The organism is Ruegeria sp. YKSD163 (genome assembly GCF_059612905.1).
The window spans coordinates 1-41,512 of the sequence record NZ_JBXWRM010000028.1; the positions used below are offsets into that span (position 1 = coordinate 1).

The 41,512-nt window shown below is 60.5% G+C and carries 36 protein-coding genes and 3 pseudogenes; 24 read left to right on the forward strand and 15 right to left on the reverse strand.

Going from position 1 to position 41,512, the window contains the following annotated elements; translation table 11 throughout:
- The 4 genes from AC2FNA_RS22140 to AC2FNA_RS22155 form a co-directional block, all read right to left on the reverse strand.
- The coding region (locus tag AC2FNA_RS22140; protein ID WP_496830309.1) for a selenium-binding protein SBP56-related protein at positions 1–219 on the reverse strand (219 nt) is incomplete at its 3' end.
- Between the two features lie 3 nt (positions 220–222).
- Positions 223–1,035 carry an enoyl-CoA hydratase gene (locus AC2FNA_RS22145; protein WP_496830311.1) on the reverse strand — a complete coding sequence of 271 codons (813 nt, stop codon included), beginning with the start codon at positions 1,033–1,035 and terminating at the stop codon, positions 223–225.
- Positions 1,032–2,198: an acyl-CoA dehydrogenase family protein gene (locus tag AC2FNA_RS22150; RefSeq protein WP_496830313.1), complete on the reverse strand. Its 1,167-nt coding sequence runs from the start codon at positions 2,196–2,198 to the stop codon at positions 1,032–1,034. The genes AC2FNA_RS22145 and AC2FNA_RS22150 overlap by 4 nt, the downstream gene beginning before the upstream one ends.
- 118 nt (positions 2,199–2,316) lie before the next feature.
- Positions 2,317–3,252: a LysR family transcriptional regulator gene (locus AC2FNA_RS22155; RefSeq protein WP_496830315.1), complete on the reverse strand. Its 936-nt coding sequence runs from the start codon at positions 3,250–3,252 to the stop codon at positions 2,317–2,319.
- A gap of 248 nt (positions 3,253–3,500) precedes the next feature.
- Between AC2FNA_RS22155 and AC2FNA_RS22160 the strand changes: the two genes are divergently transcribed.
- The 8 genes from AC2FNA_RS22160 to AC2FNA_RS22195 are packed head-to-tail and all read left to right on the forward strand — an operon-like array spanning position 3,501 to position 12,974.
- Positions 3,501–4,454, forward strand: a complete 954-nt coding sequence (locus tag AC2FNA_RS22160) for a tripartite tricarboxylate transporter substrate binding protein (protein ID WP_496830317.1) — start codon at positions 3,501–3,503, stop codon at positions 4,452–4,454.
- Positions 4,455–4,483: 29 nt separating this feature from the next.
- Positions 4,484–4,972: a tripartite tricarboxylate transporter TctB family protein gene (locus tag AC2FNA_RS22165; RefSeq protein ID WP_496830319.1), complete on the forward strand. Its 489-nt coding sequence runs from the start codon at positions 4,484–4,486 to the stop codon at positions 4,970–4,972.
- A gap of 2 nt (positions 4,973–4,974) precedes the next feature.
- A complete protein-coding gene (locus AC2FNA_RS22170; protein WP_496830321.1) occupies positions 4,975–6,534 on the forward strand; it encodes a tripartite tricarboxylate transporter permease in 1,560 nt (519 codons plus the stop codon).
- 15 nt (positions 6,535–6,549) lie between these two features.
- Entirely contained in the window at positions 6,550–8,280 is a 1,731-nt protein-coding gene (locus AC2FNA_RS22175; RefSeq protein WP_496830323.1) for a thiamine pyrophosphate-binding protein, read from the forward strand.
- Positions 8,280–8,609: a hydroxyisourate hydrolase gene (locus AC2FNA_RS22180; protein ID WP_496830325.1), complete on the forward strand. Its 330-nt coding sequence runs from the start codon at positions 8,280–8,282 to the stop codon at positions 8,607–8,609. The genes AC2FNA_RS22175 and AC2FNA_RS22180 overlap by 1 nt, the downstream gene beginning before the upstream one ends.
- An 8-nt stretch (positions 8,610–8,617) precedes the next feature.
- Positions 8,618–10,024, forward strand: coding sequence for an FAD-binding oxidoreductase (locus AC2FNA_RS22185; protein WP_496830326.1), 1,407 nt, complete (start codon positions 8,618–8,620; stop codon positions 10,022–10,024).
- A gap of 25 nt (positions 10,025–10,049) precedes the next feature.
- Entirely contained in the window at positions 10,050–10,691 is a 642-nt protein-coding gene (locus AC2FNA_RS22190) for a LysE family translocator (protein ID WP_496830328.1), read from the forward strand.
- Positions 10,692–10,721: 30 nt separating this feature from the next.
- Complete coding sequence (locus tag AC2FNA_RS22195; RefSeq protein ID WP_496830330.1) at positions 10,722–12,974, forward strand: molybdopterin guanine dinucleotide-containing S/N-oxide reductase; 2,253 nt, start codon at positions 10,722–10,724, stop codon at positions 12,972–12,974.
- Here the strand turns inward: AC2FNA_RS22195 and AC2FNA_RS22200 are convergent.
- Positions 12,971–13,243, reverse strand: a pseudogene (locus AC2FNA_RS22200) (IS21 family transposase); the annotation flags it as partial. The gene AC2FNA_RS22195 and the pseudogene AC2FNA_RS22200 overlap by 4 nt on opposite strands.
- Before the next feature lie 51 nt (positions 13,244–13,294).
- Between AC2FNA_RS22200 and AC2FNA_RS22205 the strand changes: the two are divergent.
- Positions 13,295–13,840, forward strand: coding sequence for a transglycosylase SLT domain-containing protein (locus AC2FNA_RS22205; RefSeq protein WP_496830332.1), 546 nt, complete (start codon positions 13,295–13,297; stop codon positions 13,838–13,840).
- Positions 13,841–14,514: 674 nt separating this feature from the next.
- Here the strand turns inward: AC2FNA_RS22205 and AC2FNA_RS22210 are convergent.
- The 3 genes from AC2FNA_RS22210 to AC2FNA_RS22220 all read right to left on the reverse strand — a co-directional run bounded on the left by AC2FNA_RS22210 (position 14,515) and on the right by AC2FNA_RS22220 (position 17,492).
- Positions 14,515–14,952 carry a DUF1801 domain-containing protein gene (locus AC2FNA_RS22210; RefSeq protein ID WP_496830334.1) on the reverse strand — a complete coding sequence of 146 codons (438 nt, stop codon included), beginning with the start codon at positions 14,950–14,952 and terminating at the stop codon, positions 14,515–14,517.
- A 474-nt stretch (positions 14,953–15,426) separates the two neighbouring features.
- Positions 15,427–16,128, reverse strand: coding sequence for a histidine utilization transcriptional repressor HutC (hutC, locus tag AC2FNA_RS22215; RefSeq protein WP_496830336.1), 702 nt, complete (start codon positions 16,126–16,128; stop codon positions 15,427–15,429).
- Positions 16,125–17,492 (reverse strand): formimidoylglutamate deiminase, encoded by a 1,368-nt coding sequence (locus AC2FNA_RS22220; RefSeq protein ID WP_496830338.1) that lies wholly within the window; start codon positions 17,490–17,492, stop codon positions 16,125–16,127. Before AC2FNA_RS22220 ends, hutC begins: the two co-directional genes overlap by 4 nt.
- A gap of 72 nt (positions 17,493–17,564) precedes the next feature.
- Between AC2FNA_RS22220 and hutI the strand changes: the two genes are divergently transcribed.
- The 8 genes from hutI to AC2FNA_RS22260 all read left to right on the forward strand — a co-directional run bounded on the left by hutI (position 17,565) and on the right by AC2FNA_RS22260 (position 28,542).
- Positions 17,565–18,767 carry an imidazolonepropionase gene (gene hutI, locus AC2FNA_RS22225; RefSeq protein WP_496830340.1) on the forward strand — a complete coding sequence of 401 codons (1,203 nt, stop codon included), beginning with the start codon at positions 17,565–17,567 and terminating at the stop codon, positions 18,765–18,767.
- Entirely contained in the window at positions 18,764–20,290 is a 1,527-nt protein-coding gene (gene hutH / locus AC2FNA_RS22230; protein WP_496830343.1) for a histidine ammonia-lyase, read from the forward strand. The genes hutI and hutH overlap by 4 nt, the downstream gene beginning before the upstream one ends.
- Entirely contained in the window at positions 20,287–21,078 is a 792-nt protein-coding gene (gene hutG / locus AC2FNA_RS22235; protein ID WP_496830345.1) for an N-formylglutamate deformylase, read from the forward strand. Before hutH ends, hutG begins: the two co-directional genes overlap by 4 nt.
- Positions 21,075–22,745, forward strand: coding sequence for a urocanate hydratase (gene hutU / locus AC2FNA_RS22240; RefSeq protein WP_496830347.1), 1,671 nt, complete (start codon positions 21,075–21,077; stop codon positions 22,743–22,745). Before hutG ends, hutU begins: the two co-directional genes overlap by 4 nt.
- 85 nt (positions 22,746–22,830) lie before the next feature.
- Positions 22,831–23,916 carry a TRAP transporter substrate-binding protein gene (locus AC2FNA_RS22245; RefSeq protein WP_496830349.1) on the forward strand — a complete coding sequence of 362 codons (1,086 nt, stop codon included), beginning with the start codon at positions 22,831–22,833 and terminating at the stop codon, positions 23,914–23,916.
- A 55-nt stretch (positions 23,917–23,971) separates the two neighbouring features.
- On the forward strand, positions 23,972–24,469 hold the full coding sequence (locus tag AC2FNA_RS22250) for a TRAP transporter small permease subunit (protein ID WP_496830351.1): 498 nt from the start codon (positions 23,972–23,974) through the stop codon (positions 24,467–24,469).
- Entirely contained in the window at positions 24,466–26,016 is a 1,551-nt protein-coding gene (locus AC2FNA_RS22255; RefSeq protein ID WP_496830353.1) for a TRAP transporter large permease, read from the forward strand. The genes AC2FNA_RS22250 and AC2FNA_RS22255 overlap by 4 nt, the downstream gene beginning before the upstream one ends.
- Positions 26,017–26,250: 234 nt before the next feature.
- Positions 26,251–28,542, forward strand: a complete 2,292-nt coding sequence (locus tag AC2FNA_RS22260; protein ID WP_496830355.1) for a cytochrome P450/oxidoreductase — start codon at positions 26,251–26,253, stop codon at positions 28,540–28,542.
- 95 nt (positions 28,543–28,637) lie between these two features.
- Here AC2FNA_RS22260 and AC2FNA_RS22265 read toward each other — a convergent pair whose 3' ends face one another.
- A complete protein-coding gene (locus tag AC2FNA_RS22265) occupies positions 28,638–29,390 on the reverse strand; it encodes an IclR family transcriptional regulator domain-containing protein (RefSeq protein ID WP_496830357.1) in 753 nt (250 codons plus the stop codon).
- Positions 29,391–29,433: 43 nt separating this feature from the next.
- Positions 29,434–29,619 carry a hypothetical protein gene (locus AC2FNA_RS22270; protein ID WP_496830359.1) on the reverse strand — a complete coding sequence of 62 codons (186 nt, stop codon included), beginning with the start codon at positions 29,617–29,619 and terminating at the stop codon, positions 29,434–29,436.
- A gap of 9 nt (positions 29,620–29,628) precedes the next feature.
- Here AC2FNA_RS22270 and AC2FNA_RS22275 point away from each other — a divergent pair, with 9 nt between their 5' ends.
- The 6 genes from AC2FNA_RS22275 to AC2FNA_RS22300 all read left to right on the forward strand — a co-directional run bounded on the left by AC2FNA_RS22275 (position 29,629) and on the right by AC2FNA_RS22300 (position 35,559).
- Positions 29,629–31,164 carry a sulfatase family protein gene (locus AC2FNA_RS22275; protein WP_496830361.1) on the forward strand — a complete coding sequence of 512 codons (1,536 nt, stop codon included), beginning with the start codon at positions 29,629–29,631 and terminating at the stop codon, positions 31,162–31,164.
- Positions 31,165–31,212: 48 nt separating this feature from the next.
- Positions 31,213–32,262, forward strand: coding sequence for a TRAP transporter substrate-binding protein DctP (gene dctP, locus AC2FNA_RS22280; protein WP_496830363.1), 1,050 nt, complete (start codon positions 31,213–31,215; stop codon positions 32,260–32,262).
- A 54-nt stretch (positions 32,263–32,316) separates the two neighbouring features.
- Positions 32,317–33,438 carry a class II histone deacetylase gene (locus tag AC2FNA_RS22285; protein WP_496830365.1) on the forward strand — a complete coding sequence of 374 codons (1,122 nt, stop codon included), beginning with the start codon at positions 32,317–32,319 and terminating at the stop codon, positions 33,436–33,438.
- Positions 33,435–33,962, forward strand: a complete 528-nt coding sequence (locus AC2FNA_RS22290) for a TRAP transporter small permease (RefSeq protein WP_496830367.1) — start codon at positions 33,435–33,437, stop codon at positions 33,960–33,962. Before AC2FNA_RS22285 ends, AC2FNA_RS22290 begins: the two co-directional genes overlap by 4 nt.
- A complete protein-coding gene (locus tag AC2FNA_RS22295; protein WP_496830369.1) occupies positions 33,959–35,248 on the forward strand; it encodes a TRAP transporter large permease in 1,290 nt (429 codons plus the stop codon). Before AC2FNA_RS22290 ends, AC2FNA_RS22295 begins: the two co-directional genes overlap by 4 nt.
- 86 nt (positions 35,249–35,334) lie before the next feature.
- The gene (locus AC2FNA_RS22300) at positions 35,335–35,559 is read left to right on the forward strand and encodes a hypothetical protein (protein ID WP_496830371.1); all 225 of its coding nucleotides are present in this window, start codon (positions 35,335–35,337) and stop codon (positions 35,557–35,559) included.
- A gap of 797 nt (positions 35,560–36,356) precedes the next feature.
- Here the strand turns inward: AC2FNA_RS22300 and AC2FNA_RS22305 are convergent.
- On the reverse strand, positions 36,357–36,875 hold the full coding sequence (locus AC2FNA_RS22305) for a MarR family winged helix-turn-helix transcriptional regulator (protein WP_496830373.1): 519 nt from the start codon (positions 36,873–36,875) through the stop codon (positions 36,357–36,359).
- A 57-nt stretch (positions 36,876–36,932) separates the two neighbouring features.
- Between AC2FNA_RS22305 and AC2FNA_RS22310 the strand changes: the two genes are divergently transcribed.
- Positions 36,933–38,864, forward strand: a complete 1,932-nt coding sequence (locus tag AC2FNA_RS22310) for an FAD-binding monooxygenase (RefSeq protein WP_496830375.1) — start codon at positions 36,933–36,935, stop codon at positions 38,862–38,864.
- Positions 38,865–38,922: 58 nt separating this feature from the next.
- On the opposite strand, the gene AC2FNA_RS22315 is transcribed toward AC2FNA_RS22310, so the two are convergent.
- The 4 genes and pseudogenes from AC2FNA_RS22315 to AC2FNA_RS22330 all read right to left on the reverse strand — a co-directional run.
- Complete coding sequence (locus tag AC2FNA_RS22315) at positions 38,923–39,807, reverse strand: phosphate acyltransferase (protein WP_496830377.1); 885 nt, start codon at positions 39,805–39,807, stop codon at positions 38,923–38,925.
- Between the two features lie 142 nt (positions 39,808–39,949).
- Complete coding sequence (locus AC2FNA_RS22320) at positions 39,950–41,044, reverse strand: benzoate/H(+) symporter BenE family transporter (protein ID WP_496830379.1); 1,095 nt, start codon at positions 41,042–41,044, stop codon at positions 39,950–39,952.
- Between the two features lie 106 nt (positions 41,045–41,150).
- A pseudogene (locus tag AC2FNA_RS22325) lies at positions 41,151–41,402 on the reverse strand (CoA-transferase); the annotation flags it as partial.
- A pseudogene (locus tag AC2FNA_RS22330) lies at positions 41,401–41,512 on the reverse strand (ornithine cyclodeaminase family protein); the annotation flags it as partial. The pseudogenes AC2FNA_RS22325 and AC2FNA_RS22330, both read right to left, overlap by 2 nt.

A 41,512-nucleotide genomic window follows, 5' to 3' on the forward strand; every position in this document is an offset into this window, starting at 1 on the left:
CCAGCCCATGTGATGCAGCTCGTCGCCAATCCCCGGCATTTCCAACCGGTGGATCACCTGGGAATAGGTCGGGCTGTCGGGGTCTACATCCACCGTCGCAAGGTAATCCGGCTTTTGAATGCCCGTGCCAGTGTAAATCGCAATCGTATAAAGCAACTTCTCACGCGGCGCTTCAATCGCCGCCTGAGGGGACGCATAGCCCGGCCCGCAACACTCCATTGATTATCCTCCCAGTGCCTGCCAATTCGGCAGGCGTTTTTCGATGAAAGCCCCGATGCCTTCCTCGGCATCCGGTTTCATCATATTGGCGACCATGACCTGCGATGCGTAATCATAGGCGTGTTGCAGCGTCATCTCGGCCTGTTTGTAAAAGGCCTCTTTCCCGATCCTCAGGGTGGCCGGCGCTTTCGAAGCGATCTTGTTTGCCAACGCCTCTGTTTCGGTTGTCAAATTCTGAGGCGTGGTGATTTTGTTCAACAAACCAAACCCGGCGGCCTCGTCAGCTGACAACATAACACCGATCAAAAGCATTTCCATCTTACGCTTGCGCGACACATTGCGGCTGAGAGCGACCATCGGGGTGGAACAGAAAAGGCCAATATTGACGCCGGGGGTACCGAAACGCGCATCACTTGCCGCTACGGCCAGATCGCAGCTTGCCACAAGCTGACACCCGGCGGCGGTGGCTATGCCATGAACCTGCGCAATCACAGGCTTGGGGCAGGTCACAATCGATTGCATCAGACGCGAACAGGCCGACATTGTTTGCTGGAAAAATTCTTTTCCCTTGTCCGGTCTGCTGCGGGCCGCCGTCATTTCCTTCAAGTCATGGCCGGCACAAAAGGCAGGCCCATTGCCCGCGATAATGATGACGTGGATGCTGTTATCAGAGCCAAGCGCGTGTATTGCATTATGCAGTTGCTCCAGCATGGCAAGGGACAGGCTATTGCGCGCAGCCGGACGGTTGAGCGTCAAGCGCGCAACCTTGTTTGATGTTTCACAAAGCACAATATCGCTGCGAATTTTCATGCTCATTCCCTCAGCAATCCGCGCGCGATCACCAGTTTCATGATCTCGTTGGTGCCGGCGTAAATCCGTTCAATCCGGTTGTCGCGGTACATCCGCTCCATCGGGTATTCAGACATCACCCCATAGCCGCCGAAAAGCTGCAGACAGCGGTCGATGATCTTTGCCTGCAGATCGGTCAGCCAGTATTTCGCCATCGAGGCCTTTTCGGTGGTCAGATTGCCTTCAAGATGTTCCGCAATACAGGCATCAAGGAACGTCTTGGCAATTGTCGCCTCGGTTGCGCACTCGGCCAGCACGAACTGGGTGTTCTGAAAGTCAGCGAGTTTTTTCCCAAAAGCTGACCGCTCGGCGACGTAGTCCAGGGTGACGCGCAGGGCGCGCTCGATCCGCGCCACAGCATAGACGCCGATCAGCAGCCGCTCCTGCGGCAATTGCTGCATCATTTGTACAAAACCCTGCCCTTCTTCTGCTCCCAACAGGGCCGAAGCAGGAACGCGCATATCGTCAAAGAAGAGCTCTGACGTGTCGTTCGATTTCATCCCCAGCTTGTCGAGATTGCGTCCCCGCCGGAAACCCTCAAGCCCATCGGTTTCCACCAGAAACAGGGAAATGCCACGCCCGCCCGCCTTTGGCTCGGTCTTGGCCGCGACAATGATCATGTTCGCCAGCGCGCCATTGGTGATGAAGGTCTTCGAGCCGGAAATCCTGTAATGATTGCCATCCTTGACAGCGGTCGTCTTGATGTTCTGCAAATCTGATCCGGCGCCGGGTTCGGTCATCGCGATGGCGCCGATCAGATCGCCCGAGATCATGCGCGGGAGAAGACGCTTTTTCTGATCTTCGGAACCGTAGTGAATGAGATACGGGATCACGATCGAGTTGTGCAGACCGCCGCCCCAGCCATCAATCCCGGCCAGATTGCCTTGATAAGCAATGACCGCATCATGCGCGAAGCTGCCGCCCAAGCCGCCATAGTCTTCGGGCACCTCCGCACCCAGCAAGCCCATTTCACCCGCCTTCAGCCACAAGTCACGCGGAAAAGATCCCTGCGCTTCCCACTCCTCGTAATGCGGCAAACATTCCCGTTCGTAAAACTGTGCACAGGCGTCCGAAAGCATCAAAAGCTCTTCGTCCATCCAGGGTGTAGTGGGGAGAGTAAGGTCTGGCATGCTTTACCTGCATCGTGATCCGATACCCAGTTCCCTACCCGCAGACTGTCAGTACCAACAAATCCCTATTGGCTATTCCCATAATGTGGATTTGCGATTGCCTTTCGCGCCGCGCGGCTCAGTTGATGTCCTTCAGCATCACACCGCCGCGCCAGTTGCCTTCTTTCACTTCGGCGATCAATGTCTGACGCACGATGTCATATGCTGCGGTCGCTGCGGAGGACAGCGGGCGGTTGATCGGTACCGCCAGACAGACGGTACGCGACAAGCCCGGATTGACGATCCGCCGTGCATCCAGATCGCCCGAGAACCACAGATCCGCCATGGATGGCCAATTCAACACGGTGGACCCGATGCCCGCCTTCACCATGCTGCGGATGGTCAGAAGCGACTGCTGTTCATAGGCCACGGTCAGTTGCCCGCCGATCTTCATCATGCTGTTTTCGAGCGCCCGGCGCACGTTGACCTTACGGTTTGGCATGATCAGCGGCAGATTTTGCAACTCTATCAGATCGATGTCCGATGTGTCCGGCTCTCCCGACCGCTTGCTGAACAGAAAGAGATATTCCTCGAACACCGGTTCGATGGAAACGTTCTGAAGGTTGCCGACATTGGCCAGCAGCCCGAAATCGACCTTGCCCGCGTCGATGGTCTGACCGGTTTCATAGCCCAGACCGTCCTCGATCCTGACAGAGATGCCGGGATAGGCATCACTGACATTCTTCACGATGGGCGCGGCGAGATGCGACGCCATGCCCACGGGCAGTGCCATGGTGATCTGACCGGTCAGCATGTCCGTGCTGGATTTGGCGTCTGCCCTGGCAAGGTTTACCTGTTCGAGAACGTTCTTGGCGCGGGAATAGAACCGCTGGCCCGATGCTGTCACCTTCGTCCCTGCAGGACCACGCTCAAGCAGTTGGCACTCCAGTTCCTTCTCAAGATCCGAGATTTGGCGGCTCAGCGCGGGCTGGGCAACACTAAGTTCCCTGGCCGCCGAAATGAAGCCTCCGTGCTCAACGACGCCGCAGAAATACTGAAGTTGGGTCAGCTTCATCTTCGCCTCCCTCTGGCAATGCTGCATTGTGATTGGTTGTATGTTTCCTATGCCTTCTGGATAAACTTAGCCCCGAAAATCACGACTTTTCAAGAAATTCCACCCGGTTTCGCGCAATGCCGCGCTTGAGTCATAGTCAATTGCTATCGGGTATATGCCGTGAAACAATTAGTTTCGCCCTGTGAAAACGGTAGGATTTTGTTCAGAACGCAGGCCGCAGACCTGCGCGTATCAAATGGGAGGACCCAATGAGACCAATCAAGAAGCTGCTAGGCGCTGCGCTGGTCGCTGGCCTGTTCGTAACGGCCGGAGTCCAAGTCGCTGCCGCCGATGAATATCCAACAAAACCGATCGAGATGATCATCGGCTTCAATCCCGGTGGGTTTTCGGATGCCATGGCGCGCAAACTGTCCGAACCCCTTACGGAAGAGTTGGGACAGACGATCGTGCACACCTACATGGGCGGTGCCGGCAGCAGCATTGCGGCAACCGCCGTCAAGGAGAAGCCTGCCGACGGTTATACGTTGGTGGTGGGCACCAGCCTGACCTTCGGCTTCAACCCCCTTCAGGGCGAGGTCGCCTATACAAAGGACGATTTCGACTATCTCCTGACCATGGCGCGGTTCGAAACCTCATTCGTATCGCTTGCCGACAAGCCCTGGACCGACCTGACCTCGATGCTTGAACATGCCAAGGAAACCGGCATCCCGCTGAAGTTCGGCTCGCTCGGCCCTGCCGACCGGTTGCAGATTGACGCGATTGCCAAGGCGACGGGTGTTACGATCATTCCGCTGCCGATCAAGGGCGGCGCCAACATGATGCAGTCGATCCTGGGCGGTCACGTTGATTTCGGGCTGAGTGGTGGCCCTCATGTGCAATATGTGAAATCGGGTGAGATGATCGTGCTTGCGGCCTCCGGCTCCGAGCCGCTGAACGCGACACCGGATGCGCCGACCATGTCCAGCCTTGGCTATCCGGCGGTCAGCTATAACTCGGTAATCGCCGCACCCAAGGGACTGCCCGAAGATGTGCGCGCTAAACTGGAACAGGCTCTGCTTGACGCGGCGAACTCGGGCGAGTTCCAGGAACTTGTGCAGGGCCGTTTTGTGGGTATCACGCCGCTGAACGGGGCCGAGACGGCTGCCTCAATCGATGCGATCAGTGCTGCGATGGAAGCTGTGATGAGCGACTCCGGCAGCTGATCGGGATCGCCAGGGCAGGAGTTGAGCCGGTGCCGTTGACCAACCGAAACATTGCGTCGATCGTGATTGCCGTCTTGTCTGGATTTGCATTGTGGTCGCTTCCTGACCATGTGCGCGGAGACAATCGACTCTTTGGGTCAAATGGAACTCTGCTTCCTGCCCTGGCTCTTGCCATTATCCTTGGGCTTTCGGCGCTGGAAGTAGTGCAGAGCCTGCTGGCCGCAAGGCGTAGCCGGATACCCCATGCCAAAGATGTTGCCATCGGGCGCGCGGCGCTCTTCGGCATGCTGCTGGTAACGCTGCTGGCCGGGGTGTTCGCCGTCCTGCTGCGCCCGGTCGGATATGTGCCTGTCGCGCTTCTTCTGGTGTCGGCCCTGATGGTGGGAACAGGCGGGCGTCGCCCGCTGGTTGTTCTGGCAGTGTCGGCTGTTGCGGTGGCAATCCTCGTCGTGGGCTTGCGGTTCGGTCTGGGCGTTCACCTGCAACTCTGGCCGTCCGCCGACCTCTGGAGTGATTGACTATGGACGCGCTGCTTGCAGGTATCCAGAACGCATTCGCGCTTGGGCCGCTTCTGGCGATCGCCGCCGGAGTCTCGATCGGCATCTTCATGGGCGCCGTGCCGGGGCTGACCGCCGCCATGGCGATTGCGCTTCTGGCACCGATCACCTTCGGAATGGACCCGTTGACGGCCGTGGCCTTCCTGATCGGCATCTACAAGGGAGGCACTTTTGGCGGGTCAATATCGGCGATCCTGCTGAACGTGCCCGGATCTCCCGAGGCCACGGCCACCGCCTTTGACGGTTACCCTCTGTCAAAATCCGGACGGGCGAAACAAGCGCTTCAAATGGCGCTCTTTGCTTCTGTCTGCGGGGCGATGCTTGCCGACCTGTTGCTTTACGCGGTGGCCAGCCCGTTTTCGAAAATCGCGTTGAAATTCGGACCGGCCGAACTGACCTTCGTGGTGCTCTTTGCCTTTACCTTCGTGGCGGGCCTGACCGGCAAATCCCTGGCGCGAGGGCTGATCGCCTGCGCTTTTGGCGTGCTTTGCGCGATGGTGGGCCTTGACCCGATGTCGGCCTCACCGCGCATGACTTTCGGGATCGTTGAATTGCTGGACGGACTGCCGCTGATCCCCATCGCCATCGGTATGCTGGGGCTGGCCGAGGTCATGGTTGCAGCCGAACGCGCATTTCTGCGCCGCAAAGAGGTTTCCTCGGACACTGAAAGCAACCCGATCAGCGCCACCAGCGGCCCGCATTTGTCGCTGCCCGAGTTTGCCCGCCACTGGAAGACCGTGCTGCGTTCCAGCCTGATCGGTTCGGCCATTGGCGCGCTTCCGGGCATCGGCGCGTCACTGGCGGCCTTTATCGGCTATGGCACTGCACAGAAATACTCGAAAACCCCAGAGAAATTCGGCAAGGGAACACTGGATGGCGTCGCCGCGCCCGAGGCGGCGAATTCCGCCGTGGTCGGCGGCAGTTTCGTGCCGCTTCTGACGCTGGGCATCCCCGGCAACGTGACCACCGCGTTGCTGATCGGCACATTTCTGGTTCACGGGATCGAGCCGGGCCCGCATGTGTTCAAGACCGAACCGGCGCTGATATACGGCATTTTCACGATCCTTTTCGTCGCGAATTTCTTCAATCTTGCGATTGGGCTCATGGGCAGCGGGCTTTATGCGCATATCGTGAAAGCGCCCGAATATGTCAGCTATTCGATCATCGGCCTGACCTGCATGACGGGCGTTTTCGCCTCCACCAACAGTATTGTCAGCCTCTACATCATGATCATCTTTGCGGTCATCGGTTACCTGATGAAGAAATTCGACTATTCCTTTGTCGCGTTCCTGATCGGCTTTGTGCTTGCCCCCGAATTCGAAGTGTCCTTCCGTTCATTCCTGCTGGTTGCGCAAGGTGATCCGTTGGGGCTGTTGATGACACGCCCGATTGCGCTGGCGTTCTGCCTGCTGACCATCGTCGCCGTGCTTCGGATCGTCTGGAGCGAACACCAAAGAAGAACACGCATCGCGACCTCTCTTAAAAACACGCCGGACCCGTCTTCCGGCCCCAGAAACCCATAGAAACGGAGTTTTGCCATGAACGCACACACCAGGATTCGCGGCGGAGCGCTTCTTGCCCGTGCATTGAAGGAAAAGGGCGTGGAACATGCCTTTACGCTTGCGGGCGGGTTCTGCAATCCCGCGCTTGAGGGGTTCATGGAATGCCAGATGCCGATCATCAACTGCCCGCACGAACAGGTGGCGGGGCATCTGGCGGACGGGCATAGCCGGATCACACGCAAGCCGAGCGTTTGTCTGGTGGGGCCGGAAGGCTTTGCCAATGCGGTGCCCGCCATGCTTGAAGCCTGGGGCGAGCGCACGCCGGTGATTTTCATCACCGGATCCTCGACGCTCAAGCGACAGGGCGCGGGCGGGTTCAAGGAAATCGACGATGTGGCTATCGCAGCGCCTCTGACCAAGTATTCGGTCCAGATCACCGATGGCTCGCGGATCAGCGAATTCGTCGATCGCGCCTGGCAGGCAGCGACCACGGGTTATCCCGGTCCGGTCCATCTTTCGTTGCCGGTCGATATCATGTTCTCCTCGTTTGAGGAGGACGCAGGCCGAAACGAGCGCCCCTTTGATCGCAGCGACAAGCCCGTGCCCCGCGCCTGGCCGGATCCGGCGCAACTTGATGTGGTTCTGGGCCTAATCCGCAATGCCGAACGGCCGGTGATCATCGGCGGTCACGGCACCTGGTGGTCGGGGGGTGAGGAGGCTCTGGCGCGGGCGGGTGAGACGCTGCGCATACCAATTTTCAACGTGCCCTATCACACAAAGATGTTGGGCGAGAAGTGCGATGCCTATATGGGGCTGGCGGATTTCCACCAATACCACCCGTCCAAACCCGCGATCCACGAGGCGGATGTGGTGGTGATGGTCGGCTGTCGGCTCGACAACCAGATGAACTTTGGGAATCCGCCGTTCATCCAACCCGAGACCAAGTTGATCTGTGTGAACGGCAGCCACGAAGAGCTGGATTACAACATCGGCGCGGATGTGCCCTTGCTTTCTGATCCCGGTGCCTTCCTGACCGCGCTTGCGGGGCTGAATAAGACCTGGCAGCCATGGCTTGATCTGCAAAAACAGCGGCGCAAGGACTGGGTGCGGGAATGGTCCGATCACATCGCCGCCGAGACGGCGACGGACGAGGCCGATGGCCGCAAGATGCACCCCTTGCAACTGGCGCTGGATGTACAAGAGGCGATGAAGGACGGCGACTGGCTGGTCTTCGACGGCGGTAACACCCATTTCTGGAACGAGATCGCCACCAATATCGCCGCCGCGCGAGGCCGGGTACTGGGCGGCATCCTGCATCCGGGCAATTATTCGCTTCTGGGTGTCGGCGTGTCCTTTGCGTTGGCCGCAAAGAACCTCAACCGTGACAAGACAACCGTTCTGGTGACCGGCGACGGCGCGTTTCTATCAGGCGGGCTGTCGATCGAAACCTGCTTTCAGGAGAACATTCCCATCGTCGTGGTGGTCGATAACAATGGCGGGCTGGACTGTATCAGCCAGCAGCAGGAACGACTGTTTTCAAATCGGCAGCACTATGCGACCGATTTCCGCGACATCCCGTTTCACAGCATGTTCGAGGGTCTCGGCGGCCACGGCGAACTGGTCACGCGTCGCGCGGACCTGCCCGGTGCCCTGGAACGCGCCATCGCGTCCGGCAAGACGGCCTGCATCAACGTCAAGTGTCGCGGTGTGATCAGCCCAATCGTCGCCGCGACCTCGGACAAACGCGACAAGGCCTCGATCGAGTGATGGCGACCGTTTCCTCGCATATCTTGAATGCTGTTGACGGAACCCATGCGGCCGGTGTCGCGGTGCGTTTGATCAATCTGGGGACCTGTGAGACGCTGATTGACACCATGACCGACGCAGGGGGGCGGTTGAAAGAAGTGGTCTCGCGCATTGACCGCGACGCCGAGTACGAATTGACCTTTGATGTTGGAGCATACTGGGTCGCGCGCGGCGTCGCCCCGCGTATGCGAGAGATCGTGCTGCGGTTCGGCATGCCCGACGACGACGGCACCTATCATTCCCCTATCATCGCCAGTCCGAACGGGTATTCCGTCTGGGCTTCGGAGTAACCCGCCCCATGCTGGCCCCCGACATTGCGGAAAAGTTGAAGACGATCAGTGGGCCCAAGGGCTGGTTGGAGGGACCCGACACCGCCCGATACAACGAAGACCCGCGCGGGCGTGTCACCGGTGCGGCGGAGCTGATCCTGCGACCGGATTCGGCAGATAAGGTGTCGCACATCCTGAAGATCTGCAACGACACCGGAACCGGCATCATCCCCTTCGGTGGCGGGACAGGTGGAGCGATCGGGCATCTCGATCCTTGTAGCAGACATGTGGTCCTGTCACTGGAACGGATGTCCCGGATCCGGTCTGTCAGCGCCGCTGACAGTGCGATCACGGTCGAGGCCGGGGTAAAGCTGTGCGATGTCCACGCCGCCGCAGACGGGATCGGGCGCGTGTTCGGTCTGTCGCTCGCTTCCGAGGGAAGCTGCACCATCGGCGGCAATCTGGCCAGCAACGCGGGCGGGGTGCGGACCCTGCGCTATGGCAATGCTCGCGACCTTTGCTTGGGGATCGAAGCGGTGATGGCCGATGGCTCGGTGCTTAGCAGCCTTGCCCCGTTGCGCAAGGACAACACAGGCTATGACCTGCGCCACCTGTTGATCGGGTCCGAGGGCACGCTTGGCATCATCACCGCCGCCACGCTGAAGCTGTCGCCCGCAACGCAGAGCCGGGACACGCTGTTGTGTGCCGTCCAGTCGCCCGGGGCCGCTCTCGACTTGCTCAATACCCTGCGCGACCAGTTGGGCGAGGTTGTCACGGCTTTCGAACTGATGTCGGCGCTTGGCCTGTCGCTGGCGCTGAAGCACTTTCCCGCCCTGCGCGACCCGTTCAGGAACCGGCACGACTGGTATGTGGTCGCTGATATCGCGGGGCCCCGCGCCCTGAGTGACTGGCTGGAAGCCGCGCTTGCGCAGGCATTCGAGGCCGGTCTGGTCACGGATGCCGTGGTCGCTACATCCGGCGCGCAGGCGGCAAGTCTTTGGGCACTTCGCGAGAATGCGTTCGAGTACAACAAGCTGGAGGGGGTGCTATACAGTTCAGATACCTCGGTGCCGCTTGGTCGGATCGGGGATTTTATTGACCGGACCGCGCAGGATCTCGCCGAATGGGCTTCCAGCCTGCGCGCCAATTTCTACGGCCATATTGGCGATGGCAACATCCATGTGAATGTTTTTGCACCCGAGAACGCGCGGCAGGTGTTTCTCGAACACCGTCCCGACGCCGCCGCCCGGATCGCCGATATCATCGACACCGCAACCCTTGACTGCGACGGCTCGATCAGTGCCGAACACGGTATCGGACGGGCCAAGGTCGATGCCCTGAAACGCCATGGCGACCCGGTCAAGCTGACGATGATACGGCACATCAAACAGGCGCTCGACCCCAATGGCATCCTGAACCCGGGTGCCGTCTTGTGACGCCCTATCGGCCTCACCGCACCCGATGACATGGGAGGCATGGATATCCCTCGTTCTGGTCGCAGGCGTCGCCATCGTCACGCCGGGGCCGGGGAACCTAAACACGCTTCGCCGGGCGGTGGAGCTGGGACACCGAAGCGCCATCTTCAGTGTCATGGGCAATGCTGCGGGCCTGATGGTTCTGGGGGCCGCGACTGGCATTGGCTTGCTCACGATGCTGATCGCCTCGCCGGGTGCCTGGGCGCTGTTTCAATGGGTGGGCGTCGGTTTCCTGCTGTTTCTTGGCGCGCAAATGATCCTGACTTCTTCACATGTCTGCGCGGCGTCTACCCTGGCATCACGTCGCACCAGGTTTCACCTCTTTGCCGAAGCGGCTGGCGTCTCGGCCCTGAACCCGAAGGCAGCGCTGTTCTTCGTCGCCATCTTCCCGCTCTATACCGACCCGGATCGGCCAATGCCGCTTCAGGTTTTCCTGATCGTTGCCACATGCCTGAGCATCTCGGTTATGTCGCATGCGCTTTACATCCTTCTGGCGCATCAGATGCGCCCGCATCTGAGCCGCCCGGCATCGTATCGCGCGTTCCGGCTGTGTGCGGGATTGGTCATGCTTGGCCTTGCCCTGTGGTTGTTGATGCAGAATGTTGCAGGGACCGAGGTTGCCGGATGACTGGCGCAATCAACGCGGAAAGGATCGATCATGTCCGAACAAACCCGTGAGCTTCTTACCAGCACCCACTGGGGCACACACCGGGTCGAGGTGAAGGACGGCAAGGTCACAGCACTGCGCGGGTTCGAGGAAGACCCCGATCCTTCGGCGATTGGTCCGGGCATCGTCGATGTGCTGGACGGGCCAACCCGGATCACCGCACCAATGGTGCGCAAGGGCTGGCTGGAGGGTGGCCCGGGTGCGGCGGGCGACCGGCGCGGGGCCGACGATTTCGTCGAGATTACCTGGGACGAGGCCAACCGGATTGTCGCGGGCGAACTGGACCGTGTCCGAAAGACCCATGGGAACCGGGCGATCTATGCCGGGTCCTATGGCTGGGCCAGCGCCGGACGGTTTCACCATGCGCAAAGCCAGCTTAAGCGGTTCCTGAACTGCATCGGCGGATTTACCGGATCGAAGAACACTTACTCCTTCGCCGCCGCCGAGGTCGTTGTGCCCCATATCCTCGGCGACTTCCGGGCCTATATCGACACGACCACAAGCTGGGAAAGCATCGCGTCGGATTGCGAGCTCTTCGTGGCCTTTGGCGGCGTGCCCCTGAAGAACGGCCAGATCAGCCAGGGCGGCACCGGCGCGCATGTGCAGCGGGGCGGGCTTCTGGCCGCCCATGAGGCTGGCGTCAGGTTCGTGAACATCTCGCCCCTGCGCTCGGATATTCTCGATCGCGTCGGGGCGGACTGGCTGGCCATCCAGCCCAGCACCGATGTGGCGCTGATGCTGGCGCTGGCCCATGTCTTGCTGAGCGAGGCTTTGCACGATCCCGACTTCCTCGACCGTTATTGCGTGGGATTTGATCGCTTCGCGGCGTATCTGAGGGGCGAAACGGACGGGCAGGCCAAAACGCCAGAATGGGCGGCAGAGATCTGCGGGATACCGGCCAGAACCATTGCAAAGCTGGCCCGTAACATGGCCGCCAGCCGCACGATGATCTCGACGGCCTGGGCGCTGACACGGCAGGATCACGGCGAACAACCCTTTTGGGCGACGATTGCGCTGGCCGCGATGCTGGGGCAAATCGGCCTGCCAGGTACCGGTATCGGCTTCGGCTATTCGGCGATGAACAATACCGGGCTGAACCGGCGCCAGATCAACTATGCGTCCTTTCCACAGGGCCGGAACCCGGTCCCGGATTTCATTCCCGTGGCACGTGTCACCGAGATGCTGGAAAATCCAGGTGGGCGGTTCGAGTATGACGGCAAGACCTACGAATACCCCGACATCCGACTGGTCTGGTGGGCGGGTGGCAACCCGTTTCACCACCATCAGGACCTGAACAGGATGCGCCGTGCCTGGGCCCGACCCGAGACGATCATCGCCAACGAATGGTGCTGGAATGCCCTGGCACAACACGCCGATATCGTGCTGCCCTGTACGACACCGCTTGAGCGTAGCGATATCGCGTTGACACCCAAGGACCCCTATCAGGTGGTGATGGATCAAGCCATCTTACCCGTCGGACAAGCACGGGACGACCACGGCATCTTTCGCGGGGTCGCTGCCGAGATGGGGGTGGAAGACATGTTTACCGAAGGCAAAAGCGCCGGGGAATGGCAGCGCTGGCTCTGGGATGTCTCGCGCCAGCAGGCGGCGGAACAGGGTGTGGAACTGCCCCACTGGGACAGGTTGCAGCGGGACGGCTGGATCCGGGTTCCCGCCCCCGCTGCACCGACGATCATGCTGGAGGCCTTCCGCACCGACCCGACAGCCAATCCTTTGGCGACGCCTTCGGGCAAGATCGAGATCTATTCCGAAACTATCGCGGGCTTCGGCTATGAGGATTGCCCCGGCCACCCGGCCTGGATGGAGCCTGCCGAATGGCTGGGCCGCGCTGACCCGGGCCAGCTGCACATGATCTCGAACCAGCCGCGCAATAAGCTGCACAGCCAGCTGGACCACGGCCCGGTCAGTCGTGCCGATCGTCCCAAAGGCGTCGAACCGGTCATGATGCATCCGGCTGATGCCGCCGAACGCAAACTGACGGGCGGCCAGATCGTACGCCTGCACAACACACGCGGAGCCTGTCTGGCTGAATTGAGGCTGAGCGACGCCATCCGCCCCGGCGTGATCCAGATCGCCACTGGCGCCTGGCTCGACCCCGAGGGTGACCTCTGCCGCCGGGGCAACCCCAACATGCTCACCCTCGACAAGGGCACATCGAAATTGGCTCAGGGACCAATCGCCCATTCCTGTCTGGTAATGGTCGAAGCCTGTGCAGAAGCGTAACCAAGCTTCACCAAGTCATCGTGCAACTGCTTCGAGGTGCGCCGCTGCTTGCGTGACTTCCCGGCCTCGGTCTTCAGCCAACCCGACAGTTTTGCCGCGAAGGGATCAAGCTTGCTCGGTCGCTCGGCAACCTTGAACTCAGGCTCAACCGCCCCAGACCGCAAATACTTCCTGATGGTGTTGCGCGACAACTTCGTCCGCCGCGCGATCTCCCGAATAGACAGATGCTCACGCAATGCCCAACGCCGAATAATACTCAAAAATGCCATGCCGATCACTCCAATGTCCCCTGCTGCCAGCAGCCAAGGGGAAGGTGTCACATGGGTCAGTTCTCAATGAAAATTACGCCCCTAGCCGGGTCACTTCCCGGGTGCAAATCAACATACAACGCTCTGATTGTGAAAAATGGCCAGATGCGCGGGAACTCCCGCATCTGGGGTGACGCAACCAACGCCACCCAGCGCGCAAGCATCGAGGCAATTCGAGCAGAGGCAAAACTGGCGGGCATGACCACCGAACAGGAAGCGATGGTGCTCGCAATCGCCTATGTGGAATCCGGTTTTAACCCGGACGCAGCTGCAGGTACGACCAGCGCACATGACCTGGGTCAGTTTATCCGCAAGACCGGTGAGGTCTACGGCTTGACTGATGCCAACCGCTGGGATGTAAACGAGCAGGCACGTGCACTCGTAGAGCACACGATGGATAACTATGCCGCCGCAAAGCATGCCGATCTCGGTGACGAATATGTCTACGCACGCCACCACGATGGCAGCTTCACCAACGAATATGGCGGTGTTGATCTGGCTGTCGAAAAGGTAGTTCCGAAAGCCGTGAAGTTTCAAAGCGTCGTCGCAGGAATCTAATCAATCAGAGAACCTCCCGAGCACTGAACAGATGTTCGGGAGGACCGGGCTCAGATCAGCTCCCGGTCGAATTCCCGAGGCTATCCAGTTCAAGCTAAGACGCCAGCCTTGCTCTCGCCCATCGAGTAGGCCAACTTGCGCCGTCGGATGCAAAACTGTTTGAAAACGCGTCGCCTAATTTCACCGACTTTTTTCTATCGGCTCTGCTGAAAGCCTTCTAGAGGCAACCCCATATGAACGCGATCAACGCCCTTTGCCACCACATTCGCCTAGGACACGACGCAGCACGAAATCATGCGATCTAAACATGAACATGTGCTGCACAAGCTATCGCCCAAGCCATTGAAATACCGCCGAAATCGCCACCATCCATCATAGGTGCGCAAGACATACGCCAAGATACGATATTGTGCGACTTACTTTTCATTGCAGACGTTTATCGCAGCTTGGGCAGTCCCGCCAGAGCATGTTTCAGGCCCGTTTATTGCTCGTCCGAGCCCGTTTTCGATCAAGTTACAACAAATGTTGCGCCTTAATCGCGATGTGGTAGCTCGGCTCTACCCCTCTCCGTTCGTCGTTAGGGGATTGGTTCCAATCCGTTCGCGCACGTTTGCCGCCATTCGCTACGCCGCGCGTGAACTCACAGAATGTGGACAAACAGGTCCTTAGACTTATCAGTGCCAGTGGCCGTTTACAAACCTGACACGACCCTGCCTGCGACGATAGTTAAGTGCACTTCTGATAAAGAGATCGAGCTTATCTGCTGGCAGATTGTCCGCTGATGCAAAATTGTATGGCTCGGTTGCCTTCATGCGCAAAGGCTTTTGGAGAATTGTCTGAAAGTCAGCGACAATTCTGGTCTTACAATGCACACCTACTGCGAAGCCGCCCTCATTGGGACAGCCGAACCGTATCGTCGTGCCTGATTTCGTCTCTGACGTCAGATAGGTGAGCTGACCCCATTTGAGCATTTGTTCAAGATGCCCGACGCCCTCGCTGCGCGCGGCCACTTCAAGGATGAGTCTGCGCAGATGCAGCAGGCCCTCCCGAGCCGCGCTTGGGAAAGCGGAAAACGCGCGCAATACGTTAGGATCGTCGAATGGCAGACCCATCCTGTTGCCCCTTCGTGTTCAGCGGACTGACGGGGCGCTGGCCAGTCTGTCAAACACCAGCTTTATCCGGCGACTTGTTTGCAGTTCGCGGTGCGCGACAAGCCAGACGGGGAGTGAGAAAGGCTGCGTTCAGGGGCATTTGGCGATCTCCTCGAAGCGGCTCATATTCCGAACGGACCCGCAGTGCACACCATGCGCACAAGAGGGACCTGTCGCTACCCCGAACCGTACAGCGACAGGCGTTCGGCGGTGTTTGGGGAGATTGAGCGTCAATCTTCCAACTGATGGAGACGCGAAACAGTTTGTTCGAGCGCAGTCAAGGACAGTCCATCACCGACGTATTGGAGCGTCAACCCGGTGTGGCCGTTCTTGCATCGCCTAAAACCTGCAAGACGACCTTTGCCCAAGAGAGCGCAAACAGAAATTCAAGCCCCTTTCCGGGGCAACGGGCTGACCGCCGCACACTCGACCCGCTCAGTTCCGGGCCGAAAGCTGATACCCCGGAAGAGCCACGGCCTGCACGGTCGTGATCGGTGCCGGGCCGATCCATGTGGTCCGCTCGATGACGAACAGGGCGCTGCCAACAGGGGCAGAGAGGTGTTTCGCAGTCTCGCCTTCCGCGTTCACCGCCGAAAAACTGACTTCGATACGACTGTATGGCTTATGGCGGACAAGCCATTCGTTCGCGCTTTCCCGTGTGAGGTCTACGTTCAGGATCTCCGGCGTCGACGTCGTGTCGATCCAGCGATCCTCAAGGATGTAGGGCCGGTTGTCGGCAAGGTGCAACGCCTTCACATGCAGCATCTGGGAAGGCTGCTGGATGCCAAAACGCGCCATGATTTCAATGGGCGTCTCCTCCAGTTCGCGGCTGATGAGCTGGTAATTGTACTTGGCACCGCGTTGCTCGACCTCGCGCCGGGTGATCGGAATGTCGAATGTGGCGCGGGTGACGGGGTCGGTCCGGACATGGGTGCCGCCCTTGCGCTTGCGCTCCACAAGCCCGGCAAGGGACAAATCCTGCATTGCGCGCTGAACGGTCGTGCGGGCACAGCCCAATTCCGCTGCAATGTCCTCATCGCGAGGCAGCTTGTCGCCCGGCGCGTAAGTCCTGTTCAGGATCCGCGCGCGGATCTCGTCACGAACCTCAGTCCATGAAATGCGCGTTTCCACGTTCAAATATCTGTCTCCAACCGTGTCATCGTCAGCTTGTATCGTTCAACTATCGCATCGCGCCTGACATGGCGACCGTTCGTCACGACGTGCCGACCAGCGCTCCAGACCTCGCGGATGCAGGACTGGCCGCGGCCCCCAAAGATCAGGCTGTCGAGCGTCGCATCGCCGTGTCGATTGCAGAGCCATTCATTGTCATCGTCCAGCCCGACAAGGTCCGCAAGCGCGCCCACCGCGATCCGGCCAGTGTCGCGCCCGCCCGCCTGTGCACCGCCTCGCGTGGCGGCCTCGTAGAGCACGCGCCCGGTCGACCGGTCCGGCATCGCCAGCGCGGCCCGTGACCTGTCCCGCAGGCGTTGGGAATATTCCAGCGTCTTCAACTCGTCGAAGAGCGAGATGTGGATGTTGGAATCCGATCCGAAACCGATCGTGCCCCCCGCGCCAAAATAGGTCGTGCCATTGAATATCCCGTCACCGAGGCTCGACTCCGTTATCGGGCACAGCCCCGCAACGGCCCCGGTCCGCGCCAAGGCGGTTGTCTCGGCCTCTGTCATCTGTGTGCAATGGATCAGGCACCATCGCGGGTCGACCGGATGATTGCCCAGCAACCACTCCGTCGGGGGCGCGCCAAGATGGGCCAGGACCTCTTCGACCTCGGCCACCTGCTCGGCAAGGTGCATATGGATCGGGCCAGACCGGGCCTGGGTCAGGATGGCATTCAACCCTGCCGGATCGACCGCGCGCAGGGAATGGGGGGCCATCCCAATGGCATTGTCCGCAAAGCTGCGGTCAATGATACCCGCCGCGTCAGCATGCAGGCGCAGGAAGCGGTCGGGATCGTTGCCAAAACGTTGTTGGCCGCCATTCAAAGGCCGCAGATCACAGCCGCCATATTGGTAGTGCACCGGCAGCAGGGTCAGGCCGATCCCGGCCTGCTCTGAAGCAGCCACGATCCTTTCGGACATCTCTGCAAGCATCCCATAAGGCCTGCCGCCGACGTCGTGATGCAGGTAATGGAATTCTGCGACGGCACCATACCCCGCCTCCAGCATCTCCATGAAAACCAGCCCGGCGATAGCTTCGACATCGTCTGGCGTCAGCTGGTCGAGAAACCTGTACATCAGGCGCCGCCAGCTCCAGAAGCTGTCGCGCGCGTCCGGGCCCCTGGCTTCGGTCAGGCCCGCCATGGCGCGCTGGAAGGCATGGCTGTGCAGGTTGAGCGGTGCCGGAAGCAGCAGGGCAGTCCGGTGCGTCGGCGTTTGCGAGACCGGGCCGATCTGTTCGATTCGACCGTTTGCGCCGATCGCCACCTCCAGATCAGACTGCCAGCCGTTTGGCGTAAGCACTTGGCTTGCATGAACTATTTGCACGCCAACAACTCCATTGACATTTTTATGTAGCTACATATTAACTTTAAGGGGGCTATATTCCAAGGGAAACCAATGGCACAGAGCTATGTGATCTCTGGAGCAAGGGCCGCCACCTTCGCGGAAGGGGCCAATGCCTATGGTCTTGTCGAAAATGCCGCCATCGTGGTGGACGGCGCCCACATTGCCTGGGTGGGTCCGGCCGCTGATATCTCCCCCGAACATGGCGGACTGCCGCGCCACGACCACACCGGTCGCCTGGTCACGCCGGCCCTGATCGACTGCCATACGCACGTCGTCCATGGCGGCAATCGCGCCCGCGAATTCGAGATGCGGCTGACCGGGGCCAGCTACGAAGAAATCGCCCGTGCCGGGGGCGGCATCGTGTCCACTGTTGCAGCCACGCGCGGAGCTTCAGAGGCGGAGTTGCTGCAAAGCGCCCTGCCCCGCATCGACGCGCTGATCGCTCAAGGCGTGGCAACGGTCGAGATCAAGTCAGGTTACGGGCTGGACCTGGACACCGAACTCAAGATGCTGCGCGTGGCCCGTGCCCTGGGCGCGGCTCGGCCGATCCGGGTTGTGACCAGCTTCCTTGGCGCACACGCTGTCCCGAAGGGCCACGATGCAGAGAGCTATATCGACGAGATCTGCATTCCGACGCTGCGCGCGGCGCATAAAGAAGGCTTGGTTGATGCGGTGGACGGGTTCTGCGAAGGCATCGCCTTTGACACCATGCAAATCGCCCGGGTGTTCGATGTGGCCCAGGCTCTGGGCTTGGGCGTCAAACTGCACGCCGAGCAGTTGAGCCTCCTGGGCGGCACCGCGCTTGCGGCCCGATACAAGGCGCTCTCTGCCGACCACGTGGAATATGCCACCGAGGCAGACGCCAAGGCGCTGGCCGCCTCCGGCACGGTGGCCGTCCTGCTGCCGGGCGCCTTCTACACGATCCACGAAACCCAAGCGCCCCCGGTTCAGGCGTTCCGCGATCACGGCGTGCCGATGGCCGTTGGCACCGACTGGAACCCCGGCTCGTCTCCTCTTGGGTCACTGTTGCTGGCAATGAACATGGGCTGCACCTTGTTCCGTCTCACACCAGCCGAGGCTTTGGCAGGGACAACCCGCAACGCGGCGCGCGCGCTGGGTCTGAAGGATCGCGGCATCATCGCCCCGGGCATGCGCGCCGATCTTGCCATCTGGAACGTCGGCGATCCCGCTGAACTCCCCTATGGCATCGGGATCAACCCGCTGCACAGCCGCATCTTCGGGGGTCTCTTGTGACGCACAACCTTACCCCCGGCGCAACCACGTTGGAGCAACTGGAACGCCTGTGGCGGAGCTGCGATGCGGTGACGCTGGACCCATCGGCCCGCGCCGGTGTCGAGGCATCGGCTGCGCTGATCGTCAACGCCGCACGCGGCGACGCGCCGGTTTACGGCGTCAACACGGGCTTCGGCAAGCTTGCCTCTGTGCGGATCGCGGCGGATGACACCGAAACCCTTCAGCGAAACCTCATCCTGTCCCATTGCTGCGGCGTTGGGGAGCCGCTGGAGCCAGCCACAACGCGGCTGATGATGGCGCTCAAGCTGGCATCGCTTGGCCGAGGCACGTCTGGTGTCCGCTGGGAACTTGGCGCCCTGATCGAAGCGATGCTGGCGCGCGGCGTGATGCCGGTGATCCCGGTTCAGGGCTCGGTTGGTGCCTCGGGCGACCTCGCCCCGCTGGCCCATATGGCGGCGGTGATGATCGGCGAGGGAGAGGCAATATATCAGGGACGGACAATGTCCGGTGGCGCTGCGTTGATGGCTGCCGGGCTGGTGCCGGTTGTGCTTGGCCCCAAGGAAGGGCTGGCATTGATCAATGGAACGCAGTTTTCCACGGCCTGCGCACTCGCCGGACTGTTCGAGGCCTGGCGCGCGGCGCGGGCGGCGATCGTGACCTCGGCGCTTTCGACAGACGACATCATGGGGTCCACCGCCCCGCTCAACCCGGCCATTCACGCACTGCGGGGGCATCAGGGCCAGATCGACGCGGCAACCGCGATGGCGCAACTTCTGGACGGCAGCGACATCCGCGAGAGCCATCGGGACAGCGACACGCGGGTGCAGGACCCTTATTGCATCCGCTGCCAGCCGCAGGTCACCGGGGCCGCCATCGACCTGTTGCGCTTTGCCGGGCGCACGCTGGAGGTGGAGGCGAACGCGGTCACCGAAAACCCGCTGTTGATTGCCGAGACTGGTGAAATCCTGTCGGGTGGGAATTTCCACGCCGAGCCCGTGGCCTTTGCCGCCGACCAGATCGCACTGGCCGTGGCCGAGATCGGGGCTATCGCGCAGCGCCGGGTCGCGCTGATGGTCGACCCGACGCTCAGCTTCGACCTCCCGCCCTTCCTGACGCCCGAGCCGGGTTTGAACTCGGGACTGATGATTGCCGAAGTGACCACCGCCGCCCTGATGAGCGAGAACAAACATCTGGCGAACCCCTGCTCCACCGACAGCACACCGACCTCGGCCAACCAGGAGGACCATGTGAGCATGGCCGCCCATGGCGCGCGGCGTCTGGCACGCATGACCGGGAACCTGTCGGTCATCATCGAGATCGAAGCAATGCGCGCGGCCCAGGGCATCGAACAACGCGCGCCGCTCAAGACTTCGGCACGACTGCAAGCAGTGATGGCCAGCCTGCGCGCCGTGGTGCCCAGCCTGCAGCAGGACCGCTATCTCGCAGCCGACACCGGGCGCGCCGCAACCTGCGTGACCGAGGACGTGTTCGCGCAGGCCGCAGGATTGGAGGTATTCCTTTGAGCATTGTAGAGATCATCCGCGGTAACAGCCCTCTGGTTCTGGGCCTGCCCCATACCGGCACGCACATCCCACGCGACTGCGTTGAGCGGCTGAACGAAACGGGCCGCGCGATTGCGGATACGGATTGGCACATCCACAGGCTCTATGCCGGGTTGGTCGACGGCTGCACAACCGTGCGCACCACGGTGCACCGCTATGTCATCGACGTGAACCGCGACCCCTCGGGTCAAAGCCTCTATCCCGATCAGAACACCACGGGGCTTTGTCCGCTGACCGATTTTGACGGGTGTCCAATCTATTCCGAGGGGCAAGAGCCCGACGCTGCAGAAGTCGAACGCCGCCGCCTGATTTACCACGCGCCCTACCATTCAGCCCTTGAGGCGGAACTTGAGCGGGTCAAGGCGGTCAACGGTTTCGCGGTGCTCTATGACTGCCATTCGATCCGGTCGCATATCCCGTTTCTCTTTGACGGCACCCTGCCCGATTTCAACATTGGCACCAATCAGGGCACGACCTGCGACCCGCAGATCGAGACGCCTGTCCTGCAAATCTGCCAGGCCGCGGACGGCTACGACAGCATCCTCAACGGGCGTTTCAAGGGCGGATGGACCACGCGGCGCTACGGACGCCCTGCCGATGGGCAGCACGCCATCCAGATGGAGTTGGCACAGTCCACCTACCTGTCATCCGAAGCCCCGCCGTGGAGCTATGACGCCGACCGTGCGGACCGGCTGCGCGCGCATCTCAGGACCATTCTGCAAACCCTGTCCGACTGGAGGCCCACATGAGCGACCCCCGCAAGAACACCCGCGATGTCTTTCCGCCCACTGGCACCGAGCTGAACGCCAAGAGCTGGCAGACCGAGGCCGCGATGCGGATGCTGATGAACAACCTGCACCCGGATGTGGCCGAGAACCCGCATGAACTGGTGGTCTATGGCGGCATCGGGCGCGCGGCACGCACGTGGAAGGATTTCGACACCATCGTCGCCAGCCTCAAGGAGCTGGAGGCCGACGAGACGCTGGTGGTGCAATCCGGCAAGCCCATCGCCATCGTCAAGACCCACACCGATGCCCCGCGCGTGCTGATCGCCAACTCTAACCTCGTGCCGCATTGGGCGACATGGGACCATTTCAACGAACTGGATAAAAAGGGCCTGGCCATGTACGGCCAGATGACAGCGGGATCGTGGATCTATATCGGCACGCAGGGCATTGTTCAGGGCACGTATGAGACCTTTGCCGAAGCGGGTCGGCAGCATTATGGCGGCGACCTGACCGGCAAGTGGATCCTGACCGGCGGCCTTGGCGGGATGGGCGGCGCGCAACCGCTGGCCGCTGTCATGGCTGGCGCTTGCTGCCTTGCCGTCGAATGCAACCCCGACAGCATCGATTTCCGGTTGCGCACCCGCTACGTGGACGAAAAGGCCGACAGCCTCGACGAGGCGCTGGCGATGATCGACCGCTGGACCAAGGCGGGAGTGGCGAAATCGGTCGGGCTTTTGGGCAATGCGGCCGATGTGTTCCCCGAGCTTTACAAGCGCGGCATCCGCCCCGATATCGTCACCGATCAGACCAGCGCCCATGATCCGATCAACGGCTACCTGCCGCAGGGCTGGACCATGGCCGAGTGGAAAGCCAAGCGCGAAAGCGACCCCAAGGCAGTTGAAAAAGCCGCGCGCGCGTCGATGAAGACCCACGTGGCGGCGATGGTCGATTTCTGGAACGCCGGTGTGCCGACGCTGGATTACGGTAACAACATCCGACAGGTGGCGCTGGAAGAAGGGCTGGAAAATGCCTTTGCCTTCCCCGGTTTCGTGCCCGCCTATATCCGCCCGCTCTTTTGTCGCGGTGTTGGGCCGTTCCGCTGGTGTGCGCTCTCGGGTGATCCCGAAGACATCTACAAGACCGACGCCAAGATGAAAGAGCTGTTCCCCGACAACGCCCATCTGCACAACTGGCTTGACATGGCACGCGAGCGGATCGCGTTCCAAGGCCTGCCCGCACGGATCTGCTGGATCGGGCTGGGGGATCGGCACAAGGCGGGGCTCGCGTTCAACGAGATGGTGGCGAGCGGAGAGCTGAAGGCTCCCGTCGTGATCGGACGTGACCACCTCGACAGCGGCTCGGTCGCCTCGCCCAACCGCGAAACCGAAGCTATGAAGGATGGATCGGACGCGGTGTCCGACTGGCCGCTACTCAATGCGCTGGTGAACACGGCCTCGGGGGCCACCTGGGTCAGCATCCACCACGGCGGCGGAGTCGGCATGGGGTTCAGCCAGCATTCCGGCGTGGTGATCTGCGCCGATGGCACACCCGAAGCAGCCAAGCGCCTTGAGCGCGTTCTGTGGAACGATCCCGCGAGCGGTGTCTGGCGGCATGCGGACGCAGGTTACGACGACGCCATCGCCTGCGCCCGCGAACATGGGCTGCGCCTGCCACGCATCCTTGGCTGATCAATTCCCGCCGAATGATCGCGCAAGACGGTCAGCGGCATCCAACCCCAACCCACCATGAACTTGTCCACAAGGAGAACCAACGATGGATAGACGGAAATTCCTGACGACAGCCGCTCTCGGCACCGCCACAACCACGCTTGCGGCCCCTGCAATTGCGCAGGACGTGCGCAACTGGAAACTGGTTTCGGCATGGCCCAAGAACCTGCCCGGACCGGGCGTTGCCGCGCAGACGCTGGCTGACCGCATCACCACCCTGTCAGGCGGCCGGATCAACGTGACACTTTATGCCGCCGGCGAGATCGTTCCCGGCAATGGCGTGTTCGACGCGGTCTCCGAAGGCACGGCAGAGCTGTACCACGCGGTTCCGGCCTATTGGGGCTCCAAATCCAAGGGCATCCTGCTCTTCGGGTCACAACCCTTTGGCTTGCGCGCAGATGAGCAGTTTGGATGGATGTATCACGGCGGCGGTCAGGCGCTTTATGACGAGATGTATGCGCGCTTTGGCATCAAGCCCTTCCTCTGCGGCAACTCCGGCCCGCAATGGGCAGGCTGGTTCAAGAACGAGATCACCTCGGTCGAAGACCTTAAAGGCCTGAAGTTCCGCACCACGGGCATTGCCTCGCAAATGGCGGCCAAGCTGGGCATGGCAGCCGAGGCGATGAGCGGCCCGGCAATGTTCCAGGCACTGCAGACCGGCGCGCTGGACGCGGGCGAATTCATCGGGCCGTGGACGGATTCGGCACTGGGTTACTATCAGGTTGCCCCGCACTACTACTGGCCCGGCGTCGGAGAGCCCTCTTCGGCAGAAGAATGCGGCGTGAATGCCCAGGTCTTTGCAGAGCTTCCCGACGACCTCAAGGAAGTCGTGACCCAGGCCTGCCACGGGCTCTACAACCCGGTCTGGACCGAATACATGACCAAGCACGCGCAGTCGCTCAAGACGCTGGTCGAGGAGAACGGCGTTCAGGTTCACAAGCTGCCCGATGACGTGATCGCGGCAATGGGTGTGGCCGCGGGCGAGATCATGGAAGAATACCGCGCCGACGATGATGAACTGGTGGTGCGCATCACCGAAAGCTTCATCGCCTACCGCGATCTGGTGGGTGGCTACATGTCCTATGCCGACAATGGCCAGATGAACGCCCGCGCTGGCGTCTTCGGCTACTGACGCTCAAAAGGTGCGCGGCCCGGCGTCGCGCACCTCCTTTCGCAGGGGCTGGATGATGCTTGGCATTGCACATGCAATCGACCGGATGAACACCATCGTCGCGGATGTGGTCCGCTGGCTGGCGCTGATCATGGTCCTGGTTCAATTCTGTATCGTCATCGGGCGTTATGTATTCGGCTTCAACTCCATCGCCGCGCAGGAGAGCGTGCTCTACATGCACGCCACCCTGTTCATGCTGGGCGCGGGATACACCCTGCTGGTCGACAAGCACGTCCGCGTGGATGTCTTCTATGCCAAGGTTAGCGAGACCGCCCGGCGACGCATCGATATCTTCGGGCATGTCTTCCTGCTGATCCCGTCCATGGTGGCCCTGCTCTACTGGTCTTGGCCTTCGGTTCGCAATTCGTGGAAGATCCTCGAAGGCCCGATTTCGGTCGGCGGGATCGAGGCGGTCTTTCTGCTCAAGTCCCTGATCCCAGCCTTCTGCATTCTGATCCTGCTTCAGTCGCTGTCGCTTCTGGTGCGCCTGTTCCACGAAGGAGCCAGGGCATGACCGAGTATCTCGACCTGATCATGTTCGGCGCCCTGATGGTTGCGATCCTCTCCGGCTTTCCGGTGTCCTTTGCCATTGCCGGCGTTGCCGTCGCTTTCGCCTATCTCGGCTGGACGCTGGGCGTCATGGACGTGTCCTTGCTGGGTGCTCTGGGGCAACGCGCCTTCGGGCTGATCACGAACACGACGCTGATCGCGATCCCGGTCTTCGTCCTGATGGGCGCCATCCTGGAAAAGAGCAGGATCGCCGAAGACCTGCTCGACACGATGGGGCGCAGTTTCGGCCAGTTGCGCGGGGGGCTTGGCATCTCGGTTGTTCTGGTGGGCGCGCTGCTGGCGGCCTCGACGGGAATTGTCGGCGCGACGGTTGTGGCGATGGGCATGATCGCCCTGCCCTCCATGCTGCGCGCGGGATACAGCCCATCCGTCGCCTCGGGCATCGTGTGCACCGCAGGTACGCTGGGGCAGATCATCCCGCCCTCGACGCTTTTGATCATCCTCGCGGATGTGATGTCCAACGCCTATCAGCAGGCACAATACGAACAAGGCAAGTTTTCTGTCGAGGCGCTGTCCGTCGGCCAGTTCTTTGCCGCGGCGATCGTTCCCGGTCTTTTGCTGGTCACGCTGTACCTGCTCTACATCCTGATACGTGGCGCAGTTCGTCCGCAGGACATGCCACCCGCCGACATCGGGCTGGCGAAACCTGACCGCCACGAGGTCATGGCCGCCATTGTTCCGCCGATCCTGCTGATCTTCGCGGTGCTGGGGGCAATCCTCGGAGGCGTCGCCACCCCCACCGAAGCCGCATCTGTCGGTGCGATCGGCGCGCTGCTTATGGCCGGGCGCAAGATCGGCATCAATCCGGGACTAATCCTGATCGGGGCGGTCGCGCTGATCTTGCTGGGGCTTCTGGCCGGTGCTTATCCGGTACGGCTGCAACGCAACGACAATGGCGCGCTCGAATGGATGATCGGCAGCGTCTACATCGTGATGGCGGTAATTGGCCTTGCGGCGGTCGGCTTCGCCCTGCGCGCTGCCGTGCAACAGAGGATGATCCACGACGCTCTGTCTTCGACGCTGACCATGACCGCAATGATCTTTGCGACCATCCTCGCCGCCGGGTTCTTCTCGCTGGTCTTCATCGGCCTTGGCGGAGAAGAGCGCGTCGCCCATCTGTTGGAAAACCTGCCCGGCGGGGCAACAGGCGCCTTGCTGTTCGTGATGGTCTTTGTGTTCGTGCTTGGCTTCTTCCTCGATTTCGTGGAGATCTCGGTGATCGTGCTGCCGCTCGTGGCGCCGTCGCTGATCCTGATGGGGCATGACCCGATCTGGCTGGGCATCCTTCTGGCCATCAACCTGCAGACAAGCTTCCTGACGCCGCCCTTTGGGTTTTCCCTGTTCTACCTGCGCGCCGCCGCGCCGCCCGAGATCAGGACCGAACAGATATACAAAGGGGTCGTTCCCTTCATCGGCTTGCAGGCCTTGGGGGTCGTGCTTGTCTGGGCCCTTCCTTTCCTCGCGACCTGGCTCCCGAACGCGCTGTTCTAGGGCCTGTTTCCGACCACTGTACAGCGGCTGCCGCGACCAACGCGGCACTCCTTTCGACAGCTGAGTTTGGCATTGGTTTGCATGCCAACTTTGGTGAAACTTTTGCAGGAAATTTCGTTCAGTGAAAGGCGTGGCTGAACGGGTTGCTCCTGCGCGCCGATTTCGCGACTTTGCAGATGATCCAAGGCGCGCGGACTGTTGCCAGCCCGATAGAATGAAAGAGCAGGGAAGCGGATGCAGGAACACCCCGGAACAGCGCAGGCGGGATGCCCCGTTTCAGCCTTTGCCGAGAAATTTGATGCCTTCGGTGATGAATTTCGACTGGACCCCGCCGAGGCGCTTCGATGGGCGCGCGCGCAGGAACCTGTGTTTTACAACCCCCGCCTTGGCTATTGGGTCGTCAGCAGGTTCGAGGACGTCAAAGCCGTTTTCCGCGACAACATCCTGTTTTCCCCTTGTATCGTGCTTGAGAAAATCACCCCGTCTCCGCCCGAGGCGGCCGAAATCCTGAGCCGCTACGGTTACGCGCTCAACAGGACGCTGGTGAACGAAGACGAACCTGCCCATATGCAGCGCCGCCGCCTGTTGATGGATGACTTCCTGCCCGAACGTCTGGAGCATCACGCGCCCATGGTGCGCGACCTGACACGCAAGGCAATGGACCGGTTCATCGACGAGGGCCGCGCCGAGCTGGTGGCCGACATGTTCTGGGAAATCCCGCAGGTCGTGGCGCTGAAGTTTCTCGGCGTGGACGAAGAAGACATCGAGGACCTCAAGTCCTTTTCCGTGGCCCACACGACCAACACATGGGGCCGCCCTGAGCCAGAGGAGCAGCTTGCCGTGGCCGAAGCGGTGGGCAAATTCTGGCAGGCTTCAGGCCGTATTCTGGAAAAGATGAAAGCCAACCCCGACGCGCCGGGCTGGATGCAGACGAGTATCCGACAGCACCTCAAGCACCCGGAAATCGTGACGGAATCCTATCTGCATTCGATGATGATGGCGATCCTCGTGGCCGCGCATGAAACGACGGCCAACGCCTCGGCCAACGCCATTCGCATGCTGCTGAGCCAGCCGAGTGTATGGGATGAAATCCTCGAAAACCCGGGCCTTATTCCCAATGCGGTGGAGGAATGCCTGCGCCACTCCGGCCCGATTGCGGCATGGAGGCGGCAGGCCACGCGCGATTGCGAGTTGGGCGGCGTTTCCATCCCGAAGGGCGCGAAGCTCTTGATCGCAACCGCCTCGGCCAACCATGACGAGCGGCAGTTCGAAAACCCTAATCTGCTGGACCTTTACCGCGACAACTCCTCTGACCATCTGACCTTTGGCTATGGCAGCCACCAATGTATGGGCAAGAACATCGGGCGCATGGAGATGCGCATTTTCCTTGATGAGTTTTCCCGCCGCCTGCCGCATATAAGGCTCAAGCCCGATCAGCAGTTCGAATACCCTGCCAATATCTCGTTCCGCGGGCCAAAAGAGGTCTGGGTGGAATGGGATCCCGCGCTCAACCCCGAGAAGGTGGACCCGGCATCCGTCCGCCCGCCGATGGACTTCCCGATTGGCCCGCCAGAGAAGCGGTCGATCATCCGTCATCTCATGGTGGCCGCGGCCGAAAAACGCGCCAATGTGCTCTACCTGACGCTCGAAGATCCGCGCGGGCGGGAGCTGCCGGCATGGAGTGCGGGCGCGCATATCGACCTGATCGTTGGCGACTACGTGCGCAAATATTCGCTCTGCGGCGATGCGGGCGACCGCAACCGCTGGCAGGTCGCCATCCTGCGCGAAGAGAACGGGCGCGGCGGGTCGATCCATATTCACGACACGCTTGCAACAGGCAGCAAGGTCAGCACAACCGGGCCGCACAACCATTTCCATTTGGCCGATGCGGACGACCGCCATGTGCTGATCGCCGGCGGCATCGGCATCACGCCGATCCTGGCGATGGCTGACCGGCTCAAAGAGGCGGGCAAGCCCTATGAGCTGCACTTTGCCGGTCGCACGCTTGCCGATATGCCGTTGCTGGCCCGCGTCCAACGGGATCACGGTGAGAACCTGACGCTTTATGCAGGGAACGACGGACGGCGGATGAAGCTGGCTGATATCACTGCGGGCTGCACTCCGGCGAGACCTGTCTATGCCTGCGGGCCGGAACGGTTGCTCTCGGAACTGGAGGAGCTGGCAACAGGCTGGCCCGATCAGAGTCTGCACTTCGAGCATTTCAACGCCGCCGAGAACCTGCTCGACCCCGAGAATGAGCATGCCTTCGAGGTAGAGCTCACGGATTCCGGTCTGACGCTCACCGTCGGTCCCGACCAGACCTTGCATCAGGTTTTGATCGACGCGGGCATCGATATCACCTGCGACTGCAAGGAAGGGCTTTGCGGGTCTTGCGAGGCGACCGTGACCGAAGGCGAGATTGACCACCGCGACCGGGTTCTCACGCAGGCTGAGCGCGCGGCGGGCAAGCGGATGATGACCTGTTGTTCGCGGGCCAAGGGCACCAGGATTTCGCTGGCACTCTGACCGCACGCCAAAACCGGTTGAACGCTATCCGACGTCGACAATCATGTTGACAAAAGTCGTTCGCGCCACGACCCAGCAGCTCTGCTTTGACATGGTCAGCCGTCGCTCTTGTCGATTGCGGCAGCGATCTTCTGTGCCGCTGCCGTCAACCGCTCGAGATGGTCTGATGCGATGTTTTCCTGCGAAACGGCGCTTTTGTAGTAGAACAGGTTGATACAAGCTGCGGGGCTGCCCTTGACCATGACGGGAACAGCTATCGCACTGAAACCATCATGCTTGATCTTGCTGCGCACGCCGTAACCCTGCTCGCGCGTCTGCCGAAGCAGTTCAGGGAACGATTTCGGATCGCGCAGTTCGGGATGCGCGGGCGTTGCTTCTTTGATGCTCGCGATGATTTCGGCGCGCTCCTGCTCGCCGCAAAACGCCAGATAGGCACGGCCCACCGCAGTAAGCAGCATGTCCGGCTGGTGGCCATGCGGTGTCGGCTTGATCGGAAAGGGGCTGAGCATCCGGTTTGACGCAATCACTGACATGCTATGCCCATTGCGCACCACCAGATCGGTCGGCCAGGCGATATCCTTGCAAAGATTGGACAGGATCGGCACGGATGCCTCTTGCAGAACGAGTTTCAGATCGCGCTGCCGGCCGAACAGAAAACTGTTGCTGCTGACCTGGTAGCTTTTGTCAGCGATGGCCCGAAAAATGATACCCCGGCTTTCAAGGGCGGCGAGAATCCGCAGCAGGGTCGGCTTGGGCAGACCAGTCGCCTCGTGTATCTGGTGAAGCCCGCAGGGCCCATTCTCGATCACGCATTGAATAACCGCAAGGCCACGGTCCAATGCTTGCATCCCAAGCCTCCGAAAAAGTTTTCCTCGGATGTATCCTAGCACGTCATTTCAAAAATGCGAAAAACCAGCACAACATTCCGTTGTGTGAAATTTTCGCCATTTCTGTTTGCCGCATTGATGGATTGGCTGCACCGTCACGAACAATTCCTTGCCAAGGGGACATCAGACCTTGCCTGCCGGAAAACCGAATTTTCTTGTCATCATCACCGATCAGCAGCGGGCCGATCACCTGTCCTGCATGGGCAACAGCATCCTCAAGACCCCGAACATCGACAAGATTTCCGAACAAGGACGACGCTACGAGAATTTCTATGTCTCGATCCCGATCTGCATGCCGAACCGGGCAACATTGTTCACCGGAAGGATGCCGTCGCTGCACGGCGCGCATTGCAACGGAGCGCCGCTGAGTCTGTCGTCGAACACGATGACCGAACTGATGCGCCGCGCGGGATACCACACCGAGCTGGTCGGGAAATCGCATCTGCAAAACATGACAGGCCGCGAAGCCATGATGCCGCGCCGGTCGTATGATGGGCTGGTCCCGCCCGATCCAGAGGCCTCGGAAGCCCGTTTGGGCATGTGGTCGGATGGCGACTACGAGCAGGAAAACACGCGGCTTTGGGCCGAAGACCCGGCGCACGAGCCGACCTTGCCCTATTACGGGTTCAGCAAGATCGACCTGTCGACCATGCATGGCGATGTCGTGGGTGGCAGTTGGCGGCGTTGGGCCAAGTCGCATGACCCGGATGTGGAACGCTTGATCGGCCCGGAAAACGCGGACCCCGACCCGCGCTACATCACCCCGCAAGCCTATCGCACCCGTATCCCGGAGGAGCTTTACCCGACGCGCTATGTCGTGGATCGCACGATGCAGAGCCTGGACGCGGTGAAAGCCAACCCCGAGACACCGTTCTTTCTGGTGGCGTCTTTCCCTGATCCGCACCACCCGTTCACGCCGCCCGGCAAATACTGGGACATGTACGATCCCAAGGACATCCCCACCCCGGTGTCACTTTGCAATACCGGCGATCCGGCGACGCCTGCGCTGGAGCACATGCGGCGTGCGCGGGCCGAGGGCAGAGCAAACACGCAAGGCACCCTGCCCTACGCTGTGAACGAGCGCGAAGCGCGCGAAGCCATTGCGCTGACCTATGGCATGATCGCGATGATCGACCACGGTGTCGGCCGGATCATGCAGCGGCTCGAAGAGCTGGAGCTGACCGACAACACCATCGTGATCTTCATGAGCGATCACGGCGATTTCATGGGTGACCATGGGCTGATGCTCAAGGCCGCGCTGCACTATCAAGGCCTGGTCAAAGTGCCCTTTATCTGGAGCGAGCCGGGCCAGCCCAAAGTGGGACAACCGACCAAGGCCCTGCACAGCACCGTCGATATCGCCCGTACGATCCTGTCGCGTGCAGGTCTCGCGCCGTTCTGGGGGATGCAAGGAACAGACATGGCCCCCAGCCTTGAAGACCCCTCGCGAGAGGGTGTCGAGGCGGTGCTGATCGAAGAAGACGGGCATGAACCGGCACTGGGCTTTGAACAGCCCGTGCGGGTGCGGTCGGTTCTGACGAAGCGGTATCGGCTGTCGATCTATGAGGGCGCCGAATGGGGCGAGCTTTATGACCTGCAGAATGACCCGCACGAGATGACCAACCTCTACGACGATCCTGCCCATGCCGGGTTGCGCGCCGAAATGTTCGAACGCCTTGCCTACCAGATGATGACCCACGCAGACCACAGCCCGTTTCCCACCGGACGGGCCTGAGCCTAACAGAAAGACCGCTCAATCGGTCGACAACCAAGGGAGTTGAGAATGAAACACACACTGCAAAAGGCCTTCTCATTGAAGAAGACCATGACGACCGCGGTGACTGCCGCCTTGTTGGCAACCACGATCGCCCCCGCGGCACAGGCCAAGGAATTGCTCTACAGTCTGATCGCGCCGGGCCATCCGCTGAACGAGCCGGTCTTCGGAGCATGGGCCGCCAAGGTCGCCGAAGCAACCGAAGGGCGCGTGACCGTGCGCATCATGGACACTGCCGCAGCGCCTGCACCGCGGCTTTATGATGCCACGCGCACCGGAATCGTGGATGCGTCGCATACCTTTATCGGCTTTCTGGGTCAGGCCGCGCCCCTGATCCAGCTGAGCATGCTGCCGATGATCTCGGAGTCTGCCGAAGCGAACGCGGTTGCGCTGGCGCGCACCTATGCCAAGTTCATCGAAGAGAAAGAAACGCTCGAAGGCGTCAAGATTCTCGGCTTTCTGAGCAATCCGGGCGGTGTGATGTGCTCGCTCAAGGATCCGATCGATTCCCCCGAAGCCCTGAAGGCACTCAAGATGTGGTCGCTGCCCGGCTATGCCGCAAATGCGATGAAGGCGATGGACGTACCCGTGGTGGCAGGCCCCGCGACAGAGATGTACGCGCTCGTCTCAAAGGGCACCGTCGACGGCTTCAACGGTATTTCCATCGGTGACGCCTTTGCCTTCAAGACCGCGCAATACGCGAAATCCTGCACCATGGTGAAAGGCGGTGTCTTTACACCGATCTTTGCCCTGATGATCAATCAGGGCACGTGGGATGCGCTGGACGACGCGGACAAGGCGGCGATCGAAAGCGTCTCGGGCGAAGCCTTTGCCCGCCTGTCCTCCGAAACGGACGCATGGAACGAAAAGGTCGTGCAGGCCTACCGGGACCAGGGCGGCGAGATCGTCGTGCCCTCTGACGCCTTCAACGCTGAATTGACCCAGAAATGGGCCCCCATGCACGCCGCATGGATTGAAACGGCAAATGCTGCCGGTTTGAACGGTCAGGCAGTCTATGACTACTACAAGGCGCAGGTTGCTGCAGTTCTGGCCGAATAATCACCACAGGCCAGGCCTTTGTCCAAGGCCTGGCCCAAACTTGGGGGCAAAGAGATGGCGACCGGATTGATCTGGGATGAACGGCTGATGTGGCATGACGCCGGCAATCATTTCGGCCCGCGCAGCACATGGATCGAACCTGCCGCCCACCCCGAAAGCATGGAGTCCAAGCGCCGCATCAAGAACCTGCTCGATGCCAGCGGCTTGACCCAACAGCTTGTTCAGATCGCGCCCAAGATGGCCACGCCAGAAGAGATTTTGCGGGTGCATACCCCAGAACATCTCGCCCATGTTGAGCGGGTCAGTCTGGCCGGGGGCGGAAATGTCGCCAGCAAAGCGACCACGCATATCGGCGAAGGCGGGTATGAGAGCGCCCGCCTTGCCGCCGGGGCCGCGATCACGGCAGTGACAGCCGTGGTCGGAGGTCAGGTGCAGAACGCCTATGCGCTGGTGCGCCCGCCGGGCCACCACGCCGAGGCAGACGAGGCGATGGGGTTTTGCGTTTTCAACAATTGCGCGGTCGCCGCGGCCCATGCCTTGGACGCGCTGGGCCTGTCGCGTGTCGCGATCATCGACATCGACGCCCATCCCGGCAACGGAGCGCAATCCATTTTCTGGCGCGATCCGCGCGTTCTGGCGATTTCGCTGCACCAGGCAAACGGTTTTCCTTTGCGAGCAGGTGAAAGCAGCGAACAGGGCGAGGGTGCCGGGTTTGGGTACACGCTGAACGTTCCACTGCCAGCGGGCAGCAGCGAGGCGGCCTATCTTGCCACGCTTGACCAGGTGGTTGGGCCCGCGCTTGACCTTTATCAGACCGAACTGATCATCGTGGCCTGTGGGCTGGATGCGGGCTTCATGGACCCCACGGCGCGCATGATGCTGTCCAGCGACAGTTACCGCGCGATCACCGCCAGGCTCATGGCCTTTGCTGACCGCCACTGCGACGGGCGGATCGTTTTTATGCATGAGGGTGGCTACCACGTCCAGACGGTTCCCTTCTTCGCGCTGGCGGTCTTTGAGTCCCTGAGCGGCATCCGCACCGACGTGGCTGACCCGTTCCTTCCTGCAATTGCGGCGGCCTGCGCCGCGCCGTTGCAGGACCATCAGAACGAGGTCATCACCCGCGCCGCAGCGCGGCTTGCGGCGGCCCCTCCTGTCAAAGGCTTCCAGCGATGACCGACAACGGCGACTTTGAAACCGAGATGACGGGCACCATCCCGTTGCCGGCGGTATTGCTCGGCACATTGCGGCTTTTGATTGCCTTCGTGGCCTTTGCCATGATGGCGCTGATCTTTGTCGATGTCTTCATGCGCTACCTGTTCAATGCCCCGCTGGCGGGTGCCTTCGAGATCGCGCAGTTCCTGCTCGCCCTTCTGGTGTTCCTGTCCTTGCCGATCGTTGTCTGGGCCGAGGAGAACATATCCGTCGCGCTGTTCGCGGGCTGGTTTCGAGGTCGCGCTGCGCACATGCTGAAAGCGGCGGTGATGGTGGTGAACATCGCCGGGATGTGTCTTCTGGCGGCGCTGATCTATCGGCAATACGGATCCTTGCAACGTAGCCAGCAGGTGACCGGCTATCTTGAATGGCCGATCTATCCGCTGGCGTTGCTGATGGTCGCGCTTGTCGCGCTGGCGGTCCTGATCCAATGCGCGATGCTGTGGCATCATCTGCGGCCGAGACCCTCGGAGGGCGCGCAATGACCTTGTCACTAATCGGTCTGGGGCTGCTCTTCCTGATCTGTTTTCTCGGCGTACCCTTGGGTTTCGGCATGCTGATCATCGGCACGCTCGGCTTTGCCTATATTCGCGGCACGATCCCGGCGATCGAGATGGCCGGACAGCAGATCATCGACCTCTCGATGAACTACAATTTCTCGACTCTGCCGCTGTTCATCCTGATGGGGGCCTTCGTGCATCGCGCGCGCCTCTCGGATGACCTCTACGGAGCGGCCCATGCGTGGCTCAGTCATTGGCGCGGCGGGCTGGCGATGACGACCATCGCCGCCTGTGCAGGGTTTTCCGCCGTCTCGGGCAGCTCACTCGCCACGGCCGCGACCATGTCGAAAGTTGCGATGCCCGCCATGCGCAAGTACCGCTACAGCGACGGGCTGGCAACGGCCTCCATCGCCGCTGGCGGCACTCTCGGGATCCTGATACCGCCCTCGGTGCCGCTGGTGATCTACGGCATCCTGACCAATTCCGATATCGGCAAGCTCTTCGTGGCCGGTGTCGTGCCCGGGCTGTTGCTGGTTGTGCTCTTCATCGGCGCGATTTCGGTCCTGACGTTCATCTACCCCGAATTGGGCCCCAACGGCCCCAGGACACCCTGGGGCGAGCGCTATCGCGCCTTGGCCCGGGTCTGGGGTATACTGGTGTTGTTCCTCATCGTGCTTGGCGGCATCTATCTGGGTGTTTTCACCCCGACCGAAGCGGCCGGGATCGGAGCCGCCGGGGCCATGCTCTTTGCATGGGGTCGCGGGCGGTTGACCTTTTCGGCCCTCGTCAGCGCCTTGGTCGAATGCGGCGTGACCACGGCGATGATCTTCGTCGTCGCATTTGGCGCTGTAGCCTTCTCCAACTTCGTGGCCATGGCAGGCCTGACCGGCACGATCGTTCAGGCCATCAGCGCGATGGAGCTATCGCCGATGGGCGTCGTTCTGGTTATGTGCGCAATCTACCTCGTCATGGGCAGCGTCTTTGACAGCTTGTCGATGATGTTACTGACCATCCCGGTGTTCGCGGCGATCCTGACCAACCTGGGTGTCGATCTGATCTGGTTCGGGATCGTCGCGATCATCGTCATTGAATTGGGCCTCATCACGCCCCCGATTGGCATGAACGTCTTTGTCGTCAAATCAGTCGTCAAGGATGTGGACCTTTGGACGATCTTTGGCGGTGTCTGGCCATTTGTGTTCGCTGGTTTGGTTGCCCTGGCGCTGGTTCTGGCCTTCCCGGCCCTCGCCCTGTGGCTGCCATCAAAGATGTAGGTTACGGCCCAAGTCACAAACGGACTTGGGCACATCAGATCGCGCGCCCTGCAAAGCGTCATCAATTGACCGACAGGAGCATCAGAATGAAAGGCGAAAAATTTCTGAAGGCCAACAGTACCAGAACATTCTGGCATCCGATGACCAGCCCCGCCCAAAACCGTGCCACGCCTCCGGCAATTCTTGTTGACGGAAAGGGCGCTAGACTGACGGATATCGATAGGCACGAGGTTGTCGATGAAACCGTCGGCATGTGGAGCGTCAGTCCGGGATACTCCTGCGCGCCGGTCAAAGCCGCGCACGGCCTCTGAAAATAGCCACTTTTTCTTCTCGGCCAGATCCGCTCAACATGAAACAGCGCTCCGTGGCACGATGACCGAAATATTTGGCCGCTTCTCCGTCTTTGCTCGGCGACAGGAGGATCGCGGGATAAGCTGGCCAAAGCGCTCACATGTTTTGGAAGAGTAAGGGGTCAGCAAACCGGCGCTCGAAAGTTACAACAATTTTTTCAAAATGCCCCAAAAGGTCCAGACAAAGCCTTCAGAACAAGAAGGAAAAATTAGACCGCCCGTTCCAGCCATCATGGGCGCAACCGACAAGCGTGAAACGCTGAGAATACCATATTTCTATCTTTATCAGAGACTTATCACCCACCCCATCAGCCTTGCTCTTGTCTGATTTGTTGTAATTTCCACCCATTTCCAGTGTGATTTATAATAAATGTTGTAGAAGAAACCTCATGCTATAACGCCATGGGTGGCATCATCAAGCGCAAGCGGAAAGACGGCTCCGTCGCCTGGCTCGATCAGATTGCCATTCGGCGGCACGGTAAGACTGGCACGTTGAAATGTGTCGGTGCTCGTGGAACCGACTGGGGAACATAAACCGACAGGCAAACACCTCAGGCGACTTGACCCAGAATACCCACATCGGGTCGCTACGGAGTCGGTCCGATCCTCCATCGATGACGATTTCAACGCAGGCTTCAGTCGCTTCACATCGACGAATACTGCTGGTCGGATTCACCGATGGGCCGACATACGGCTGCTGAACCGACTGGATTCAATGTTACACTCAGTGCAGTTGGAGATCGGCAACCTTTAGACCGCTATCCAGATGCTTCGGTAGCACCGATGGCCTTGGTGGCCAGCCTTATGAACTGGTCCTGTTCCTCAGGCTCGAGGCCCGCGAGTATCTCCGCCTGAAGTTCCTTTACGATCGGCAATATCTCGTCATAGGCCTTTGCCCCATCGTTTGTGAGCCTGACCTCTCGGGCGCGCCGATCCGATTTGCTGACGGACCGCTCGACAAAACCCTTTTGTTCCAGCCGGTCGATGACGCCACCGATTGTCGCCTTGTCATACGCAATTCTTGCCGCAACGCTTGCCTGGTCCAGTCCAGGGGTCGCACCGATGGCATCGAGTGCAGCGAACTGAACCGGAGTAAGGTCGTATCCTGATGCTTGCATGCGATGCATGAACACTTGGGTCGACAACTGGTTCAATCGGCGGATCAAATGCCCAGCCATGCTAAAGACGTTCATACCAGATTTCCTGAGTGTGGTTGTTTCGGTTCCAGCCACTTCGTTAGTACACTCAAAAAGGTATGCATACATACCTTTTTTCATGCGATATAGTAAGTACTAATACTAAATCTAGACGCAGCACGAATCCTGGAGAAAACAATGCAGTACTATGTGGACGGGTTCCGGCCCGGCGATCCGGATCTCAAGGCCCCTGCCCCAGGTCGAGAGCAACCACATGGTGGTGCTATGCCTGCAACCGTTGACGTCCTGATTGCCGGCTGCGGGCCCGCCGGGCTTTGCCTTGCGGCGCAGCTGGCAGGTTTTCCCGAGATCACGACGATGATTGTCGAGCCCAAGCAAGGCCCGATGGAAAAGGGACAGGCGGACGGCGTGAATGTGCGGTCGATGGAAATGTTCCAGGCCTTCGGCTTTGCCGACAAAGTGAAGCGCGAGGCCTACTGGGTGAACCAGACCACGTTCTGGAAACCCGATCCCTTGAACACCGATCACATCACGCGTGTTGGGATCGCGCAGGATGTGGCAGATGACCAGTCAGAGATGCCGCACACCATCGTCAACCAGGCGCGCATTCACCAGCTGTTTCTTGATGTAATGAAGAAGTCCCCGACCCGGCTGGAGCCGCACTACGGGGTGCGGGTCGTGGATCTCGCAATCGACACAGGCACAGAGGATTACCCCGTCACCGTCACGCTGGAACGCGTTCAGGCAGATGGCGGTCCGGGTGACACGATGACCGTGCGCGCGAATTATGTCGTTGGGTGCGACGGGGCCCGCAGCACTGTGCGCAAGGCGATTGGCGGCAAACTGCATGGCGACGCGGCGCATCAGGCGTGGGGCGTGATGGATATTCTCGCGAATTCCGATTTTCCGGACCTGCGCCGCAAATGCCTGATCCAATCCACCAAGGAAGGTAACGTCCTGATCATCCCGCGCGAAGGCGGCTACCTGTTTCGGATGTATGTCGAACTGGACAAACTCAACCCCGACGAACGCGTCGCAAACCGGAACCTGACGTCCGAACACATCATCGCCGCGGCGAACCGGATCATGCGACCTTATACGATCGATGTGAAAGAGGTGGTCTGGTGGTCGATCTACGAAATCGGCCACCGCCTGACCGACAAGTTCGACGACGTGCCCGAAGGCGAGACAGCCACGCGCAATCCAAGGGTTTTCACCGCTGGCGACGCCTGCCACACCCACAGCCCCAAAGCAGGTCAGGGTATGAATGTCTCCATGGGCGATACCTTCAACCTCGGCTGGAAACTGGCCCATGTCCTTACAGGCCGCGCGGATGCGAGCCTGCTGCACAGCTATTCCGCCGAACGGCTGGAAGAGGCCAGGCGTCTGGTCGAAACCGATCACAAATGGGCCCGCATTATGAGCGCACCACCGAGCGAATCCGAGCTGGACGGCACCGACATGCCGCGCTTTCAGAAGCAGTTCATCGAGAACCTCGAATTCACCGGTGGCCTTGCCGTCCGATACGATCCGTCACGCATCATCGCGGATACGACACAGCAGTGCCTTGCGACCGGCCAGATCCTCGGAAAACGCTTCCACTCCGCCCCGGTGCTGCGGCTGTCAGACGCCAAGCCCTTGCAGCTCGGTCACGTGGCCGAGGCGGATGGACGATGGCGCCTCTATGCCTTTGCTGGACAAGACGATGTAGGCACCAAGGGTGGCGCGATCGAACGGCTTTGCAGCTGGCTGGAAAACGACCCCGCCTCGCCCGTTCAGCGGTTCACGCGCAAGGATGAAGACATCGACGCCCTGTTCGACCTGCGCGCAGTGTTCCAACAAGACTTCAAATCCCTGAAGCATGAAAACATGCCGTCTCTGCTTCGACCTGCGAAGGGGCGCTACAGGTTGCGCGATTTCGAGAAAGTCTTCTGTGTCGATCACAAATTGGGCGACGACATCTACGACATGCGCGGGATCGACCGAGCAAGCGGCTGTCTGATCATCGTGCGCCCCGATCAGTATGTCGCGCATGTCCTGACATTGGATGCATTCCACGAGCTGTCTGTCTTCTTCAACGGGATACTCACGCCACAAGATCACCCATAGGCAAGCCGAGGCGCTGCCTCGGCATAGATCTTTTGGCAATTCCGGGCACAGCCTCGGGTTATGTCTTCGATCCCGCTGCATCGACGGCAGCCAAGGCGGTCAGGTTCAAAAGCCCGCGCACGCTGACGGATTGCGAGGCAATGTGCACAGGCCGTGCGGCACCGATCAGAATCGGTCCGACAGGCACCCCTTCGCCCATTTCACGCAGAAGGTTCAATGCGATATGCGCCGCATCCGCATTGGCCATCACAAGAAGGTTGGCAGAACCCGTCAATGGCGAATGCGCATAGGCGCGCTTGTACTGATCGAGATTGTCGCGCCCTGTGTGGATTGGCCCTTTGCTGTCGCAAACGATGATATTGTCCTTCGACGCCCCGAAGCTGACCAACAGGTCAAGGCAGGCAAGCGATGCGGCACCTGCCCCATTGGCCACGATCCGCACGTCTTCGATCTTCTTTCCAACAAGGATCAGGGCGTTCAGGATCCCTGCTGCGGCAACGATGGCCGTGCCGTGCTGATCATCATGGAATACAGGAATGCCCATACGTTCCTTGAGGGCCTTCTCAATGACAAAGCATTCCGGGGCCTTGATATCTTCGAGATTGATGCCGCCAAAACTTGGCTCCAAACGCGCGACGACTTCGATGAACTGGGTCGGGTCCGTTTCATCGACCTCAAGGTCAACGCAGTCGAGACCTGAGAACTTCTTGAAAAGCGCTGCCTTGCCCTCCATCACCGGCTTCGACGCCAGCGCGCCGATATTGCCGAGACCCAGGACCGCAGTGCCGTTCGTGATCACCGCGACGGTATGCGAGCGTCCGGTGTACAAAGCCGCAGCGCTCGGGTCCGCAGCGATCTCTTCACACGGAAACGCAACACCGGGACTGTAAGCCAGTGCAAGGTCGTGCTGGGTGGTCATGGGCTTTGTCGGCAGGGTCTGCATCTTTCCGGCAGGCCCCCGCGAGTGATAATTCAGCGCTTCTGTTTTCAGATCGGTCGTCAGGGTTTTTCCTTGTCCAGGCGGTTTGGCAGGACGTCCGTTCGCCTCTCCATCACCAGCCTTCATATGTTGAATTTTAGAATTCTCAGGTGTCTGTGCCGCCCGAAAACAACGCCGCAGACCTGCCCAGAAAGTGGACGGCGATCCCAATGACCACACCCCAGAACGCTGAACCGATCCCAAACAGGGATACACCGGATGCGGTGAACAGGAACGTGAGCAGCCCGGCCTGAGCATCGTCAGATGCCAGCATCGCACTGGTGAATTTCAGGATTGGCTGCAAAAGCGCGAGACCAGCCAGAAGGGCAATAAGGGCAGTCGGCAATAGCACCAGGACTTCAACGATAGTTCCGGCAAAAATGCCGCCAAGACAGAAAAAGGCGCCACAGGCGATGCCGGCGACGTAACGGCGACCGGGGTCTTCATGGCTATCTGATCCAGTACAGAAGGCTGCCGTGATCGAGGCCAGAGCGGTTGTGATACCGCCAAACAGCGCGGCCAGGACAGAGACAAGGCCGCCAACAATCAGGATCGGATTTGCCGAAACCTGAAAGCCATTGGCCCTTAGGATCGCCATACCCGGAAGGTACTGGCCACTCAATGTTGTGATGAGCAAAGGCAATGCCAGGCTCAGCATGGCCCCCGTTGAAAAGACCGGTCCGCTGACTTCAAGAGACGCGAAAACCACGCCCACTGCTCCGATCGAGGCATCGTAGAAGACGGCGCTGATCAACAATGCCGAGGCCAGCAGCACCAACATGGAATATCGGGGAAAGGCCATCGAGCAAACAGCGAAGACGACGATCAGAAGCGCAATTGCGGCGGGATCGGTGGCCAATCCTCCGGCGGCCTTCAGGCCGAACCCGAAAAGGATGCCAACCAACATCCCATTGGTCACCGAAGGCGGCAGGAGTTGCACAAGACGTTCGAATACGCCGGAAACGCCGATGAGGACCAGAACCGCAGCTACAGCGATGTAGGCGCCGACCATCTCGGCGGGTGACAAGGATGTTCCAAGAGAGATCAGAAGGACCGTGCCAGGGGCCGACCATGCCATCGCAACCGGAACACGGAACCACAGGCTGAGCCCGATGCTCGACAGGCCAGCTGCCACGGAAATTGCGAACACCCAGGACGAAAAACCTTCCTTCGAGATCCCCATCGCTTCCGCAGCGCTCAGCTAGATCAGAAGAGGACCTGCGTAGGATACAAGGACAGCCAGGAAACCGGCCCCGATCGCGGAGCCGGAGATGTCACGCAGGCGCAGCCCTTGATGTCCTGCCGTGTCAGACAATCGTTGCCTCTGTCGCCTTGATGATATCGTCGCGGGTGGCACCATCGGCACACTCGACGATGTGCAGACCCTTTTCGGTCACGTCCAGCACGCCCAGGTTGGTGATGATGCGGTCGACAACGCCCTTGCCGGTCAGCGGCAGCGTGCATTCCTTCAGAACCTTGCTTTCGCCATGCTTGTTGGTGTGGTCCATGACGACAACCACGCGACCGACACCCGCGACAAGATCCATCGCACCGCCCATAGCCGCCCACTTTCAGGCCCAGTGTCTGGCCAGCGCGGTCAAACCCTCCCTTGAAGCCGTAAAGCGCGTCCTCGTGGCCGAGGGCCTCGCGCACCACGGGAAAGTTGCAG

Coding starts and splice junctions, on each gene's coding strand:
- AC2FNA_RS22145 (WP_496830311.1), bottom strand. CDS start 1,035: ATGAGCATGAAAATTCGCAGCGATATTGTGCTTTGTGAAACATCAAAC.
- AC2FNA_RS22150 (WP_496830313.1), bottom strand. CDS start 2,198: ATGCCAGACCTTACTCTCCCCACTACACCCTGGATGGACGAAGAGCTT.
- AC2FNA_RS22155 (WP_496830315.1), bottom strand. CDS start 3,252: ATGAAGCTGACCCAACTTCAGTATTTCTGCGGCGTCGTTGAGCACGGA.
- AC2FNA_RS22160 (WP_496830317.1), top strand. CDS start 3,501: ATGAGACCAATCAAGAAGCTGCTAGGCGCTGCGCTGGTCGCTGGCCTG.
- AC2FNA_RS22170 (WP_496830321.1), top strand. CDS start 4,975: ATGGACGCGCTGCTTGCAGGTATCCAGAACGCATTCGCGCTTGGGCCG.
- AC2FNA_RS22175 (WP_496830323.1), top strand. CDS start 6,550: ATGAACGCACACACCAGGATTCGCGGCGGAGCGCTTCTTGCCCGTGCA.
- AC2FNA_RS22180 (WP_496830325.1), top strand. CDS start 8,280: ATGGCGACCGTTTCCTCGCATATCTTGAATGCTGTTGACGGAACCCAT.
- AC2FNA_RS22185 (WP_496830326.1), top strand. CDS start 8,618: ATGCTGGCCCCCGACATTGCGGAAAAGTTGAAGACGATCAGTGGGCCC.
- AC2FNA_RS22190 (WP_496830328.1), top strand. CDS start 10,050: ATGACATGGGAGGCATGGATATCCCTCGTTCTGGTCGCAGGCGTCGCC.
- AC2FNA_RS22195 (WP_496830330.1), top strand. CDS start 10,722: ATGTCCGAACAAACCCGTGAGCTTCTTACCAGCACCCACTGGGGCACA.
- AC2FNA_RS22205 (WP_496830332.1), top strand. CDS start 13,295: ATGGGTCAGTTCTCAATGAAAATTACGCCCCTAGCCGGGTCACTTCCC.
- AC2FNA_RS22210 (WP_496830334.1), bottom strand. CDS start 14,952: ATGGGTCTGCCATTCGACGATCCTAACGTATTGCGCGCGTTTTCCGCT.
- hutI (WP_496830340.1), top strand. CDS start 17,565: ATGGCACAGAGCTATGTGATCTCTGGAGCAAGGGCCGCCACCTTCGCG.
- hutU (WP_496830347.1), top strand. CDS start 21,075: ATGAGCGACCCCCGCAAGAACACCCGCGATGTCTTTCCGCCCACTGGC.
- AC2FNA_RS22245 (WP_496830349.1), top strand. CDS start 22,831: ATGGATAGACGGAAATTCCTGACGACAGCCGCTCTCGGCACCGCCACA.
- AC2FNA_RS22250 (WP_496830351.1), top strand. CDS start 23,972: ATGCTTGGCATTGCACATGCAATCGACCGGATGAACACCATCGTCGCG.
- AC2FNA_RS22255 (WP_496830353.1), top strand. CDS start 24,466: ATGACCGAGTATCTCGACCTGATCATGTTCGGCGCCCTGATGGTTGCG.
- AC2FNA_RS22260 (WP_496830355.1), top strand. CDS start 26,251: ATGCAGGAACACCCCGGAACAGCGCAGGCGGGATGCCCCGTTTCAGCC.
- AC2FNA_RS22265 (WP_496830357.1), bottom strand. CDS start 29,390: ATGCAAGCATTGGACCGTGGCCTTGCGGTTATTCAATGCGTGATCGAG.
- AC2FNA_RS22275 (WP_496830361.1), top strand. CDS start 29,629: ATGGGCAACAGCATCCTCAAGACCCCGAACATCGACAAGATTTCCGAA.
- dctP (WP_496830363.1), top strand. CDS start 31,213: ATGAAACACACACTGCAAAAGGCCTTCTCATTGAAGAAGACCATGACG.
- AC2FNA_RS22285 (WP_496830365.1), top strand. CDS start 32,317: ATGGCGACCGGATTGATCTGGGATGAACGGCTGATGTGGCATGACGCC.
- AC2FNA_RS22290 (WP_496830367.1), top strand. CDS start 33,435: ATGACCGACAACGGCGACTTTGAAACCGAGATGACGGGCACCATCCCG.
- AC2FNA_RS22295 (WP_496830369.1), top strand. CDS start 33,959: ATGACCTTGTCACTAATCGGTCTGGGGCTGCTCTTCCTGATCTGTTTT.
- AC2FNA_RS22300 (WP_496830371.1), top strand. CDS start 35,335: ATGAAAGGCGAAAAATTTCTGAAGGCCAACAGTACCAGAACATTCTGG.
- AC2FNA_RS22305 (WP_496830373.1), bottom strand. CDS start 36,875: ATGAAAAAAGGTATGTATGCATACCTTTTTGAGTGTACTAACGAAGTG.
- AC2FNA_RS22310 (WP_496830375.1), top strand. CDS start 36,933: ATGCAGTACTATGTGGACGGGTTCCGGCCCGGCGATCCGGATCTCAAG.
- AC2FNA_RS22315 (WP_496830377.1), bottom strand. CDS start 39,807: ATGCAGACCCTGCCGACAAAGCCCATGACCACCCAGCACGACCTTGCA.